Raw genomic sequence first — 49,172 nt, forward strand, 5'->3', positions numbered from 1 at the left:
AGATTATATCTAGCTATTACTCCTTCTGCCTCCTGCCTTTCAACTCCTGCCTCTAACAAAACTAGGATTTTATTTGAAGGTGCAAGATGTCAGTATACTCTTTTAACTTAGCAATCAACTTCAGGGTATGGGTTAAACGCTTTTTATTAATATTTTCTTCCATCGCTCCTCCTTCACTAATAATTAACACCCCTGCATAATTAAAATCCAGTTCCGTTAGTAATGTTTCTAAGGAAATAATTTCACAACCCAAACTATCCTTATAAAAATAAAATTGTGATTTTTTCATTTTAGGATATTGAGAAAAATAATTAACCATAATTTTTTGAAAATTTCCTGATTCTTGTGCTGTTTTTGCTAATTGATAACAAAAATTTTGAAAAGGAAGCATAAATTTTGATGAATCTAATAGGAGCAGTAATTGTGTACGATTAACCCGTTTAGGAATCATGACGGGATGTAAGAAAAATCCCTGACGACTAATTTCAACAACGGTACCATTTACATCTAATTCAGTTGAAGTACCTTGACGAACTAAACACCTCGCTTGTCGCCAACTTTGTTTCATTTGCCGTGAAGTTAAGGGAAAATAATCAGGGGTTAATTCATTAGGAAGAATAGCTATAACTTTACTGGTTTTTGACAAAATAATTTTCGGTCTGACGGCAGTTTTAATCAATAACAATACTCCATAAATTAATCCACTACTTCCCATCAATAAGCAAATTCCTATCAATAAAGGATGATGAGAATATGGTTCTGTCTCTACAACTTCAGAAACTTCAATTTTAGGATTTACTTGAGGAGTATTAGAAGAATTTGTCCCATTAGGTGACGGGGTTGGTAAGGGAAGTATATCTGGGATGGTGTTTACCTGATTATCTAATGATTTTTTACGATTTTCATTTTCTTGAATTAAACTAAATGTTCCCCATCCTAAGAATAATAAACTTCCAACAAATATTAAACTTGTTTTCCAGTTCAACCTATTTTTTCCCCAATTAAGAATCTTTTGTTTTAATAATTCTTCTCTAACTAAAATCGGGCTAGAATCATCAGGTATAAGACTATCTTCATCATCAGGTATAATACTATCTTCATCTATAGTTTCTAAAACAAACTGTTGAAAATAAGTTTCAAATCTTAACTGATCTGAGTTAGATTTTACCCATAAAGCACAACAAAGTCGTTTAACAGTTTCTATATCTTTAATTTCCTCCTCTGTCAACTTAGATAAGGCTTCTATGAGTAACTGATATTCGCCAATACCTAATGGAAATTTAGCCTTTTGTAAACTACTAAATAATTCCCATAAAGGCAAGTCTCCTTGTTTGATACTATATTCATTATCCATTAATTACCATCTCCCTTAATTAGTGTAAAAATTCAAGCAAATTAATAAATTACCCATTATCAATTAATCCCATATTTTTGACAATCATCATAACTTTTTAATAAGACTCCTGCAAAGGGAAGTTTACCCTCTTTTAACTGCGGTACAATGTTTTCTGATGGTTCTTCTATTATTAGTTTAACCCAGTCTAATAACTCACTGGTACTCACTTTTTTTCTATTTTTTCCTTTATCGATTTCCATTTGGTTTCTTAATTTGATAAACCGTTTAATTCCTTGTTTAATTATCTCTTGATTCTTTTCTTTCTCCTGGCTTAAATGAGCTTCAATTATCTTAATCAACTGTTGTTCATCAGGAAATTTTAAGTAATGGAATAGGCAACGACGAAGAAAAGCATCTGGTAAATCTTTTTCATCATTGCTGGTAATGAAAACAATAGGACAATTCTCATTTTTAGCCTTAATCCATCTCTTACTATCATTAGTCTTTCTCTCTTTTACCTCAAATATTTTTTGGTCTAATTCTAATAGTAAATCATTAGGAAAATCTAAATCAGCTTTATCAATTTCATCAATTAAGACCACAGTTTTTTGTTGGTTCTGAAAGGCTTTTCCTAATGCACCAAATTGAATATACTTTTCCATGTCTTCCTCTTGATTTAAACCTCGCTCTTCAAGGGACTGTTCTTTATTGGGGACTTGACTTAATGCTGCTAATTGAGCATCTCGTAATCGTGCTACATTATCAAAAGTATAAAGTCCCTCTTTTGCTGAAGAAGTTGACTTAATATACCAAGGTTCAAAGGGTAAATTAAGCTCATAAACGACAGCTAAAGCTAACTGTGTTTTGCCACAACCTGGTTCTCCTTTTAATAGTAAAGGACGCTCCAATTTGATTGCCCAATTAACCACTTCTACTAATTCTTTACTCGGTAAATAAGGCAACAGTTTTTGTCCCGTCTTTTCGTTAAATTTCTCGATGTCCTCAGTTGATGGTCGCTTTGTTCCCCGATAGGTTAAATTTAATAACTCAGCCATTTTTTTGACTCCTGAAACCAATTCAAATCACAACGAGCGCAAATTTCATCTAGGGTTAGGACTGGAATCCCTCCTTCTGTTTCTTCAAGAAATGTGTCCACTTCTTCATCAATTTCTTCTACTAATTCTTCTGGTAATTCCTCTCTTTCAAAAGTTGACCAATTTAGCAAATCACTTTCACTAAATTCTTTGAGTTTCGGAATTTTCAATTGATAATACTCTTCTTTCGCTTTCTCAATTTTATCTTGAAATAATTGAGTGGATTCTCCTATTTTTCCTTCATAATCAATTAAAAAGAAAAATAACTTATTTAGACCTTCTTCTTTCTTTTGAATATTCATTAATAGAGGTTGCCACAATTTTTCTAAAATCTTCCTCAAATTTTCTCCTCCCACATAATCTACATTATGAAAAATAATAATCACATTTCTACTTTCTAAGCATTGCTCAATTTTTTTGGCAATTTCTTCTAAAGTTGCTTTCTTAGGATCTACATGAAACTGTCGACAAAGCTCTCTAGTGAGAACACTTTTATCCAGTTTTCGTCCTCGACGATCTAATTCTATAATTACGTATAGACTCAAATCATGATCTTCTAAATGATTTTTCAATAATAAGTTTAATAACCATTTCTGACCATATTCTGGGGGGCCATGAATTAATAAAGCTGCTGTTTGAACAGATTTAATTAGTTTCTGAAAAAGTTTCACTTGCTTTTGATAGCCTAACTTAACTAAGGTTTTATATAATTTTTCACTATCTACAAATTTCCAAATATTTTCTAATTCTTCTATTGCTAATGCCAGTCCTTTTTTCTCACCTTGACGATGACTAGCTACTGCTATCACTTCGCCACTTTCCGGCTCAACAATAGGTGAACCACTACAACCTCTCTGTAACCCATTTTCTCCAACAATATTCAAATCCCATCCTTGTATTCTCTTCCCTAGAAACTGTGATTGAATAATCACCGGATTTCCAATTTCTCCCTGACTTGGTTTTAGGAAATATTGTAATTGCTCTGTTCCAGACTGCTGAAACCCATGATATCCTGCTGTCATAAAATCTTTGGTCATAGCCCCTTCTTTTCCTAACTTTAGAGAGAGTTTTCTTTTTAATCCTTCCACCCTCACCACTGCTAAATCTAATCCCGTATCTTCTCCTGATACTATTACTATTCCCGACTTTCCATCTACTTGTATAAATTCCTCCCCCCCTATTTCCGTTACTACATGAGCGCAAGTCACTATATAACTTATTCCCCATTGACTTTTAACCACAAATCCCGTCCCAAATCCGCTATTATCTGGTTCTTTACTGGTTATTAAGACTATGGATTCTTGTAACTTTTCTGGAGTCATCATCTATTTTTCCTGCTTTTATTTATTCTTGAGTTCTTTGCGGTTTTAAGGTCAATTTAACTTTTAAATTGGCACTGGCTGTTGATTTAGTTATATAAAGATTACCTTCTCCTGTAAAACTTAAGCCTATTTCCACTTCTGCTCCTTCTACCATTACTTCTTCATTTAATTTTTCCCAAGCTTTTACTATAGGACGACAACTATTGACTAACAATGGTTCTACCATGTCAAATGTTGTTTTTACTTTTTGGGCTAAACCTCCTGATATTGGTTCTAATTCCTCCCCTGGTACTTCTACCTCTACTAAGGTTCCATCTTCTAATTTAATTAGTTTTTTTCCCATTTTCTTTCCTTTTTTTGGTTTCTTTTCTTTGGTTTAAAGCCAGAGCTATCGCTTCTCTAACTAAGTTTAATCTTTCTTGTCTTGGTAACAACATTAGTTCTTCCATTACCGATTGCTCTAACCTAATTTTTGACACTCTCCTGATTCCGCTACGCTAAAATCAGGAGATTCTTTCCTCACAGACTCTTATCTAGCCAATCAGAAATTGACCCCGACAGAACGTCTCCGAAAGCTTCTTGATGCAGTCACTCATGGGGGAAACCCCCAAGACCGCGCTGCATCGCATTTTTATTCACGGGCTGCCCGACCGCTACTAGACCTCGATTTCTTATTACTTGACTAGCCGCTACATCACGATTTGTTTGATACCCACAATAAGGACAATTATGAATCCTATCTGATAGATTCTTTTTGCTTGTTTGGGTATTACAATTAGGACAAATTTGACTGGTATAATCTTTATCTACTTTCAAAAAATAGACATCTCTTTTCCAGCAGACATAAGCTAAGATGTGGAAAAACTGACCAAAACTAGCATCCTTAGTATGCTTGCCAAACATTCCTTTAGCCCATGCTTTGAAGTTAATATCTTCGACAAATATCATTCCAGCTTGATCACACAAATGATGAGCTAGTTTAAAATGCCAGTCTTTTCTGGTATCGTGGATCTTTTGATAAATTCTAGCTATTTTAGTTTGGAGTTTTTGCCAATTATTAGACCCCTTTTTCTTGTTTTTTAATCTTTTTTGCAGTGATTTCAACTGGCCATAAAGTTGATTAAAAAACCGAGGTCTTTTAACTAATTCCCCCTCGCTATTAGCTAAATAAGAATCGAGTCCGATATCTACTCCTAAAGGATATCCCTGTATAGGAGTTTCAGGAACATTAACAGCTAACTGATAAATTAACTGGACAAAATACCCTGATGCTCGTTTGACTACCCTAATTTGTTTCAATAGAAAACCATCTCTGATTGGTCTAGACATCCTCATATTAACCTTCCCAATTTTAGGAAGTTTTACCCAACCATCTCCTACCCATTCTTGTTTCACTGATGGGTAGAGAAAACTTCTCATTTTCTTTTTAAAGCGAGGAAACCCGAAACCTCTTTCCCACATATTGACAAAAGCAGCCTCTAGAGTTCTTAAGGTCTGTTGTAGGATTTGGGAATGAGGTTCTTTTAATTCAAGATAGGTTTTCTTAGCTTCTGTTAAAGATTTGCACTGAGAATTATAGGTAGGTCTAGGAGTATCTGGACTAATGATATATTCAGAATGAATTGAACAAGCATTGATAGGAGACTTGCGACTATTAACCCAATCTTTTCTATCTCGAAGTGCATAGTTATAAACTTTTCTGCACGTTTCAAGATACATCTCAATCTTTTGGACTTGAGACTTTTTAGGTTTGAGTTTGTAGTCGTACGTCATAGTTATCATGCTATCATTATAACACACTTAATAAAAATAACAGCACTTATTAAGGAATATTAACGGGCAATAAATTACCCGTGTTGCGCTACATCTCCCACTTGAAAGATGGGAGCTTTGCGCTGCCCGCGTTTTTCTGTAACCTAACCAAGCACTATCTATTTGCGAGGGGATCATCTAAACCTGTATTGTTGATATACGGGACAATAGCAAGCATTTTATGGATAAAAGGTTACTATGTCAAGACGAAAAAAGAATTTTCCCTGTGGACATAAAGGGTATGGTCAAAAGTGTCATCGTTGCGCCCAACAAGATAGGGTCCGGCAGGAAAAACAAAACAAAAAAAATACTTGGGAAGAAACCTTTAACAAAGATCCCATTAATTTAAAACCCTTCCCTAAAAATGTTGTGCTTAAAGCCCGTCAAATTCTTCAAGGACTCGCTAACCAACAAGATTATCGCAGTTTTCACGGGAAACGGCTACGACACGATCGCTTTATTATTAGCATTCCTGTGACTAGACACTATCGCTTAATTTGTCGGGATCATGGAAGTTTTCTCACCCCAGAAGCGGTTGTTTCCCACGAAGATTATAATGTATGTAAACCCGGCCATTAAAATACACTACTACTGCCTAAGATCACTACTTCCTAGCTAACAAGATTCTTGTGAGACCATAATGCAAATTTATTTAGACTATAGCGCAACAACTCCCCCTCGTTCAGAGGTGGTTAATTACGTCAAAAAAATTCTCACAGAAGAATGGGGAAACCCCTCTAGTCTGCATCAGTGGGGACAACGGGCAGCTATGAGTTTAGAAATGGCAAGGACTCAAGTTGCTTATCTTCTCAATGCAGTTGATCCTGAATCGATTATTTTTACATCGGGGGGAACAGAAGCAGATAATCTGGCTATTTTAGGTATTGCTGGGCAGTATAGCACACCCCAACATCTGATTATTTCTAGTGTTGAACATCCAGCTATTAGTGAACCGGTGCGCCGTTTAGAAGCGCAAGGATGGGAAGTTACTCGCTTACCGGTGAATCGTCAAGGGAGAATTAATCCTTTGCATTTAAAAGCTGCTATTCAATCGAATACTGTGCTTATTTCCATTATTCATGGTCAAAGCGAGGTAGGAACCGTGCAACCCATTGAAGAATTAGGGAATATTGCTCGTAATCATGGCATTCTCTTCCATACCGACGCAGTACAAACCGCAGGAAGAGTCAAAATTGATCTGCAACGACTACCTATTGATTTATTATCCCTTTCTGCCCACAAAATTTATGGTGTTCAAGGGGCCGGGGCCTTATATGTGCGTCCAGGAATCGAAATTGATCCCTTAGTTTTGGGTGGTGGCCAAGAAGGCAAAAAACGCTCAGGAACCCAAGCAGTGGCAATTATTGCAGGGTTTGGACTGGCTGCTGAATTAGCTGCCACAGAGATGATAAAAGAAAGTTCTCGCTTAATAGGATTACGCGATCGCCTCTTTGATTTGATGGCGGATTGTCCTTATTTGGTTCCCACAGGAGATAGATTATATCGTCTTCCTCATCATATTAGTTTTGTAATTCAAAACTCTTTGCAAACAGGTGAAACGGAAAAAATTACAGGAAAAATGATTGTCCGTCAGATGAATTTAGCCGGAATTGCTATTAGTGCAGGTTCTGCTTGTCATAGTGGTAAATTAAGTCCCAGTCCGATTTTATCGGCCATGGGTTACTCGGAAAAAGAAGGGTTAAGGGGTATTCGTTTAACATTAGGAAAAGAAACAACCCTAGAAGATATTGATTGGACAGCAATGGTATTAAAACAAGTGTTAAACCGTTTAATACCACAATTAGCTATTGCAAAGTAAACTTTCTGATGATTCTAATCTGGGAAATTGAGCTATCATATAGCAATTAGTCGTCAATTTTAAGAATATGGAAACATTAGAAAACTACGAGTTAATTAAAAAAAATGGTCAAACTACCACGGAAAAAGCGTTACAATGGTTTGACGAACTTGAGCCTGTAAATGTAGATTTTATGCTAGGTCTTTGGCAAGGATCTGGACTACATACAAATCATCCTATGGATGGATTATTAGAAGTATCCTCTTGGTACGGCAAAGAGTTTGTTGATAGTGAAACTGTGCATCCTTTATTATTTTCAGATAAAAATCAGAACATTTTTAAGGTAGCACCGAATGCCAATAGTATGAAATTAGTTTTCAAAATGTCTTGGTTAAAAAATAATTCCTTTAAACCCTTACTGATGTTAACTAATGAACTGATGAAAACAGAAGTTTCTCAAGCTAGATTAAGAATGATGGAATATCGAGGAAAAGTTACAGCAACAATGGTTTATGACTATTTACCTATTAACGATTCCTTCAGAAAGATAGATGAGAATACAGTATTAGGAATTATGGATTATAAAATTTATCCTCAACCTTTCTTTTTCATTTTGGAGCGTAAATAGTATATTATCTGACTAACTGATAACTGATCACTGATCATTAATCTAATTCTTCTTCTCCAATATCAGCCAAAGCAACGGGACTATCTTCAGGCGATCGCAGATTTTCAACTAAGTCTTGAATTTCTGGGGGTGGGGGAGGTGTTAAACGAGAAACAATGAGAGTAACTACTACATTTAATATCATTCCTACTGTACCTATCCCTTCAGGAGATACGCCAAAAAACCAAGCATTCATAGCAAAAAATTTGACCCCAATAATATAGTAAGTAGTGAAAGCTAAACCAATAATCATACCAGCGATAGCCCCTTCTTTATTAGTCCGTTTATCAAAGACTCCTAAGATAATAACAGGAAAAAAACTAGCTGCTGCTAATCCAAAAGCAAAAGCCACAACTTGGGCAACAAAACCAGGAGGATTAACCCCAAAATAACCAGCGATCGCAATGGCAAAACCCACCATTATTCGCCCTACCATTAATCGTTGTGACTCACTCGCTTGGGGATTAATAATCCGATAATAAACATCATGAGCGATGGAACTAGATATTACCAAAAGTAACCCTGATGCAGTTGATAATGCTGCTGCTAAACCACCGGCAGCAACTAAAGCAATAACCCAAGGAGCTAAGTTAGCAACTTCGGGGGTTGAGAGAACAATAATATCTCGATCAATAGTAATTTCACTGGCTTCTTTATCGGGCATTAATTCGATAATTCCGTTATTATTTTTATCTTCAAATTGCAGCAATCCAGTATTTTCCCATTTTGTTGCCCAATCCAATTCTTGTATCTCAGCGACCGTTTTATTGTGTAAAGTATCGATTAAATTATAACGAGCAAAACCAGCTAAGGCTGGAGCAGTGGTGTATAAAATAGCAATAAATAGTAATGCCCAACCGGCAGAATAACGAGCAGCTTTAGGACTAGGAACAGTATAAAATCGAACAATAACATGGGGTAAACCTGCTGTACCAACCATCAAAGCAATGGTAATAAATAGCACATCTAACATAGATTTGCTGGCAAAAGGTTGGGTATATTCAGCAAAGCCTAAATCCACCTGAATTTGGTTTAATTTTTCAACAATATCGCTAAAAGTAAATGCTAGTTGTGGGATGGGATTACCCGTTAATTTTAAGGCGATAGCAATAGCAGGAATTAAGTAAGCAATAATCAAAACAGTATATTGTGCAACCTGAGTCCAAGTAATGCCTTTCATGCCCCCTAAAATGGCAAAAAAAGCTACAATAATCATGCCAATAATCACACCAGTTCCAATATCCACTTGTAGGAAGCGACTAAACACAATTCCTACCCCTCTCATTTGTCCGGCAACATAAGTTAAAGAAACAAAAATAGCAGCAAATACTGCTACTAAACGAGCAGTGTTTGAATAATAGCGATCGCCCACAAAATCTGGGACTGTATATTTACCAAACTTCCGTAAATAGGGGGCTAAAAGTAACGCCAAGAGGACAAAACCCCCTGTCCATCCCATCAGATAGATAGACCCATCGTAGCCCAAAAAAGAGATTAATCCTGCCATAGAAATAAAAGAAGCTGCTGACATCCAATCTGCTGCCGTTGCTGCCCCATTTGCCACAGCAGGAACCCCTTGATCTGCAACAAAAAAACCTTTACTATCCTTAACCCGAGAACGCCAACCAATATATAGATAAATAATAAAAGAAATGATCACTAAAATAGTAGTCCAAGCTTCAACAGACATAATTATTTTCTCCCTTTAAACTTACGATCTAATTTATCCATTTGCACAGCATAAACAAAGATTAAAATAACAAAAATAAAAATTGATCCTTGTTGCGCCATCCAAAAACCAAAAGGAATTTTTCCCAAGATAATAGTATTAAGTGGTTGTACCAAAAGAATGCTACAACCCAAAGAAACAGCAGCCCAAATAATGAGCAAAGTACGAATTAAACGGGTGTTTTCACCCCAATAAGTGCGACGGTTATCATTATTCATTTATTTTCAAAATAGAATCTTAAGATTAGATTCTATTCTATAGTAATGGCGTAAAATATAAAGATTATATTCTTTTGGAATGACCAAACATTGAACTGCCGACCCACCTCGAATTGAATTCGAGGTGGAAAGCGGCAGTGCATTCCGCACATCTTTCATCTTTCATTTTGGTTTCAAGCCTCTCCCTTTAGGGAGAAAGAAGTTTGGGAGAGGTTTCAAGCCTACTTCCAAACGAATAATAAATGTTAAATGAAATGACTAATTAATGTGAATAAAGTTCCAGGTTTAATTGTGACTTAAGATATTGAAAAAGAAAAAATAAAATTTCCTTGTCCCATAAAAAATAAATCTGCTAGAATCAATGGGTAACAATCTTAAATAATTTCCATGAAGAGTTAGGTCTCTGTTGTTCTTTACCTTTCCTTAACCAAAACCATCTTAAATCCTAAACTCATAATTTTTGTGCAATCACACAACAACTAATCGATTATAAGCAGAGAAAATTATGCCGAAAGAAGACGCATCCGTTATCGTAGGAATTGATATCCGGTCTAGGTTTTATGGAGAAAATTCCATATTTATCACAGGACAAAAGGTAAGAAAAACCAATACACAGACAATCAATTTTAAGGTTGCTGATGGTCTGTTTACCGTAGGGAACGAAGACAATCAATTTACTTTTGACTTTGTTAATAATCCTCAAGAAATTCCAAGCAAACCCCAGGCTTATGACTTAGGAACTCTTCCAAATAGTTCCCACCCCCTACTAAAAGAGATTGTTTTTAGCCTAATTTCTCCGCAACCTGAAACTGAAGAAAGTGACAATGAAGAAAAACCCCAAGATGCTACTGCTTACACTGAAAATAGTAATTTGGAAAATGACGAAATTCCAGATCAAGACAATAATGAAAATACAATCCCTAATAATGAAGAAGATAATATTAATCCTCCCCTAGAAGATACCCCAAGTGACTCAGAAGTTTCCGATATCGATGGTCAACAGACAACAGTAGGAGTATCAAGCGAACAAGAAACTGCTATAGTTACTGAGTCTGTTTCTGAGACTGAAAACACACCAGAAAACATTGTTGTTGACATCGAAAATAGTAATCAGAATAATAATGAAAACACCATTGCTGATGGAGAGACCATAGATCCACCTCCGTCTATAATCAGTTCGTTTAACATCATTATAATTGGCACCAATGATAATGACACCCTCCCAGGAACCACCTTTAACGATATTATTGATGGGCGATCGGGAAATGATGCTATCTTTGGACTAACCGGTAATGATGCTATCTCTGGTGATGAGGGAAACGACATCATTGATGGGGGTGAAGGAAACGATCTAATTTTCGGTCATGATGGCAATGATATTATTTCTGGGGGAGATGGCCTCGATATCTTAATTGGAGTTAATCCTACATTGGGTTTTGGATCTTCTGAACAAGATATGTTAGAAGGAGGAGAAAATCAAGATATTTTCGTCTTAGGGGATGAAAATTACCTTTATTATGATGATAATGATCCCCTCAGCTTTGGAGAACATGACTATGGGTTAATTCGTGACTTTACCCTTGGGGAAGATATCATCGAACTTCATGGAGAAATCGAAAACTATAGTTTAGACTTCTACACTACCGATGATGGCATCATTAAAGCTGATATTGTCTATGATTCTGGAGTAGAAGCAAAAGGAGAATTAATCGGTATTATCGAAAATGCTGACCCAGAATTAGAATTAAGCGATTCTTCCTTTGTCTATAGCGAAAATGACTATGAAAGTCTTTACAATGAGATTTTTTCCCCTCTGGAAAGTTTAGATCCCGGAATCTTTGTCATAGATCAAGTATCAGCATCCTCTTTGACATTAATCAACAGCAATAGAGAAGTAGTCACTATACCGCTATGGGGAGACGGTCATGTATATATCTTTTCAAAGAATGCTTTGAGTATCCCTGCTCCTACACCCGGTAGTGTTTTGGATACTTCTCTCATTGGTGTCTTTACCCCTCCTAATATCATTGAAGGAACAAACGACGATGATGTTTTAGTGGGTACAGATAGCAACGATATGATTTATGGTTTTGCAGGTAATGATGATATTTCAGGACTAGGGGGTGATGACACTATTTATGGTGGAGATGATGAGGACACCATTTCTGGTGGTTTAGGTGACGATAACTTAGATGGTGGAGACGATGATGATCTCATTACTGGTGGAGGGGGTAACGATACTATTACCGCAGGAGACGGTGATGATACTGTTTCTGGTGGTTTTTTTCTTGGTTTATTTGGTGTAGATGATCACGATCAGATCACCGCAGGAAAGGGAGATGATGATGTTTCTGGTGGATACGGAAACGATACTATCTCTGGAGATCAAGGTGAGGACACAATTTCTGGTGGTTTAGGTGACGATAACTTAGATGGTGGAGACGATGATGATCTCATTACTGGTGAAGAGGGTAACGATACTATTACCGCAGGAGACGGTGATGATACTGTTTCTGGTGGTTTAGGTAACGATACTATTACCGCAGGAGAGGGAGATGATGCTGTTTCTGGTGGAGATGGTAATGATACTATCTCTGGAGATGAAGGTGAGGACACCATTTCTGGTGGTTTAGGTGACGATAACTTAGATGGTGGAGACGATGATGATCTCATTACTGGTGAAGAGGGTAACGATACTATTACCGCAGGAGACGGTGATGATACTGTTTTTGGTGGTTTAGGTAACGATAACATCACAGCAGGAGAGGGAGATGATGCTGTTTCTGGTGGAGACGGTAATGATACTATCTCTGGAGATGAAGGTGAGGACACAATTTCTGGTGGTTTAGGTGACGATAACTTAGATGGTGGAGACGATGATGATCTCATTACTGGTGGAGAGGGTGATGATACTATCAACGGAGGAGAAGGTGATGATACTGTTTCTGGTGGTTTAGATAACGATAACATCACCGCAGGAGAAGGTGATGATACTGTTTCTGGTGGTTTAGATAACGATACTATTACCGCAGGAGAAGGTGATGATGCTGTTTCTGGTGGAGACGGTAACGATACTATCTCTGGAGATCAAGGTGAGGATACCATTTCTGGTGGTTTAGGTGACGATAACTTAGATGGTGGAGACGATGATGATCTCATTACTGGTGAAGAGGGTAATGATACTATTACCGCAGGAGACGGTGATGATACCGTTTCTGGTGGTTTAGGTAACGATAACATCACCGCAGGAGAGGGAGATGATGCTGTTTCTGGTGGAGACGGTAACGATACTATCTCTGGAGATCAAGGTGAGGACACAATTTCTGGTGGTTTAGGTAACGATAACTTAGATGGTGGAGACGATGATGATCTCATTACTGGTGAAGAGGGTAACGATACTATTACCGCAGGAGAGGGTGATGATACTGTTTCTGGTGGAGATGGTAATGATACTATCTCTGGAGATCAAGGTGAGGATACAATTTCTGGTGGTTTAGGTAACGATAACTTAGATGGTGGAGACGATGATGATCTCATTACTGGTGGAGAAGGTAATGATACTATTACCGCAGGAGACGGTGATGACACTGTTTTTGGTGGTTTAGGTAACGATAACTTAGATGGTGGTACGGGAGATGACATTATCAATGGTGTCTCTTCAAACACCGGTGGAACCTTTGAACGAGATACTTTAACAGGGGGTTCCGGTAGCGATCGCTTTATTTTAGGAGACAAAACCCAAGTCTATTATGATGATGGTAATGCTGTTTCCTTGGGTAAATATGATTATGCTTTAATTACAGATTTTAATGCTAGTGAGGACTTCATTCAATTATATGATTCCATTGATTTTTATCAACTGGATCTGTATACAACCTCATCAGGAAACATTAATGCTGCTTTGATGTACGATCCAGGAGTAACAGCGAGACGAGAACTGATTGCTATTATTGAGGATGTTTCTGCTGACTTAAATATTAGTGATTCTTCGTTTGTTATTGCTTAATCATCTCGCTAACAAAACTTGATCCTTGATCGATTTAAAAACCCTAACTTCTTCAAAGTTAGGGGTTTTTCATTTTACAATTTTATAATAGGTAGTGCTATAGTAGAATTTTTCGTGTAATGATTAGGAGTTAATTAGGTAACTGCTCACCGCAATAAAGAATCTCTCTTGACAACATAGAGGTAAAATCGAGGATTTTTATGTATATTAGGAGTTATGATAACCAATGCTGCCATTGATTCAGAGCTAGTTAGAGCCGTCGCTGATGAACAGTTAGCGACCAATGTGTTCATGGTTGAGTGGCTAGTCAAGGTGCAACAACAGTTATCCCTTCAACAACGACTGATTGAGAACAAAGACCAACAAATCTCTGCACAACAACAAGAGATTGAAAAATTGAAAGAAGAGAGAGATAAGCTAAAAAACCGTGACAAAAAATTGGAGATTGGAGATTGGAGATTGGAGATTGAGTAAGAACAAGCCCTTGTTTTTAAACATGGGTAAATCTACAATCTACCCTCAAAAATCTACAATAAATCAAAAATCTACAATCTACTTTTCCCTTGCCCCCTGTCTTTTAAGCAGGGGTCAATCTACAATCTGCCCTCTGCAATCTGCAATCCTTTGACCAGTGATTGCTATAGTGCCTACTTTCGACAAAGTGCTTACGCTAAACAGAAGTGTCTGGCCCATCTAGAACGAGAGTTAGAGTCCCTGAAAACCAGTCGGTTTCAGGGGAATCGGCAGTTTGCCCATGATGTGCAATTGGTTTTAGGGAAAGCTCGTATGGCTCATCGTCATTATCATGCAGGAATTTTAAACCTCTCAGAGTTAAGCTCTAAAAGAACTGAAGTCGAGAACTTACTGCAAGAGATTTTTAAGGCAACTCCCAAAAAAGGATGGCCTTATGACGCACAAAGATTGATTAACCGTCTCAAACGACATTGGGACGAGTGGTTCACTTTTTTGACTCATCCTGAAGTTAAACCCGATAATAATGATGCCGAGAGAGCCTTACGTCCCATTGTTATTCACCGCAAAGTTAGTGGGGGAGCCAGAAGCGACTGGGGAGCCGAGTTAGTCACTCAAATGTTCAGTTTTTTGGAAACAATGAGGTTACAGGGAAATAATGCTATTACCCAATTGTGCGAATTATTATCATTAGCTGGTCGTAGTCCACCAGGATTAGAGATGTAAACGGACAGGAGCCGATGGGGGGATTTTTCCACCTCCAGAACCAACGGAGGAGATTAGCTTAGTTCTCTATATCAACCAGAGAACTAAGCCAAATTCATTCATTTTTTCATTCTAGGATTGTTTTTTTATTCCTCAATTGATGTTGCTTATCGTGCCTTTTAATAATGCTTTCTTGTTGCGGTGAGCAGTTACGAATTATTTAGCTTAGTATTTAATTTAACTGAGCAAAAAAATGGCTTTTTTATCACAACCCATAGTCCTTATATTTTAACTGCTTTTAATAATTTGATTCAAGCAGGAAACGCTAGAAAAAAAATAGCAGAAAGAGGTAATAAACCCAAAGAACTTAAAAAATTATATTCTATTGTCTCTGAAGATAAAATCTTAGACATAGAAGACTTTGGCGTTTATACGTTAGAAAATGGAGAACTTAGAAGCATAATAGATGAAGAAAATAGACTTATAGATGAAAATATTATTGATGAAATATCTGACGAAATAGGATATATTTTTGATAAATTAGTTGACTTAGAATTAGGAGAAGAATAAATTAATGTTATCTGAGAATCAATTAGAAAAACTAAAAGAATGTTTCACTCAAAAAAAGTTATCTCCCAAGCAATCAAGTTTTTTTACTGAAAATAAAGTAAAATTTGAACTAATTAATGATAATAAAGATTCAATAATTGTTATTGAAGTTAATCTAGATAAATGTTTATTCAAAAAACTACGATAAGTGAATTTTATAACAGGAGATGAACCTAAAAAATGTGATTATCTAATTATTATTCCGGATAAATCACTCGAACTTTGGATAGAATTAAAAAGTAGTGAAGTTGAATAAGGTAAACAGCAACTTACACAAACTTTTAAAGATGAAAAATTGTATTCTCTATTAACTAAAATTAAAGAAACATACTATTTTAATAAGTATAAAACTAACCATGAATCTATTAAAAAAATCGGATATGTTGTGTATAAAAGAAATAGAATACCATCACAAAATCCTAGAAAACAGAAACAAAAAAAGCAAGCAAAAGTAAAATCTAAAGCTTCATCACAAAAAGATAAATTAATGATTTTGGAACAAAAAAATAATCAACCAGTCTATTTAAAAAAATTATTGACTTAAGTTTAAATTTTACCTAATCTATAGATAAAATGAATAAGATAATCTCATTATTTATCATAAATTTTTAACAAGATAACCGTGATTGAATTTGTCCAAAACCGCATCCTATCATCAAAAATAATACAATTATTTACCCGTACCCTTATCAAATGGCAACAAGACGACTGCATAGAAATGGGTGCAGCATTATCCTATTATGCTATTTTTTCCCTATTTCCTATCTTGCTGGTCATTCTAAGTATAACCGGTTTAATTCTTGGACCTGATACCAACGCTTATACTCAAATTTTAATCTTTGCTAAAACCGCTTTACCCATAGAAGCATATCGTATCGTAGAAAGTACCTTACTCCAATTAAATACAAGTAGTTTGGGTGCAGGAATTATTGGTTTTTCTATTCTATTTATTACAGCAAGTCGTATTTTTCTCGCTTTGAGTCGTGATGTTGATAAAATATGGAAAGTTTATCATCGTCAGTATAGTCAAAATGGCTGGTTTTGGACAATTATTAATTTTATAAAAAATCAAATTATTGCCTTCCTTTTGGTATTGAGTTCCACTGCTTTAATGTTAGTTTCTTTATTGTCTAATATTGCTTTAAAAGTGTTTGTAAAAACCATTATTAATGTCGAAGAAGCAATTACTTGGGTTCGACTTGACGAAGCTTTTTTATGGAATAGTTTACAACTGGGTGTCACTTATTTCCTCCTAACTTCTGTTATTATGTTTCTCTATAAAACCCTCCCTGGAACTAAAGTAAAATGGAGTGATATTTGGATAGGTTCTTTATTAGCAGTTAGCTTATTTTTTCTACTTCAAAGTTTAGTTAGTAAAGAGGTGATTCGTATTGGCGAACAGTTTCGAGCTTATGGCATTATTGGGGGATTTATGGTACTTTTATTATGGATATTTCTCAACTGCCAAATTTTTCTTTTAGGTTGCGAATTTACTTATGTTTATACCCATTTATTTGGTAGTAGAAAAGATAAATAAATTAGACAGCTTTTTTAATTAACTTAGCTAATTTATCCGCACTATCTATAACAGCTAAACTTGAAGTATTTTGAGACATTTTTCGCAATTCATCAGGATTTTTAAGTAAATTTATAACTAAATTTCTTAGTTTTTCTTCAGTTAATTCTTTCTGTTGATAACAATAAGCTGCCTCTCCTTCAACAAACACTTGAGCATTAAAAGATTGATGATCTTCTGCTGCAAAAGGATAAGGAATTAAGACAGCAGGAGTTTTAGTAATTGCTAATTCTGTTAAAGTTCCGGCACCGGCACGACTCACCGCTAAATCTGCTCTTTGTAATAATCCCGCCATGTTATCATAGAAGGGTAAAGAAATATATGGAGGGTGTTGAAAACTGTCAGCATCAGGGTCATTTTTTCCTGTTAAATGTACCACATAAGCACCCATTTCTAACCACTCTGGAACACATTGACGAACTAATTGATTGACAGAAACTGCACCTTGAGAACCCCCGACAATAACAATTAAAGGCACATTATCAGGTATTTTTAAGTCTAAAGATTGAGGAGTATAAAACTGCGATCGCACAGGGGTACTAACCCAAAGAGTAGAGATATTAGGTAAATATTTTTGAGTACCTTTAAACCCTAAAGCAACCGTATGACAAAAGCGACTCAATAGTTTAGTAACCTTGCCAGGAATATAATTTGCTTCGTGAATAATAGCAGGAATTCCTGATAACTTAGCAGCTAAAATAGTAGGACTTGCAATATACCCACCAGTTGTAAAAACTACATCTATTTTTTCTTCTTTAATTATTTTTTTTACTACAAAAACTGAGTTAACTAAACCCAATAAAATTTGTAACTTTTTCAGAGGAGAACGAGTTTGAAAACCCTCAACTGATATAGTATGAAAAGGATAGCGATCGCCGATTAAACTCTGTTCAAGACGGTTAGGGGTTCCTAACCATTGAATTTCATAATCTGGTAATTTTTCAGCCACTCCCAAAGCAGGAAAAACATGACCACCGGTGCCACTTGCTGCGATCAATAAACGTGCCATAAAAACAAAATAATCGTTATAATAAAGCGAAAATCCTGTATGGTTAATCAGGATAGTTCACACAAGGTAGACGCATGATGTATCGCCATTGGTTCCTCTCTGTTATAATTGGTTTCGGAATAAGCTTAGGCACTCATTTAACCCTCCGTGCAGAAAGTCCTGACACTGCACCGGTTGAATTAAAAGCCCTAATTGCGCAAATCGATGCAGCAGCTAATAGACAAGACATAGATCGCATTCAATCATTATATAGTGACCAATATGTAACGGCTGATGGGTTAATCTTAGATGAGTTTACCGAAAGCTTAAAAGCATTGTGGAAAGATTATCCCGATTTAAACTATACAACAGAATTATTATCTTGGGAAAAACAAGGTAGCGGTTGGGTAGCTGAAACCTTAACAACTGTGACAGGAAATAGTCAACAAGGAGGGCGAAAAATTCAACTAGAAGCCAAAATTAAATCCCGTCAAACTTTCCAGAGAAATCAATTGATTCGTCAAGAAATCTTAAGCGAAGAAACCAGATTAACCTCTGGAGAAAATCCCCCAGAAGTCACCGTAAATGTGCCAGAAACTGTGAAAGTTGGAGAAGAGTTTGATTTTGATGTTATCGTCAATGAACCTCTCAGAGATGAGTTATTAGCAGGAATGGCAATGTTAGAAAAAGTTGACAGCGATCGCTATTTAGATCCCTCTAATATGCAGCTAGAATTGTTACAATCTGGAGGATTATTTAAACGAGTTTCTGCTGTTGAAGAACCACAAAATCGTTGGCTTTCTGCTATTTTAGTCCGTAGCGAAGGTATTACTATGGTGACTCATCGTGTCAGAATTATTGACTAACCTGAGTTCGGTGTTAGGAGTTCGGAGTTCGGAGTTATAATTTTAGCAAGGAAATCATTAGGGTTTGAGACTTGTCAATTTTACCAATTCTCTATCAATTTCCTTATGTCAAACTCAGGTGACTAATGAGTGATTATTGTTGCTGTTGTTTAGCATAGATGTCTACAAGATTTCGGATCATAGTTTGATAAGATGCGTTATTACGTTTAGCTTCACGTTTAAAGAACTCAATACTCTCCTTAGTAAACTCCATTGTTACCCGTACCGTTGTTTTTTTGGGTATCAATTCTTCTGGGGGTGGTAAAAAATCTTTAACAATTGTAACCTCTCCAATAGGTTCGGCCGGATCAGGGATTTTGTTGTTCATAAAATTGCCTCCATTTTCGCCATTCGGCTGCACCAAATATCCGAATAACTTCACATCGATAAGTAAAACGCACTGTTAAAACACGGTCATTCACCTTGCCAATACAAAACCAACGTTCTTCTGATTCGCTGTGCTTAGCATCATGGACAATCAAACGGTTTTCATCAAAAAAGGCATATTGAGCCGTGCTAAAGTCTACACCATGTTTTGCTTTATTTTTGGCTTCTCGTTGATCATCCCACTCAAAAGTGAAACTCATTTGATTTTGCCATATTCATTATACATATTTAATTTACATTGTGCTGCATTCAAAGCCCACCAACTCTAATGAAGTTAATAAGTCTAATATAAAGTCCAGTTTACAAAGATATTATTACTCTAATTTTTCTAATGGTGATGTTATAAATAGTGTACAAATTTACAGAGGAAATATTTGTACAGGGTTATCGGATAATAATAGTCAACAAGATAAAATTAAACTAGAAGCAAAATTAGAAGCTGCTCCTGAATTAATCAAAGAAGGTTTAACTATAGAAAAAATTGCTAAAATCTTAAAGCTTCCCTTAGAACTTGTACAAGAAGAAGTTAGCAGATTTAATTAATAAAACATCAATTTTCAAATAAAACTACGATGATTTTATTTATATTTATTTTCAATACACAAACATAATGCTAATAACATAGCATTTATTTATGAGCATATAGAAAATTTTCTTAATGTTTTTAGATTTTTAGAAAATAAAATAGACTATCATTAAATAAATTATTCTATGGTAATCGTTTGATTTATATCAAAGAAGATTGGATTTTGAGACTTTTTTGGCTTTTCCGATTTTACTGAATTTCCCTCTAATTCATTCTTACCCTTATCTTTGATATTCTTTTTCTCTAGTTGCTCAGGAGGCTGCTTATTTTGACGATCACCCATGATTCTGATTCTCCCAATAATCAAGACTATGATAATAATATAGCATTAATTTATGATTATTTGGAAAAGTCGATTGATATTCTCAGAGCAAATCTTAATGAAGTGACTAATAACTTAAGATTACTTACTGCTGCTGAAGTGACATATATACACTTTTTTATAACTGATTTACCTAGCCCATCTTTTGCTGTTATGATTAGTGAAAATATGGAACCTTTACCATGTTATTCATGCTTTATTTTTAAAACCTTAGCTTATATATTTAGTATAACATCGATTACTATTTGCTTATGGAAAGGCTATAACAAAGAATCTATTCGATTAGTTATTAAGCCAGAAAATTTACTTTCACAAGCAGAAAAAGGAACAACTACACAATATAAAGAATCCATAATTATCAATATTTGGAAATATACTATTGAAGATTTAAACAAATTTTTACAGATAAGACAAAAAGCTTTAAGACAAGCTGTTATTACATTAACATTATCTATGTTATGTGCTGTATTAGATATAATAATTCATTTTGTTTTTTATAGCTAGATTATAACTATGTAAGTTCTATTCTCTATCATATATCAGTAAGGTGGGCAATACCCACCCTACAAAGTTAACCTAACCTTTCTCAACTTCTGCAACCATTAATAAGGTTTTCAACACAGAATCGGGGTTTAAACTCATGGAATCAATTCCCAATTCTACTAAGAATTTAGCAAACTCTGGATAGTCACTAGGTGCTTGACCACAAATACCAATTTTACGGCCTTTTTTCTTAGCGGTTTCTATTGCTAATTTAACCATTCGTTTCACCCCTTCGTTGCGTTCATCGAACAATTGAGCAACTAAAGCAGAGTCCCTATCTAACCCCAAAGTAAGCTGAGTTAAATCATTAGAACCGATAGAAAAACCGTCAAAAACTTCTGCAAATTGATCCGCTAAAATGACGTTACTAGGCAACTCACACATTACATAAACTTGCAACCCGTTAACCCCTTGTTTCAGTCCATGTTTAGCCATCTCTGCAATCACTTTCTTCCCTTCTTCTGGGGTGCGACAAAACGGAATCATGGGGATAACATTCACCAAACCCATCTCATCCCGTACCGTCTTCATTGCCTCACATTCTAAAGCAAATGCTTCACGATACATAGGATCATAATAACGAGATGCACCGCGCCAACCAATCATTGGGTTATCTTCTTTCGGTTCAAATCCTTGTCCTCCTAATAAGTTAGCATACTCATTAGATTTAAAGTCAGACATCCTTACAATCACAGGTTTCGGATAAAATGAAGCTGCAATAGTAGCCACACCATGAGCTAATTTGTCGACGAAAAATTGCGGTTTATTGTCATAGCGTTTGGTCAATTCTGTAATCTGTTCTTTAACTGCTACATCCTCTAATTCGTCAAACTTCATCAACGCCAAAGGATGGGCTTTAATATGGTTAGCAATGATGAATTCTAGGCGAGCTAAACCAACACCTTGCGCCGGAATACTAGCAAGAGAAAATGCTTTTTCAGGGTTGCCTACATTCATCAAAATTTGTGTTCTGGTGACAGGTAAATTATCTAAAGGAGTTTCTTCTACTTCAAAAGGTAATAAACCCTCATATACCCTTCCCTCGTCTCCTTCTGAACAACAAACGGTGATTTCTTGACGAGTTTTGATAGTATCCGTTGCATCTCCACAACCGACAATGGCAGGAATTCCCATTTCACGGGCTATTATGGCGGCATGACAGGTGCGACCACCTTGGTTAGTGACGATCGCACTGGCTTTTTTCATGATCGGTTCCCAGTCGGGATCGGTGCGGTTAGTAACGAGAACTTCCCCTGGTTTGAATTGGTCAATTTTACTGGCTTCCAGGATAACACGGGCTTTTCCTTGACCGATAGCCGCCCCCACACTGCGTCCCATGGCCACAATGTTACTTTGCTCTTTTAATTGGTAAGTTTTCAGGACATTGGCTGCTTTTTGGGATTGTACGGTTTCTGGACGGGCCTGCACAATGTAGAGTTCTCCGGTGCGTCCATCTTTGGCCCATTCGATATCCATGGGGGTATAGGTTTCTCTGACTTGGGAATAGTGATCTTCAATAATACAAGCCCAGTTTGCTAGTTTTAAAATCTCTTCATCCTCTAAGCAAAATTGTTCTTGTTCCTCCTCTAAAACGTCCACATTTTTAGTCAGTTTCGACCCACCTGTATCGTAGATCATTTTAATTGCTTTACTACCAACCCGTTTTTCTAGAATAGGGCGATAACCTTCTTTTAAAGTAGGTTTAAATACATAATATTCGTCCGGGTTAACGGCACCTTGTACCACATTTTCTCCTAACCCGTAGGCCGCCGTAATTAAAGCCGCATTTTTAAAGCCGGTTTCCGTATCAATAGAAAACATAACCCCTGCTGAGGCAAGATCTGATCGCACCATCTTTTGTACCCCCACAGAAAGGGCAACAGCAAAATGATCAAAGCCGTTATAATGTCGATAGGAAATAGCGCGATCAGTGAACAAAGAAGCGAAGCATTTATGACAAGCTTCTAACACACCTTTAACACTATGAATATTGAGATAAGTTTCTTGTTGTCCGGCAAAACTTGCTTCTGGTAAATCTTCGGCTGTGGCACTGGAACGCACAGCAACATCAAGATTTTGGGTTTCTATTTTACATTCTTCGCGGTATTTTTCCTGGAGTTTACTGCACTCATGACTGTAGCGATCGCAAAGCATTTTATAAGCTGCAACGATTGCTGTTTCTAATTCTTTGGGGAAGGGAGTATTTAAGATTAAAGAACGGGCTAATTGTCCTCTTTCTTGTAAATTGGTAACATCATTAACGTCTAAATCTGCAAATAAATCTCTTAATCTTGACTCCAATCCTGCTGATTCGATAAAGTAGCTATAGGCATAGGCGGTAGTAGCAAATCCTGTGGGAACTTTAACACCTTTAGGTTGTAATTGTTGGATCATTTCCCCTAAAGATGAGTTTTTTCCTCCTACTAAACCAACATCTTTGCTACCGACTTGTTCAAACCAAAGGATGAATGCTGTTTCTCTGTTCATCGTTGGGGTTATTTCATACGTCGTTGCTACCATAAGTTCTTAACCCTAATTCTTATCTCTATTTTAACCAGTTTTCTTTCCTATTAGTAGCTTGTTAATTTTTATCAATAAACTCTATTTTTTGTTGACTTTATAAGTAAAATACACTAGGGATAACCCAAATAAAAAGTGACCAAATCTAGATTTGGTCACAGTGAATTGAGACAAGAATTAGGGAACTAACTGAACAGGAAACCCTTGATCCCGTAGCACTTCAGCCGTTCCTCGTCCGGGTTGATAATTGTAACCCCATTGACCACTATCATGGAGAATTTGGGGAGTTAATAAGACAATGACCTCTGTGCGATCGGAAGTATCCGTTTGGCTTCTGAATAAAGCCCCAAGAAGAGGAATATCCCCCAATAAAGGAACCTTACTGGTAACAGATTGGTCCGTTTCAGCAATAATTCCTGAAAGGATTAAAGTTTGACCATCTCGCAGACGAATCAAGCCAGAACTCAGTTCTCGACGCTGTAGCAAAGTTAAAACGTTTGTACCGCCATCACTCCCACTATCAAACACCTGTTGTGAGCCAGGGGAAGCAACGGTGGGACTGACGGTGAGATTGATGTAACCATTGTCGTCAATTTTATCCACATCGATAGTCAAAGTTAACCCTGCATCTTGTAAGTCTGGAGTTGTGGTCCGCACACCACTAAGAGGATCAACCTGAGTGGTGATGTTTTCAATCACCTTTTGGGTGAGTTTAACCGTTGCCTGTTGTCCTTCTTGTACTACTAGGGTTGGATCGGTCAAAACCTTAGCATTACCACTCTCAATGGTGGTTTCAATTTGTGCTAAGAAACGTTGAGGGAATTGGAAGAAACTGGGAAGGGCTGAGGTTGCATCAGCTAGGGTTCCAGGAGTAACAGTTATAGTTACCAAACCGTCTTCATCTATCTCTCTTAGAAACATATCCGGTGTCCCTCGAGTAAACTCAGTAATCCCTGTAATCGTAGGGTCCATAGAGACACCAGCCACTCCACCAAACACTTGAGCATCGGCTGGGAAACGTCTTATCTCTTGTCCGAAGTCCCGGAAGAAATCGATTTCCTCAACTCCTCGCCCTTCTCCTGGAACAATGGTAGGGCGATCAAAATCGAAGAAAATATTACTTCCGCTCAAAGGGTTAGGAATAACAGGGGGATTAACGACCCGACTCGGGGCATTGTTAAGATCCTCACCACTAACAGGACTAAAGCCTCCAAACCGCAGTACAGCAGTACCATCATCTTGAACCACAAAAGTATCCCCAGAACCGAAAGAAAAGCTACTGCTAAAGGATTGATCGTTGGTGAGGATGACATCCACTATCTTGACATTAACAGCTACTTGACGGCGACGAGCATCCATTTGCGTCAACAAAGAGGTAGCCACTTGAACATCACGGGGTTCTCCCACTAAGGTAATAGTGTTGAGACGATCATCAGAGGAAACAGTCAACCCCTTCAATAACATAGGACCACTTGCTCCGTCACCTGCTGCTGATGTCAAAGATTCTAACTCACTGGGCAGTTCTCTCCGTCCTACCACCCTTTGGGTTAGGGGATCGATAATGTCTTCTGTTTGGGTAATTAATCGTTGAAACTCTGCCCCTTGGGAAGCTAAAAACACCCCAGCGTTGGAAGAGGCAACTTGGTTGAGACGTATGGTGCGACTAACTAAAGTGCGGGCAGCTTGGGGTAACTGAGAACCCACAAACACAGTCCTTCCTCTGCGGTTGGCTTGTAGTCCCGAAATCATCAACACAGCATTAAAAACATCTTCTACCGGTTCATTTTCTAAATCTAGAGATACTGTGGCTTCTGCGGCAGCTTGTCCCTGTCCCTGGCCTTCACCTCCCCCTGGAGTATCGGTAAATACCAAATTCATCCCAGCAAAACGGGCTAATACTGCTAAAACTTCCCTGGCCGGGGCTTCTCGTAGAACCAACCGTGGCACAATGACACTACTGCCCAAATCGATTTGACTAGCCCCTGCGTCAATATTGGAAATAGCCATGTCTCCCACCGGTGGAGCGATGGCCCGTGGTAGAGTGGGGGCTACGGGCATAGTGGGTTGTAAGCTATCGGGAATAGAAGTACCATTGGACCTGATAATCACTTCAGGATTAGGCACTAGCACCTCTGAGTTACTGCCAGGAGAACGGATTGGGGCTGGACTTGGAGCCTGAAAAGTTTGTCCTGGGGCTTGGGTATAGGTAGGAGGTGCCGGGGAATAGTTAGGCATTTGAGCAAGGAAGGGAGAGGAAGGAGTTGATTTTGACTCCCATAACTCAGCAGGCATAATTGAACTGCGATCGCCTTGGCTTTTGCTCTCTTGTTTTGCTAGTTCAGCACTAAGTTTTTCAAATAAAGAGGGGGTTTTACGGAGCATCGCATCCTGTTGTTTATCCCCTATACTTTCATATTCAAGACTGTGAGCAGAAAACTGAGAGTCTTCAGCGGCCATTAAGGGTTGATGGCCCAATAGCATGAGCAAGACTCCACCGGTCATAAGCGGGTAACGATAATGTTTCACGGTTCACTCCATGTTTTACACACACAACACACACACACACAAGTATCAGTTAAAACTGTTAGTGACTATTTTGACACAATCGAGATTTTAGGTCAGGATTTCAACCAGAGATTATTGTTGCTCTGATTGTTCTCCTTCCTCTGGGCCTTCTGCTTCGGAGTTTAACTTGGCCAATTCTTCAGGACTTAAGGGTAAGATTGCATCTAAAGTGAAACTGGTTTCTAAAGCATTGTTGCCTTGAGATATAGCTTGTCCTGTGGCAACGCTTTCCCCTCCTTCTTGCTTAATTTCCACAATCTCAATGGTAAACTGTTCCTTAACCAATTTAGAGTTTAATCCCGTAATCACTAATAAGGGTTGCAGTCGCTCTAAGTCTCTGAGAAGACTTTGGGTTGAGACAAAATCTCCTCTGATGGTTAAGTCAAGTTTCTGACTTTTTAGTCGATCGTTGGCGCCTTCTCCTAGAGAACTATCCCTCACTACTGTGATGCCCCCGTTGGGACTAAAGCTGACTAATTTGGCTTGGTGTTTTTGCACCAATTGATTAATATCGAAAAGTATGGTTTTCAGGCTTTCCTCGCTAGAAAACAAAGACAATACGTCGCTTCTTAGGGCTTCGGACTCTCTCAATTTTTGCTCAGCTTCTAACATTTTTTGGCTGAGTTCCCCTGATTGTTGCTGTGCCACTTGTCCCTGTTTTTCGGCTTCGGTGGCTTTGAGTTCAGTATAATTGTCATAAGCTGGCTTGACAAAATTGAAGCCGACATAGATCGAACCCAATAATCCTAAGACCCCTAAACAAATACCACTGATTTGTGGGGTGAATGTGATGCCAAACGCAGTTGGATAACTACTGCCAACTTCGTCAAAATCGACATCGGTTTCCGTGGAATTAAATTCTTCTGAAAAGGTCATGGTTTCAGCACTCCTTTATCTTCAAGGGTTCTAATACGATTGACAAGACCGACCGCACCACTACGAGCAAAGTCTTGTAATAACTCCGATGACGGGCGATCACTAATTGCCGTGGTGATAGTATATTTAACCCCCTGAGGAAATTCGACTTCGAGATTTTCGGGAATATTTTCGGTTTCTAGGGGAAAGTCCTCTAAACTAGCCGTTTTAATCACGGTTTTTTCTGCGTCTAGCAGGGGAGAACTTTGTAGGCTTAACAAAAAGTCATTGAGATCATCATAATTCAGGGCATAACCAGTAAGGGTTACTTCGCTGTCTGTTTGGACAATGGAACCTAACTGAACATTGGGGGGAACTTGGGCTTCAAGTTCGCTGAGAATAGCTGACCAGGGACGAATTTGATTAAAGACCGTAACTAAAGACTGAATCTCTCGATCATTTTGCTCAACTTTGGCATTAATCTCTTCTATATTTTTGTTTTGTGCGCTTAATTGTCCCAGTTGATTTTCTAATTCTTGGATGCTTTGTTCTGTTGAAGAAGATAACTGATTCAAAACCAATAGAGAACTGGCTGTGATCGCAGGTAAGATTACCATAACGGCCCCACCAATCAACAGGGGAATTTGTTCTTTTAACGAGGACTCACGAGATTCGGGAACCAGGGTTGCTTTCGTTTTGCTCTCAAGATTACGATCTTTAAGAAAATTAATATCTAAACTATACATAGATTACACCTCCCGTAATCCTAAGCCTAAAACAGTTCCTAATGCTGGCCGTTGCACGGCTGGAATGTCCTTATCCATTTCTAAGGATAAAGCAGCGATGGGATCAATTTGCATGGTCGGCAAACTGAGACGATTGGTAAAGTATTCATCTAATTGTACTAAACCTCCTCCCGGGCCGGCTAATAATAATTGAACCACTTCTAGTTCTTCACTTTGGTTTAAGTAAAAGTTAATGGAACGACGCAACTCGTCGGTTAATTCTCCTAAAACTCGCATCAAGGCTGTCATCCCTGGATTAACGGCGGTTCCTTGGGTTGTTAAACTGTCAAACTGGGTGACAGGAATGGTCATTCCTTGCAGAATTTCTGGGTTACGAGAGGCTGGTAAATTCATGGCCCGTGATAGGGCATTTTGCATCTGAAAGGTTCCAATGGGAACGGTTCGAGAAAATTGGGGGACTCCATCAACGACAATGGCAATTTCTGTGCTATCAAATTCTACATCCACCAAAACAGCAGCTTCGCTAGATCCGAACTGTCTTAGTTGTTCGCGAATAGTGCGAATCACTGAAAAACTGTTGATTTCTAACACATCAACTTCTAATCCTGCTTGGCCGAAAGTTTCCCTGTAGGAATCTGTTACTTCACGACGGGTTGCCACTAACAAAACTTGTATTTTTTCGATGCCATCCTCGTCTTCAAAGAAGCCCAATTTTTGATAGTCTAAATCGACTTCTTCTCTGGGATAGGGTAAATACAAGGCTGCTTCATGGTTTAAAACCATCTCTCGTAATTCTGCTTCGTCTAATTCGGCAGGAACGGGGATGATACGGATAATGGCTTCTCGCATGGGAACGGCAGTAGCAATCTTTTTCGCTTTAATTTTATGTTCGGCAAAAAATTCCTGAATCAATTCCGCTAACCCTGGAGAATCGACAATTTTCCCCTCTTCAAAAATGCCTTCAGGCACTTCTGTACTGCAAAATTTGGCTATTTTATAACCTTGACCTTGTTTGGCTAGTTTCGCTAAGTTCAGCCTCTCGGGAGTGATTTCTAAACCAACCCCGTCGGACTTCCCCGGCAATAAACCGCCAATTATATCTTGGATACGGCTTAACATATATTTACTAAATTAATCTTGACCGATGTTTTAATGGATAACCCTAAAAAGCAATGTTGACCGAAATCACATTGTAGTGGTTACGGTTCTAATGTAACTCAATTTTTTCTAACATCCCAGGTTTAAGGGCAGTCAGAAGTTCCTCATAGCAGTTTTCAATTGGGTGTATCAAAATCTGGGTTTAGTGAGGGTGGGGAGTGTGATAGGGGTGGGTAGTGTGGGGCGTATTTTTCTTTGAGTTTGTAATCGATGCAAATGAAAATTGCTATCACTACGTTCCGGAGCTATCACACAGAAGTCAGAAGTCGGAAGTTATTTTTTTTCATAATTTTTGTTTCAAGAGTTTTTATTTATTCCTAAAAACTTGCTAGAAAAATCATTTGATTGGGCAAAATTATTCTAGAACTATAGAAGTTTCGCATTGACAAAAAATAAATATTATGTTTTCAAAGAATTAACAGAAAAACTTGACTAATCTAACTCACTTAAAAAAAATTAACTTAAATACTTCCCCTCTCAGGAAAAATCTGTTAAGATACATTAAGAGTACAAGGGGCAAGCCAGTAACCCGAACACCATCTTTAGCTTAAAGGCTATACTAGAGGATTTGCTTGGTTTTTCGCCCCAGTGGAAGATAAGGGGTAAAACCAAATAATACATGGGCAACAAGCCAACTATTGCTATATCTCACCTCGGTTGTGAGAAGAATCGTATAGATTCGGAACATATGCTAGGCTTACTAGCAGCCAAAGGCTACAATATCGATGCTAATGAAGAGTTAGCCGATTATGTTATAGTCAACACCTGTAGCTTTATTCAGGAAGCCAGAGAAGAGTCGGTTCGCACTTTAGTAGAACTAGCCGAAGCCAATAAAAAAATCATCATCTCTGGTTGCATGGCGCAACATTTCCAAGAGGAGTTACTAGAAGAGTTACCCGAAGCAGTTGCTTTAGTGGGGACAGGAGACTACCAAAAAATTGCTGAGGTGATTCAACGGGTAGAAACAGGAGAAAGGGTTACAGAAGTTACTCAAAACCCCACTTTTGTCGCTGACGAATCCACGCCCCGTTATCGTACCACCAATGAGGCAGTTGCCTATGTTCGAGTGGCAGAAGGGTGTGATTATCGTTGTGCATTTTGTATTATCCCTCATCTGCGAGGTAATCAGCGATCGCGCTCCATTGAATCTATTGTAACCGAAGCGCAACAATTAGCAGATCAAGGGGTACAAGAGATTATCCTTATTTCTCAAATTACCACAAACTACGGCCTAGACCTTTATGGAAAACCAAAACTAGCTGAACTATTAAGAGCATTAGGAAAAGTAGATGTTCCCTGGGTTCGTATCCATTACGCCTATCCTACAGGATTGACAGAACAGGTAATCGATGCCATCAGAGAAACCCCAAATATGTTACCGTATTTGGATTTACCTCTGCAACATTCCCACCCAGATATTTTAAAAGCCATGAATCGTCCCTGGCAAGGGCAGGTGAACGATAAAATTATTGAAAAGCTAAAAAAATCAATTCCTAATGCCATTTTAAGAACCACATTTATCGTGGGATTTCCTGGAGAAACAGAGGAATATTTTGAGCATTTAATAAAATTTGTACAACGACATAAGTTCGATCATGTGGGAGTTTTCACCTTTTCCCCGGAAAAAGAAACCCCTGCTTATCAAATGGAAAATCAAATTTTACCAGAAATTGCTCAACAAAGACGCAACTATCTAATGGAAATACAACAACCTATTTCTGCTCAAAAAAATCAAAATTGTGTTGGACAAACAGTCGAGGTATTAATTGAACAAGAAAACCCAAAAACTCAAGAACATATTGGACGTTCAAGTAGATTTGCTCCCGAAGTTGATGGCGTTATTTATGTTGAAGGAGAAGCCCAGTTAAACTCAATCATTCCTGTCAAAATAACCCATGCTGATACTTACGATCTCTATGGAAAAGTTATCTAAACAGAAACCTTAAATTCTTTAGACATCCCAGTGGAAACTAACAGTAACTTATGCTAAAATAAGTAACAATAATAAGCAGTTTGAAAAGCCACTATAAAAAAATCTAGCTGCATCTTGCTAAATGTTTAAACCATAGTCAACTTAACCAAGAAAGCGACCTTATGACCATTTCCTTCGAGAACTTAGGACTATCCGAAGCCCGCGTAAATAAGTTACAGACTCTAGGATTTGAGAGTCCTACCGAGATTCAACAAAAAGCGATTCCCTTAATTTTAGAACGCAACGATATATTAGGACAATCCCAAACAGGAACAGGAAAAACCGCAGCCTATTCCTTACCAATTCTTGAGCAAATTGATACTAAAAATCCTAATGTTCAAGCCTTAATTTTAACCCCAACCCGTGAACTTGCCCAACAAGTTGCTGAGGCGTTAAAGGATTTTATAACGGAACGTCGTCTTTACATTTTAACAGTCTATGGCGGTCAATCTATTGAAAGACAAATCCGTAGTTTAGAACGAGGAGTACAGATTGTTGTTGGAACGCCGGGACGAGTTATCGACTTATTAGAACGTAAAAAATTGGTTCTAGACTGTTTGCGTTGGGCGGTTCTCGATGAAGCAGATGAAATGTTAAGTATGGGCTTCATTGATGATGTAAAAACTATCTTGAGAAAAACCCCTGAAACCCGTAATACAGCTTGTTTCTCTGCCACTATGCCCCGAGAAATAAGAGAGTTAGTTAATCAGTTCCTCAAGTCTCCCGTTACCGTATCAGTAGAACGCAAACAAGCAGCCCCCACACGAATTGAACAGCATCTCTATTATGTTCCTCGGGGATGGTCAAAACGGAAAGCCTTACAACCAATCTTAGAGATGGAAGATCCTGAGTCAGCCATTATCTTTGTTCGTACCAAACAAACTGCTTCAGAATTGACCACCAGGTTACAAGAAATTGGTCATAGTGTGGACGAATATCATGGCAACCTTTCCCAGTCTCAACGAGAAAGATTAGTCTATCGCTTTCGGGACGGGAAAATTAAATTAGTGGTAGCCACGGATATTGCAGCGCGAGGCTTAGACGTAGAAAATTTGAGTCACGTTATTAATTACGACTTACCCGATAATAGTGAAACCTATATCCACCGTATCGGTCGTACCGGACGTGCAGGAAAGACAGGAACAGCTATTTCCCTAATAGAACCGATTGATCGCCGTATGGTACGGCAAATTGAGCGGAAACTGCGGCAAAAATTGGAAACTTGCAAGATCCCCAGTCGCTCTCAAGTTGAGGCAAAACGCATCGAAAAACTGCAAAATGAAATCAAGGAATCCTTAGCAGGAGAACGGATGGCCTCATTTTTACCCTTGGTACGGGAATTGAGCGATGAATACGATCCTCAAGCGATCGCTGCTGCTGCCTTACAGATGATCTACGATCAAGACTGTCCGGACTGGATGAAAACGGATTGGGAAGTACCCGAGTCCTCCACACCAAAACCAGTTATTAAGCGCAAAGGAAAATACAACTCCAATCATTCTAAGCACGGCAATTCTAACCGAGGTAATCGCAGGACAGTTAGTCATCCACAAACTCGTTAGAAACTAACAAGCATTTAATTTTTATGGCTCCTATCTCACCGATAGGAGCTTTATTTTTTGTTCCTGTAATTTGCTAACCCCATCTAAATAAATATTTTAGTTCAGTTGAGTGTCGGGATAATTTTTATGGGGAATAGAAAAGAAACATAAGCACAAATAATTTTAAATAAAAAACAACCAAACTTATTTTTAAGGATTATCAATGTGTCTAACTCTATTTAGGAACTTTTTTCAAAGATTTGAATTCTTAGTGAACTTTAATTTGAATCTTTGAAAGTTCACAAAAAGTATATTAGATACATCTATTTTTTAAGTAGATACTCTAATCTTAACTAATGAAATAGATGAAATTAAGTGATTTTACTATTGAATTGTTATTTAGTAATTTTTATAATTTTGTACAGATGGTTGCTAACAGTCACCAGCACACAATATTGATACTCATGAAAAAATTCATCCATTCTTTATTTATTATTGGGACAGCTGCGTTAACTCTTGGCATCTTTGTGGAGAATAGACCAGCTAAAGCTTTAACCTTTGCCTTTTCTCAATCGGGATGGGGGGGCGACCCCGACGCAGAACTAACAGTAACATTCTCAGGAGAGGACATAAATGGAAACAATATCATTGACTCGGCGGAAAATGAAGTTTTTGCCTATGAACTGAACTTCTTTAAAGGAAACTTAAGTTTCGTTGATTTTACTCATGGTCTGAATGAGTTATTTTTTCTTCAGTATGAACTAGGAGAAACTTCTGCTACTATTGTTTCTTCTGGCACTGCTTCTGGTATTAATTCTAATTACAATAGTCAAGGAGGATTCAACAACAACGGTGCCATTGGTCAAACCGGTCAGCCTAATAGTATTACACCTCCACCTGATGAAACAGTTAATATTAAGGAAGTTCCCGAGTCTAGGTCCTGGATAGGATTAATGCTTTTCAGTTTAGGTGCTTATTTTAAGAGAAACATAAGCACAAAGAGTTTGAACGAAAAAGCTACCACATTGATTCCTAGCGACTTTCAGTGTGGTGTTAGTAGTAAATAACCGTTTTGGTTGACTTTAGAAAAGTTTGTGAGGATTGAGAAAAATTAATCCAGCAATAACTAATACAGCAGTAGTTAAACTATTTTCGGGGACACTTTGTGGAGTAGTATCATTTGAAGCCACCCTAACATTATCAAAAAAAGTACTTTCTGAGTCGGCAGAACCAAGTGAATCGGTTGATTGACCATTTGCACCTAAATCAAAATTAATGGCAAAGGTTTTTGCTTCTAACATATCTTCTAAACTTTCCCCATTAGAGGAATTGAGAACAATTGTTGCTAAGTTTAAGTTCCCTACAGCGGGTATATCAACATAGTCATCGCTGTAAATACTAAATCCATATTCACGTGGTCTATTTGTTGAAGGATCTATTGCCCATTGAGAGAATTCCGCTCCTAACATACCAGTGTTAAGGTCCAAGGTAAACGAGGTAGTTGTTGGCAAGTCTTCTGTTTTTGTAACCAATTCGTGATCGTAATCTATATCTCGATAATTAGTTAATCGAAAATCTGTTAACGACTCAAACCCAATTAACCTGTTATAAGCGTCTACGGAGCTATCGTCCCATTCTAATGACAGATTACCTACTATATTGTCCTGATCATCAAATATATTCAGACCGAGTGATGCAGCTTTAACGGTGCTAATAGGGGCAAGACTTAAAACAGCACCCATACCTATACCTAGTATTCCTAGAGAAGCTTGTTTGATGTTCATATTCTATTACTCTTAAATGGTCAGTTCTGTTTCTGGACCTAGCTTAATTATGAAACTGTTATTTATCAATGTTTAAAATCACTATTAGTATATGATTTTGATCATCGACGATTTATAATAGATATGTTAAATAAAATCGGTCAAAATATTATTATTTTTATAGCTTTATCCTCAGTAAATATCCTGAGATAAGTCAAGTCAATATTAAGTAATTTTACTGTTGACTTGAATATATTGCTTTTGCCCTAGACTGTAATCTTTACATTAACTCACGAGAGTAGAATAGTTAGAAAATAAGCTAATAATATCTAAATGACTTTTGATTTATATCTCTTAGAAGGTATTAGATACTTTTTGTAAAGTCAATCTTAAGAAAACTCTAGGGGATATTAGCCTAGTTTAATAAACAAAATAATGAAATAATTTACCCTAATAACTGTAGTTTACCTAACGCAAACTACTTAATACTTAATATCTCGTTTGATAATAGTTTATTACGCCAACTATTTTATGACTTTAATGATAACAGCATGGTTTTCTTTTTCTCCTTGTTTATTGTGGGATTCTTTTAGATAAAATTCTACTTTAATCGTGTCTAGTTCCTCTATTGAATAAGAATGCGGAAAAAATCTACTCATTATCTGAGGACGTTGCGTTATTAAATCTAGTTTTTCTTCTCCATTTATATAAAGTTCCCAGTTGATTATTAAATGTATTTTAATCTTATTTTCTTCACCAAGGTTTTGTAATTCATTTACCCTTAATAACTCGATTATTATTAAATCAGGTATATTGGTAACTATGCTTAAAACAGCAACCTTCGCATCAATTAAGGGTGCAACATCCGTAATCAATGTTTTAAACTGCTGATAAGTATCCTCAATTCTTTGTCTTACTTTATCACTAATGTTTTCAAAATCTCCATTGTTATAAATAGATTTACATTCTACAATTGTTAAACAGTGTTCTGTTAACCAAAATAAATCAACTTCAGCAAAGTTATGTGTTTCATCTTGTTTAGTTAATTCTCCTCCTAGTTGAGTGTAACTTGACCATTTAATTTGAGAGAGAATATTAATGGACATGAGAATAGCTAATCCACCTGTTTGAAACAATTTTAGTGCTAATTCATTAAGTTTATAAGTGATGGTTTCATGTTTATCAAAAGGCAACAGAAACAACTCACCACATCCTTTACATTCATTAACTTCGTTAACTTCTTCTAATGAGTAAAAATTAAGCAAATTGCAAGTAGGACAATTAGCAGAATAACCACGATTTATTAATGATTTTTCTACGAAATTAGATAATTTTTTTGTACATTTTACCTGTGCTTTTCTTTTTTGTGATTTACTCTGTGATTCCCAATGACAATCTGTTATTAAATATTTGATTAAATCACCAAAATTTAATAACTCTTTAGCTTTATATTTTAAGAAAGCACTAAGAATATCTGCCCCTTCTTTATCAATAAGAAAGATTGCTTTTTCAATTCCTCCAAGAGGAAATTGACTAATAGGTGGTATTAATATTCTTCCTTGGGCAAATTCCGCAATTCTATCATTAATAATAGGATGATATTTTCCACTAAATGGTTCAACTTTTTCGATAATATTTTCATCTATTTGTCTAGAAGAAAAAATAAAATCTGGATTAATTGAACTTAAAGCAAATTTTAGTTTTTCAAGTTCTTCCTCATTACTAGGAATGGGAAAAATAGCATTCGCAAAACCTCCCGAAATATGGGTATAAAGTTTTACTGCATCAAGAATATTTCCTCCATTTGCTACTAAATAGACTAAACGAAGAAGAGAAGATTAAATATCAATACTTGCTAATTGCATCTTGTGTAAAAAGATTCTAATCTGTTAATACAATCAAGATTTTATGGCAAATCCAAACAACTCATAAAGAGCGAAGGATTTTCCCTGTTTGCTCTGGGAAAAATCATAAGTTACTTTTTCTATAATCTTCAAAGAATTAAGGCGGCACCCAGATTCGAACTGGGGATAAGGATTTTGCAGACCCCTGCCTTACCACTTGGCTATGCCGCCGTTTTAGACACTCTTACAACTATAGCAAAGATTGTTCAACGAAGGCAAGAGCTAAATTAAAACAAAACCTAAATTTTTCTAAAGAAACGTAACAGTGATCTTACCTAGAAAACCCACTTGTGCAGTGGAAGAAACTGACATAAGGTCTCTTACCATCGGTTCAACGGTGAGTATAGACTGAAAATGGAGGTGAGGCGTGTCAATAAAAAGCCGTTCTTTGTTTACTTTACGCCCAAAAAATCCTAATGAATAAAACTTACAAACTACTGGTCGGGACAATGTTATTGTTGGGATTAAATACTGTATCCTTAGCTGAAAAGGCCGATGCAGCGAATCCTTTTACACAATTTTATAATAACACTTGTGTTCCTGAAGCGAAAAAAGTGGGGTTAACTGAAGCAGAAGCAACCCAAATTTGCGAATGCACAATTAAAACATTACGACAAAAATACTCCACTGAAGCGTTTGCAACCCTTTACACCCAATATACAAATGGGGATAATACAGCCAGAAGAACCCTAACCCGTTATGGGGAAACCTGTTCTCAGGACGTTCTGGATGATATTCTTTGGGAAAACTAAACCCAAAAATGATGATCTTCTGGATCAATAATTAGGGAAATTTCGTCATCCATCCCCATAAGCTGAAGACTTTTTTAAGATTGGTTTTCAGCTAACTTTGTTATAACCATAAGATAGGTGTGAGTAAGGCAAACGTATGAGATCATCTTGGCGAGAACAGTTGAATATATCCCGTGTGGCCATAAAATACGCACGAGTAACCGTGTTTATAGCGATCGCAGTGGCAGTAGCAGGGATATTTGCTTTTAGTTCCCTCAAATACGCCTTATTTCCGGAAATTCCCTTTCCTGTTGTCATTGTTCAGGGAACTGCACCGTTAGAAACTACTTTAGAGACTGAGAAACAGTTAACCAACCCTCTAGAAACCTCTTTGCGATCGCTGGAGAATGCGGAACTGTTTTCTTCTACGTATCCTGGGCAAACTATCATCAATGTAGCTTTTGCAGCCGGTTTGAATCTAGATCAATCGACGCAAACGGTTAAAAACTACCTCGAACAAGCAAGTTTACCTTCTGATAGCACCATAGAGGTTACACCGTTTAATCTGAATGAGTCGGTAGCTGTAACCTATGCTATTTCCAGTGAGACGCAACCAGTAAACATTTTAGCATCTATTACTCAAGAAACAATTATCCCTTCCCTGGAAGCGGTTCCAGGGGTGAGACGGGTTGATTTATTAGGAGATAGTTCTTTAAGAGATGCAGATAATAATAGTTTAAATACTAATCCTCCGACATTAACTCGTTTAAATCAAGAGGATATTTTAGCGGTTCAAGTGATTAAAAAAGCTGAGGGGAATACTTTAGATGTGGTTGCTGCTGTAGAAGAAGAAATTAGTAATTTGAGAGAAAATTTCCCAAATATTCGTTTAGTTATTGCCGAAACTCAAGCAGATTATATTAAAGAAGCAAGTCAAGCTACTTTAGAAGCGTTATTAGGGGCTATTTTTCTGGCTATTTTAGTTATTTTTCCTTTTTTACGTAATATTCAAGCTACTTTAATTACTGCCTTAGCTATTCCGATGTCATTGTTAGGAACTTTTATTGTGATGGCGGTGGCAGGGTTTAATTTAGAAACAATTACATTATTGGGTTTAGCTTTAGTTATTGGTATTATTGTTGATGATGCTATTGTGGATGTGGAAAATATTTCTCGTCATATTGATGAGGGAATGAGTCCTAAACAAGCAGCAATTAAAGGAACAGATGAAATTGGCTTAACTGTGTCTGCTTCAACTTTAACTTTAGCGGCAGTGTTTCTTCCTATTGCTTTGATTGGGGGGAATTTAGGACAATTTTTTAAACCTTTTGGTATGACTGTAGCTGCTGCGGTTTTAATCTCTTTATTAGTGGCAAGAACTTTATCCCCAGTTCTAGCGATGTATTGGATTAAACCGAGAAAAAGAAAGGTAAAAAATCAACAAAAACCGTTTATTTTAGTTCCTATATATAGACGTATTTTAAATTGGTCTCTATACCATCGTAAAGCAGTTATTGGTATTGCTTTAGTAAGTTTTGTTGTGGGTTTAGGGTTAATTCCTTTTATTCCTCAAGGGTTTGTTCCTAAGTTAGATCGAGGAGAGTTTAATGTTATTTATACTTTGCCTAATCCGAAAATTCCCAATCGTTTAAAAATACCTCAAGAAAGTGACAATAATCAGCCTTCTTTATTTCAAGGTTTAATGGACTCTCCTGAACGCTTTTTATTGGGCAGAAATTATCGAGTTGGTAGTAGATTAGAAGGGTTAATTTTAGAAGAAAATAATGTTGAATCAGCCTATACTATTGCCGGTTATCAAGGTAATCCTCTTAGGGGCAGAATCTATGTTCAACTTAAGGATAATCGGACTTTAAGCACTAGCCAAATTCAGGAAAAAATCAGAGAAAAGTTGCCACAGTTGAAAGGAGGAAGTATTAGTGTAGAGGATATTCTTTTTATTGAAACTGGTGATGATAGTCCTTTTAAAATTGCTCTACTCAGTAATAATTTAGATAGTTTACAAGAAACAGCTAATAAATTAAAAAATCGCTTAGAAAATATCTCAGGATTAGTAGATATTAAACTATCAGCTAGTACAGAAAATGCAGCTATTGAGCATTTTCAACAACAAAGAGTAATCTATTTAACGGCTAATTTATCTGAAGGAATTGGCTTAGGAGATGTTACCAAAAAAGTGATAACAATTGCTGAAGAAATGTTACCTAATGATGTTACTTTTGATATTCAAGGTGCATCAGCACAAGTACAGAGTATTTTTCAAGAATTTGCTATGGCTTTATTCTTCGCTATTCTGTCGATGATGGTGATTTTATATTTGACTTTTGGTCGCTTTTTAGAGTCTTTTGTGGTACTTTTATCCTTACCTTTATCTGTTGTTGGGGCAATGTTTGCTTTATTAATTACTCAAAGCGATTTTGGTATGATATCTTTAATTGGGTTAATATTCCTGTTAGGATTACTGGATAAAAATGCGATTCTCTTGATGGATTATACCAACCAATTAAGAGAACAGGGAATGAGTCGTCATCATGCTATCCTCAAGACAGGAGAAATCAGATTACGACCGATTATTATGACCACTGCATCAACTATTTTAGGGATGCTTCCTATAGCAGTTGGTTTGGGTGCTGGTGCAGAATTAAGACAACCCATGGCCGTCGCTATTATTGGGGGTTTAATTACATCTTCTGTGTTAAGTTTAATTGTGGTTCCTGTACTTTATACTTTATTAGAAGATGCTTGGGAAAAACTTGTTTTCCCAAAAATGAAACGAGTTGATAATTAATTAGGGTTGAGGTTATATCATTAATAATGAGAAAAAAATCTGCGATCGCATTAGGAAGTAATCTAGGAGATTCCTTAAACATTTTAGAGACAACAATCACCTTGTTATCTCAACATCCTTGTCTTGAATTAATAAACTGTTCACCTTGGTATCGAACCACTCCTATCGGACCACCTCAACCAGATTATTTGAATGGTTGTGCTATCTTAGAAACCAGTTTAAACCCAGAAGACTTATTACAAACTTTACTCGCTATAGAACAAAAATTTGGGCGTATTCGTAGAGAAAAATGGGGTCCGAGAACACTGGATTTAGATTTATTATTATATGATGATTTAATCTTAGATACTCCTAATTTAACGATACCTCATCCTCTAATGTTAGACCGAGCATTTGTATTAGTTCCTTTGGCAGATATTGCAGTAACTTGGGTTCATCCTATTACAAAAAAAACGATCCAAGAACACCTTAACGGGTTAAACTGTGAAGGTGTTCAACCATTAATTAGTTAAGTTTATGTCAACAGAAAAGGAATTACCGACTTATATAGAACAACAGCTTTTTTATCGAGGCAGAAAATTCAATTTTGATGTCAATAAATTACGTTTACCCAATGGGGTTGAGGGGAACTGGGAATGTATTCGTCATCCTGGAGGGGCCTTAGCTGTTCCTATTACCAAAGAAGGGAAATTAGTATTAGTTAAACAGTATCGTTTTGCAGTAGAAAAAAGAATTTTGGAGTTTCCTGCCGGAACTTTAGAAGTTAACGAAGAAGCAGCAATTACTATTAAAAGAGAAATACAAGAAGAAACGGGTTATGAAGCCAAGAAATGGGATTTTTTAGGAGAGTTTCCTTTAGCACCTGGTTATTCTGATGAATATATTTATGCTTTTTTAGCACAGGAATTAGAAAAGTTAGAACACCCTCCCGAACAAGATGATGATGAAGATATTGAGGTTATTCTAATGAGTTTTGAGGAATTTGAACAAGGTATTATATCAGGAGAAATTATAGATGGTAAAACTATTGCTAGTTTTTTCATGGCTAAATTATTTTTAGAAAAAAATAGTAACGTGAGTTAAGAGTTCGGAGTTCAGAGCTATGATTTATATAAACTATAATTATGTGAAAAGGTGGGCAATAGTTTTAGCTAAATCATTAATTTATTCAACTGGTTTCTTTGCCCACCCTACGCTTTTTGTTCCATTTAGCATTGGTTCCCCGTCGTTAATGTTTAAACTCTGTTTAACTTAACTGCAAGTTTTTGAGAAAGTTATAGATCAATAAAATGATTAAGTTATCACCACAAGGTTATTCTATAGTTCTATGATTTTCCTGATTTTAATTGAAGTAGAACTGTCATTCCGAGGAAATTAAGAACTATGGCACTAGATTTATCTTTAATTGGTAAAGCATTAACTCCTTTACTTAAACCTACCGCAACTTTGACTTATAACAAAGTTATTGGTAGAGAAATATTAGAAAAAAGGGAGTTAAAAGAAACAGCATTACAGCCAATTTTGGAAAAAGCTACAGAAAAAGTTTTAGACGTTATACAAGAATATGATGACCCTGAAAGTCATCCTATTTGTTCCTTCCTTCTTTCCCCTGAAGCAGAACAGATTATTAGACAGGTTTATAGTGCTTCAAGTTTGGATAATAAAGAAAATAATTTAGATACAATTGAAAGAGAATTTTTACAAGCTTTTTATTTATATACAGGTATTGATGACAGTAGTTTTGAACAACAAAATATTAAAATTTTTGATATTTTAGTCGAAGGATGCGAACAAGTTTTAACGAATGCTATTGATAAAGGAAGATTGTCTGCTCATGAAGCTAAATCTAACTTACGTCATCGTCTTCTTGTAGATGAATTACGCAATATTCAGAGAGTTTTAGATTGTTTAGATAAACAAGATAAATCAACGGTTCAAGATATCTTAAAATTTGAAAAAGACTATCGTAAGCAAGTTGCTAACCGTCACGGTTATATTAATCCTCCCTTTGTCGATGCAACTAAAAAAATTCCGATGGATGAGATTTATGTTTGTCCTAACTTTCTTCCTAACTATTATTCTAGTACAACAGATTCAGAAAATTTATCAATAACTGAATTTTATAGTATATTACATCGTACCGTGCTATTAGGTGATCCTGGCGGTGGAAAATCGACTTTTTCACAAAAATTATGCTATGATTTGGCGACAAAATATGAAAATAGATTATTAGCTGATAGACAAGTTACTCCTTTTTTAGTTATTTTACGAGACTATGCTTCGCAAAAACAACAAAGATATTGTTCTATTTTAGAATTTATCAACGATAATATTAAAGCTGATTATCAGATAACATCTGTTCCAACTGATGCGGTTGAATATTTATTGTTAAATGGTCGTGCTGTGGTTATTTTTGACGGTTTAGATGAATTAACCAATACAAGTGATCGCCAAAAAATTCGGGATGATGTAGAGTCTTTTGCTAATTTATATTCTTCTGTTCTTATCTTGGTTACTTCCCGTGAAGTGGGTTATAAAGAAGCACCTTTAAATGAGGAGATATTTAATAGTTTTAGCTTAGGATCTTTTAATGATAAACAAGTTAAAGAGTACACAGAAAAATGGTTCAAAGTAACAACAGATGAGACAGAATATAAAAGAACTAAAAAGGTGGAAGCATTCCTTAATGAAAGTAAAGGAGTTCCTGATTTACAAAAAAATCCCTTAATGTTAGGACTAATGTGTAACATCTATCGAGGAGAAGGATATATCCCGAGAAATAGACCAGATGTTTATGAAAAATGTGCGGATATGTTATTTGAAAGATGGGACAAAAGAAGAGACATTAAGTTACCTAGTTCTATCCAAAATATTCAATCACAAATTAAACCCACTATCATGTATTTAGCAAATTGGATATATAGTGAACAATCATTACAAGGGGGAGTTATTGAACAAAAGTTAATTAGAAAAGCATCAGAATATCTCTTAAAACGTCGCTTTGATGATCCTGACGAAGCAGAACAAGCAGCAGGAGAATTTGTCCATTTTTGTCGTGGACGTGCTTGGGTCTTTACTGATGTAGGAACCAATAGAGATGGAGAGAATTTATACAAGTTTACCCATCGAACTTTTTTAGAATATTTTACTGCTTGTAGTTTAGTTAGAAATAGTAAAAGTGTAGAAGTATTATTCAATATACTGTTAGAAAAAATTGCTAATCAAGAATGGGATATGGTTTGTCAATTAGCTTTTAAACTACAAGATAAAAAGACAGAAGATGGGGGAGATGAGTTATTAAATAGTTTAGTTGATGAAATAGACAAAGCTAAAGATAATCTGGAAAGACAAGGTAATTTATTAGATTTTGCTGTCAGATGTTTAGAGTTTATTGTTCCTAGTCCTAAAGTGACTAAAAAGATTACTAAAGCTACTATTGATTATTGTATTACTTTGGGATGTTTAGAGCAATTCAATCGGATAAAATTCAATCATATCGATTATGTTAGTCCTAAAAAAGTATTAGATCATCTTAGTCAATCAAATGATGAAAATATTTCCTCTATTTTAGAGAAAAGTGAATCAATTTTAATAGCTTATCTCAACAATGGTGATGATTATAAAAAGATTTTGGCATTAGAAATTTTAGATTACTATTCCCCTAAACCTTTGTTTAATTTGAGAATATTGGAACATATAGAATTAAGTTGTAAAAATAGTTTATTAGAATTGCTGAAAAAATCTATTATTCCGCATACATATAGATACCTTATAAATAAAATAGTCTCAATTGATGACTTATTTAAATGGCATGGATTTGAAGGTTTATTTCAAACATATAACTATATTCTTTTTCCTAGCTATGTTATGCCTATTATTTTTAAAATTTTTGATCATATTTTAAACATTGAATCAGAAGAAAAAATGCAAAAATTATCAATTATTATTCAAACTTTAGAAGAGTATATAATGCTAAAAAATAAGCCAATTATTTCAATAAAAATCAAGAAGAAAATTAAGAGAAAATTTTCGTCAAAGTGGTTTTTTGAATTTTATCAATTTCGTGGCAATTATGTTTTAGATTTTGATTATGTTTTTGTGCTTTCTTTATTAACAATGATTTTTTTGGAATTAAATAATTTTCCTTTTTTAAATAATCTGAATAAATTTAGGGATTATTCAAAAAAATCAAAAAAAACAGGTATTTTCAATAGTATTTCCTATACGTTTGTTGCGAGATTTAAACCAAAATACATTAAGAAAGTACAAGATGAATTAGATCATTGTAAATTTACACCCGAACAACAAGCATTAATTTGGCAATGGGTAAGAAGAGAAATTGACTTTGTTGAGAAACCTCAAGACTCAGAAAATATTTATTTTGAAGAAAACTAATGAATCAACTTATATCAGAGAATATGGCCACCTAACCCATCCTACAGAGTTGAAAAAAGCCTTTATAATGAAAGAAAACAATTAATTTTAATTATGGAAACTATCTCAACCACTGAAGTTACGCAAACCTTTCCATCAATCATTAGTAAAGTACAAAAAGAACCTGTTATCATTCGTGAAAATGATTGTGAGGTAGCTGTGATAATGTCTATAGAAGATTATAAAAAATTAACTGAAGCTAATATACAGAAACTTCAATTATTTAGAAAAAATGTAGCTAAAAAAGCTAAAAATGAAGGAGTTAAAAAAGAGGAATCAAATAAAAAAGAAACAACAGAAACGAACCCGATAATTGATCGCAAAGCTTTCCTAGAATTACCGATAGAAGAACGTAATCGCATTTTAAAAGAACAAGTAGAAGCAATGGAAGAATACTATAAAACAGATTCTGAATGGCAAGACTGGGTTAATATTGATCTTGGAGACATTGATGAATAAAGATCCTAAACGGGGTGAAATTTGGCTGGTTAATTTAGATCCGACTATTGGTGTAGAAATCAAAAAAACTCGGCCAGCAATAGTTATTAATTCTAATATAATAGGTAAACTTCCTCTTAAATTAGTTGTCCCTATTACTGACTGGAAACCCGTCTTTTCTAATAACCTTTGGCATCTTCGTCTAACTCCCAATTCAGAAAATGGATTAAGAAAATTATCAGCAGCCGATGCTTTACAATTAAGGAGTATTGATCAAAGAAGATTTATCCGTCAATTAGGTATTTTGTCAACTTCAGATTTACAAGAAATTATCACAGCGATCGCTATTATTATTGAATACCAAACACTGCTCTAAATGCAACTAACACTATTACCATAAATCAGACTAACTACTAATTTACCTAACTATAAATTGAGTAAAAATTGTACAGAAATAAATCAAAAATTTGATAATCAAACTTTTTTACAACAAACAGGATGCTTATGTTACAGTATTAGAGGAAAAATGAATTATATTATTAAATGTCTAATTATACCTTTGTTTTCCTAGAAATATTTTCCCAAGAAGGGGGAATACAAGCTTATGTTAAAGATGTTCTCAAAGCTTATTTATCCCTTATAGAAAATTCATCTAATTCACCAAAAACAGATATTTTTTTATTAAGAGATGCACCAGACTGCAATAACCCCTTAACCAGTGAATTAATTAATTATTATTACTTGAAAACCCTTCCTCCCTGGCAAGGAAGAATAAAACTTGCTATAAAATTATTAATACATTTACTTACAAAACGCCCCAAAAGAGTCTTTTGTGGACATATAAACCTTGCCCCATTAACCCAACTGTTTTGTCAAACCTTGGGTATTCCCTACACCGTTTTAACCTATGGGAAAGAAGTCTGGACAACCTTACCCAAAGGGCAACAAACAGCCTTAAAAAATGCAGATTCTATCTGGACAATTAGTCGGTATAGTCGTGACTGTTTATGTCAAGCAAATGATATTAATATTAACAAAGTAGAGATTGTTCCTTGTATTGTAGATGGACAACAATTTACCCCAGGAGAAAAACCCACCCAACTGATAGAAAAATATAACTTAGAAGATACAAAAATATTAATGACTGTTGCTAGATTATGGTCAGGAGACATTTATAAAGGAGTAGATGTTACAATCAGAGCATTACCGAAAATTTTACAATCTTTTCCTAATGTTAAATATGTTGTTATTGGTAGAGGAGACGATCGCCCCCGTTTAGAACAATTAACCAAAGACTTAGGAATCAGCAATCGCGTCGTTTTTGCAGGGTTTGTTGCCACCGAAGACCTCGTTGACCATTATCGCCTGGCCGATGCCTATATTATGCCTTCCCAAGAAGGATTTGGTATTGTTTACCTAGAAGCCATGGCCTGTGAAGTTCCCGTATTGTCAGGAGATGCTGACGGTTCAGCCGATCCCTTGCAAGATGGACAGTTAGGTTGGCGAGTTCCCCATCGTGATCCCGATGCAGTAGCGCAAGGGTGCGTTGAAATCTTAGAAAACAATGATAAACGCTGTCAGGGAGAGTGGTTGAGACAACAAAGCTTAGCCAAATTTAGTCCAGAAGCATTGTCAAAAAAGTTAGCCCAATTGATTTAAAATCGATTGACTATTATCTATGGAACAGGTTAATTAGAGGATAAATATGAGAAAAACCTGAAAAGAAACTGAAAAGTATCAACAAATATTACCTTAGACGTTGTAAGTCTCAATTTTAATCGATATCATAGGAAAAGTATTGTATTAATTACTTCTCACCCGGTCTAACCATCAATCATTATGGAAAGTATACAACTCATCAACATTGGGTTTGGCAATATTGTTTCTGCTAATCGAGTTATCGCTATTGTTAGCCCAGAATCAGCCCCCATTAAACGTATTATCACCGATGCTCGCGAAAGAGGTCAACTAATCGATGCTACTTATGGTCGTCGGACTCGTGCCGTAATTATGACTGATTCGAGTCATGTGGTTTTATCCGCTATACAACCGGAAACCGTAGCCCATCGTTTTGTCGTCAATAAAGAAGCCCCTCTCAACAGTAATTAACCTCTATTTGGCTAATTTTATGGCATCAGGAAAGCTAATCGTTTTAACCGGCCCAAGCGGTGTGGGAAAAGGTACATTGGTACGCGCGTTATTAGCGCGTCGTCCCGAACTTTATTTATCGGTGTCTGCAACCACTCGTTCTCCCCGTGAAGGAGAAATAGAAGGGAAAGATTACTATTTTTTAAATAAGAGTGCCTTTGAAACCATGATCGAGCAAAACCAATTATTGGAATGGGCAGAATATGCCGGTAATTATTATGGAACTCCCCTGACTAAGGTTGAAGAAAAAATCAACCAAGGTTTAATGGTACTTCTAGAAATAGAAGTAATTGGGGCGACGGCCATTAAAAAAAGCTTTCCTGATGCTTTAAGAATTTTTGTTTTGCCTCCCTCATTAGAAGAATTAGAACATCGTTTAAGAAGTCGAAAAACAGACGCAGAAGCAGCAATTTTAAGCCGTTTAGAACGGGCAAAAGAAGAATTAAAAGTGAGTGAAGAATTTGATAAGCGTATTGTTAACGATGATTTAGAAGTCGCTTTACAGGAACTTGAAACGACTATTTTTTCCAATTAAATAAGTTTATTTTTTAGGGTTTAACGGCCGTTGAACCCTATATAAATCTATAGTCAAACCTATAAACAAATTTACCATGCTCAAAATTGCTAAACGATTAATTTTAATTTTCTGTCTTAATATTACCCCGATAAAAGTAACTGCTCAGGATACTCCTATTTACGATTATCAATCGATTTTTCACCCTGTAATTAGCAAAAATGGTATGGTTGCTTCTCAAGAAGATTTAGCTACTCAAGCCGGTTTAGAAGTCTTAAAAGAAGGAGGAAATGCCATTGATGCAGCAGTAACAATTGGCTTTACATTAGCAGTTACTTTACCTCGCGCAGGTAATTTAGGAGGCGGAGGATTTATGTTAATTCACTTAGCTGATCAACAAAAAACTGTTGCCCTTGACTATCGAGAAAAAGCTCCCTTGGCAGCAACTGTTGATATGTTTCTTGATGAAAATGGAGAAGTTGATCAACAAAAAATTAAATTTAGTTATCAGGCAGCAGGAGTTCCAGGGACGGTTGCAGGGTTAGCAATGGCCTTAGAAAAATATGGAACAATTTCTCTTAAACGAGCCTTACAGCCTGCTATTGAATTAGCAGAAAATGGTATGATCGTTGATGAAGATTTATATAATTCTCTGGTCTTTGCTAAAAGAAACTTACAGAAATCTCCCGCCAGTTTAGCTATTTTTTATAAAGCCGATGGTAGTCCTTATAAAATCGGAGAAATACTCAAACAGCCAGACCTAGCCAACAGTCTTAAATTGATCGCAAATCAAGGAATTGAAGCCTTTTATCAAGGGAAAATTGCCGATAAAATAGTTAAGGATATGGAAGCTAATAATGGCTTAATTACTAAGGAAGATTTAGCGAAATATAAGCCAATTATTCGCGAACCAATAGAGGGAACTTATAGAGGACATAAAGTTTATTCAATGCCTCCTCCAAGTTCAGGAGGCGTTCATCTTATACAGATGTTGAATATCTTAGAAAAATTTCCCATTCAATCTTTAGGACATAACACTGCTTCGACACTTCATTTAATGGTTGAAACCATGAAATTTGCCTACTCAGATAGGTTTAGATTCATGGGAGACACAGATTTTGTTGACGTTCCTATTAATCGCTTAATATCGAAAGAATATGCTAATCAAATAGCCCAAAAAATTAATTTAGATCAAGTAATTCCCAGTAAAAATATTCTTCCACAACCCGTATTTCAATCTAATGAAAGTACAGAAACAACCCATTACTCGATCATGGATAGTTATGGAAATGCCGTTGCTAATACATATACTTTAAACTTTAGTTATGGTAGTGGTTTAACCGTCCCAGGAACTGGTATTTTATTAAACAATCAAATGGATGATTTTACCGCCAAACTTAGAGCCTCTAATGCTCATGAACTTATCGGGGGAAAAAACAATAGTATTGCCCCAGAAAAACGGATGTTAAGTTCTATGACTCCCACCATTGTTATGAAAGAAGGGAAACCTTGGTTAGTAACAGGAAGTCCAGGAGGAAGTCGTATTATTACTACCACATTACAAATTATTATGAATGTTATTGATCATGAAATGAATATTGCAGAAGCTACCAATGCAACTCGTATTCATCATCAGTGGTTTCCCGATCAAATCCGTTTAGAAAGGGGATTTAATGGTGATACCATTGACTTATTAGAAAACAAAGGCCATACAGTTAAAAGCAGCTTTGCGATGGGAAGTACCCAAAGTATTATGTCTGAAAAAGGTCAATTTTATGGTGCATCTGACCCCCGTAGACCAGGAGCATTAACATTAGGATATTAGCCTAAATTGCACGAGTTGAGAATCACCTTGGAGTTCATCTAGCCTGCATTATTCATGAGAGAATTGAGAACAAGCCTGAAAGCCTTATATAATAAGGAATATGGAGATTTGACCCCAATAACAGTCTGTAATTTTTATCTATTACTAACTATTGATTATTTAATGATTAAAAATAAGA

Annotated in this window: 41 protein-coding genes, 1 tRNA gene and 3 pseudogenes; 25 read left to right on the top strand and 20 right to left on the bottom strand. The window is 36.3% G+C overall.

Going from position 1 to position 49,172, the window contains the following annotated elements; translation table 11 throughout:
- Window positions 1–61: 61 nt before the first annotated feature.
- The 6 genes and pseudogenes from QNJ66_RS22455 to QNJ66_RS22480 form a co-directional block, all read right to left on the bottom strand.
- On the bottom strand, window positions 62–1,354 hold the full coding sequence (locus QNJ66_RS22455) for a hypothetical protein (RefSeq protein ID WP_300510873.1): 1,293 nt from the start codon (window positions 1,352–1,354) through the stop codon (window positions 62–64).
- Between the two features lie 59 nt (window positions 1,355–1,413).
- Window positions 1,414–2,391 (bottom strand): MoxR family ATPase, encoded by a 978-nt coding sequence (locus tag QNJ66_RS22460; RefSeq protein ID WP_300510874.1) that lies wholly within the window; start codon window positions 2,389–2,391, stop codon window positions 1,414–1,416.
- Window positions 2,376–3,755: a trypsin-like peptidase domain-containing protein gene (locus QNJ66_RS22465; RefSeq protein WP_300510875.1), complete on the bottom strand. Its 1,380-nt coding sequence runs from the start codon at window positions 3,753–3,755 to the stop codon at window positions 2,376–2,378. The genes QNJ66_RS22460 and QNJ66_RS22465 overlap by 16 nt, the downstream gene beginning before the upstream one ends.
- A gap of 19 nt (window positions 3,756–3,774) precedes the next feature.
- Window positions 3,775–4,095 (bottom strand): CU044_2847 family protein, encoded by a 321-nt coding sequence (locus tag QNJ66_RS22470; protein ID WP_300510876.1) that lies wholly within the window; start codon window positions 4,093–4,095, stop codon window positions 3,775–3,777.
- Entirely contained in the window at window positions 4,076–4,201 is a 126-nt protein-coding gene (locus QNJ66_RS22475) for a hypothetical protein (RefSeq protein ID WP_300510877.1), read from the bottom strand. Before QNJ66_RS22475 ends, QNJ66_RS22470 begins: the two co-directional genes overlap by 20 nt.
- 142 nt (window positions 4,202–4,343) lie before the next feature.
- Window positions 4,344–5,525 (bottom strand): annotated as a pseudogene (locus QNJ66_RS22480) (transposase); the annotation flags it as partial.
- Between the two features lie 237 nt (window positions 5,526–5,762).
- On the opposite strand from QNJ66_RS22480, the gene QNJ66_RS22485 reads away from it, so the two are divergent.
- The 3 genes from QNJ66_RS22485 (at window position 5,763) to QNJ66_RS22495 (ending at window position 7,990) form a co-directional block, all read left to right on the top strand.
- Window positions 5,763–6,143, top strand: a complete 381-nt coding sequence (locus QNJ66_RS22485) for a hypothetical protein (protein WP_300510878.1) — start codon at window positions 5,763–5,765, stop codon at window positions 6,141–6,143.
- A 61-nt stretch (window positions 6,144–6,204) separates the two neighbouring features.
- Complete coding sequence (locus QNJ66_RS22490) at window positions 6,205–7,383, top strand: cysteine desulfurase family protein (RefSeq protein WP_300510879.1); 1,179 nt, start codon at window positions 6,205–6,207, stop codon at window positions 7,381–7,383.
- A gap of 67 nt (window positions 7,384–7,450) precedes the next feature.
- Window positions 7,451–7,990, top strand: coding sequence for a DUF4334 domain-containing protein (locus QNJ66_RS22495; protein ID WP_300510880.1), 540 nt, complete (start codon window positions 7,451–7,453; stop codon window positions 7,988–7,990).
- A gap of 37 nt (window positions 7,991–8,027) precedes the next feature.
- Here QNJ66_RS22495 and QNJ66_RS22500 read toward each other — a convergent pair whose 3' ends face one another.
- Both QNJ66_RS22500 and QNJ66_RS22505 read right to left on the bottom strand, forming a co-directional pair.
- On the bottom strand, window positions 8,028–9,719 hold the full coding sequence (locus QNJ66_RS22500) for a sodium:solute symporter family protein (RefSeq protein WP_300510881.1): 1,692 nt from the start codon (window positions 9,717–9,719) through the stop codon (window positions 8,028–8,030).
- A gap of 2 nt (window positions 9,720–9,721) precedes the next feature.
- Window positions 9,722–9,976, bottom strand: a complete 255-nt coding sequence (locus tag QNJ66_RS22505) for a DUF4212 domain-containing protein (protein WP_300510882.1) — start codon at window positions 9,974–9,976, stop codon at window positions 9,722–9,724.
- Between the two features lie 505 nt (window positions 9,977–10,481).
- Between QNJ66_RS22505 and QNJ66_RS22510 the strand changes: the two genes are divergently transcribed.
- The 5 genes and pseudogenes from QNJ66_RS22510 (at window position 10,482) to QNJ66_RS22530 (ending at window position 17,304) form a co-directional block, all read left to right on the top strand.
- The gene (locus QNJ66_RS22510) at window positions 10,482–13,982 is read left to right on the top strand and encodes a calcium-binding protein (protein ID WP_300510883.1); all 3,501 of its coding nucleotides are present in this window, start codon (window positions 10,482–10,484) and stop codon (window positions 13,980–13,982) included.
- Window positions 13,983–14,198: 216 nt separating this feature from the next.
- Window positions 14,199–14,414: pseudogene (locus QNJ66_RS22515) on the top strand (IS66 family transposase); the annotation flags it as partial.
- A 192-nt stretch (window positions 14,415–14,606) separates the two neighbouring features.
- Window positions 14,607–15,179 (top strand): annotated as a pseudogene (locus QNJ66_RS22520) (transposase); the annotation flags it as partial.
- A gap of 180 nt (window positions 15,180–15,359) precedes the next feature.
- Window positions 15,360–15,728, top strand: a complete 369-nt coding sequence (locus QNJ66_RS22525) for a hypothetical protein (RefSeq protein WP_300510884.1) — start codon at window positions 15,360–15,362, stop codon at window positions 15,726–15,728.
- A gap of 661 nt (window positions 15,729–16,389) precedes the next feature.
- Window positions 16,390–17,304 (top strand): YihY/virulence factor BrkB family protein, encoded by a 915-nt coding sequence (locus QNJ66_RS22530; RefSeq protein WP_300510885.1) that lies wholly within the window; start codon window positions 16,390–16,392, stop codon window positions 17,302–17,304.
- Between the two features lies 1 nt (window position 17,305).
- Here the strand turns inward: QNJ66_RS22530 and murG are convergent, their stop codons facing one another.
- Window positions 17,306–18,352: an undecaprenyldiphospho-muramoylpentapeptide beta-N-acetylglucosaminyltransferase gene (murG, locus tag QNJ66_RS22535; protein WP_300510886.1), complete on the bottom strand. Its 1,047-nt coding sequence runs from the start codon at window positions 18,350–18,352 to the stop codon at window positions 17,306–17,308.
- A 74-nt stretch (window positions 18,353–18,426) separates the two neighbouring features.
- On the opposite strand from murG, the gene QNJ66_RS22540 reads away from it, so the two are divergent.
- Entirely contained in the window at window positions 18,427–19,197 is a 771-nt protein-coding gene (locus tag QNJ66_RS22540; protein ID WP_300510887.1) for a nuclear transport factor 2 family protein, read from the top strand.
- A 133-nt stretch (window positions 19,198–19,330) separates the two neighbouring features.
- On the opposite strand, the gene QNJ66_RS22545 is transcribed toward QNJ66_RS22540, so the two are convergent.
- Window positions 19,331–19,564 carry a hypothetical protein gene (locus tag QNJ66_RS22545; protein WP_300510888.1) on the bottom strand — a complete coding sequence of 78 codons (234 nt, stop codon included), beginning with the start codon at window positions 19,562–19,564 and terminating at the stop codon, window positions 19,331–19,333.
- Entirely contained in the window at window positions 19,545–19,823 is a 279-nt protein-coding gene (locus QNJ66_RS22550) for a BrnT family toxin (RefSeq protein ID WP_300510889.1), read from the bottom strand. The genes QNJ66_RS22545 and QNJ66_RS22550 overlap by 20 nt, the downstream gene beginning before the upstream one ends.
- A 40-nt stretch (window positions 19,824–19,863) precedes the next feature.
- On the opposite strand from QNJ66_RS22550, the gene QNJ66_RS22555 reads away from it, so the two are divergent.
- A complete protein-coding gene (locus tag QNJ66_RS22555; protein ID WP_300510890.1) occupies window positions 19,864–20,166 on the top strand; it encodes a hypothetical protein in 303 nt (100 codons plus the stop codon).
- A gap of 161 nt (window positions 20,167–20,327) precedes the next feature.
- On the opposite strand, the gene QNJ66_RS22560 is transcribed toward QNJ66_RS22555, so the two are convergent.
- Entirely contained in the window at window positions 20,328–20,492 is a 165-nt protein-coding gene (locus tag QNJ66_RS22560; RefSeq protein WP_300510891.1) for a hypothetical protein, read from the bottom strand.
- Here QNJ66_RS22560 and QNJ66_RS22565 point away from each other — a divergent pair.
- Window positions 20,478–21,035, top strand: coding sequence for a hypothetical protein (locus QNJ66_RS22565; RefSeq protein WP_300510892.1), 558 nt, complete (start codon window positions 20,478–20,480; stop codon window positions 21,033–21,035). The two genes, QNJ66_RS22560 and QNJ66_RS22565, sit on opposite strands and share 15 nt — an antisense overlap.
- Before the next feature lie 72 nt (window positions 21,036–21,107).
- Here the strand turns inward: QNJ66_RS22565 and ppsA are convergent, their stop codons facing one another.
- The 5 genes from ppsA to QNJ66_RS22590 all read right to left on the bottom strand — a co-directional run bounded on the left by ppsA (window position 21,108) and on the right by QNJ66_RS22590 (window position 28,879).
- A complete protein-coding gene (gene ppsA, locus QNJ66_RS22570) occupies window positions 21,108–23,594 on the bottom strand; it encodes a phosphoenolpyruvate synthase (RefSeq protein WP_300510893.1) in 2,487 nt (828 codons plus the stop codon).
- Window positions 23,595–23,771: 177 nt separating this feature from the next.
- The gene (locus QNJ66_RS22575) at window positions 23,772–26,120 is read right to left on the bottom strand and encodes a secretin and TonB N-terminal domain-containing protein (RefSeq protein WP_366146311.1); all 2,349 of its coding nucleotides are present in this window, start codon (window positions 26,118–26,120) and stop codon (window positions 23,772–23,774) included.
- 111 nt (window positions 26,121–26,231) lie between these two features.
- Window positions 26,232–27,035, bottom strand: a complete 804-nt coding sequence (locus QNJ66_RS22580) for a pilus assembly protein (protein ID WP_300510894.1) — start codon at window positions 27,033–27,035, stop codon at window positions 26,232–26,234.
- A complete protein-coding gene (locus tag QNJ66_RS22585) occupies window positions 27,032–27,760 on the bottom strand; it encodes a PilN domain-containing protein (RefSeq protein ID WP_300510895.1) in 729 nt (242 codons plus the stop codon). Before QNJ66_RS22585 ends, QNJ66_RS22580 begins: the two co-directional genes overlap by 4 nt.
- Before the next feature lie 3 nt (window positions 27,761–27,763).
- Window positions 27,764–28,879: a type IV pilus biogenesis protein PilM gene (locus tag QNJ66_RS22590; RefSeq protein ID WP_300510896.1), complete on the bottom strand. Its 1,116-nt coding sequence runs from the start codon at window positions 28,877–28,879 to the stop codon at window positions 27,764–27,766.
- 658 nt (window positions 28,880–29,537) lie between these two features.
- On the opposite strand from QNJ66_RS22590, the gene rimO reads away from it, so the two are divergent.
- The 3 genes from rimO to QNJ66_RS22605 all read left to right on the top strand — a co-directional run bounded on the left by rimO (window position 29,538) and on the right by QNJ66_RS22605 (window position 33,498).
- Window positions 29,538–30,851 carry a 30S ribosomal protein S12 methylthiotransferase RimO gene (gene rimO / locus QNJ66_RS22595; protein WP_300510897.1) on the top strand — a complete coding sequence of 438 codons (1,314 nt, stop codon included), beginning with the start codon at window positions 29,538–29,540 and terminating at the stop codon, window positions 30,849–30,851.
- A 161-nt stretch (window positions 30,852–31,012) separates the two neighbouring features.
- The gene (locus tag QNJ66_RS22600) at window positions 31,013–32,452 is read left to right on the top strand and encodes a DEAD/DEAH box helicase (RefSeq protein WP_300510898.1); all 1,440 of its coding nucleotides are present in this window, start codon (window positions 31,013–31,015) and stop codon (window positions 32,450–32,452) included.
- Window positions 32,453–32,895: 443 nt separating this feature from the next.
- A complete protein-coding gene (locus QNJ66_RS22605) occupies window positions 32,896–33,498 on the top strand; it encodes a PEP-CTERM sorting domain-containing protein (protein ID WP_300510899.1) in 603 nt (200 codons plus the stop codon).
- A 15-nt stretch (window positions 33,499–33,513) separates the two neighbouring features.
- Here the strand turns inward: QNJ66_RS22605 and QNJ66_RS22610 are convergent, their stop codons facing one another.
- From QNJ66_RS22610 to QNJ66_RS22620, 3 genes are all read right to left on the bottom strand, one after another.
- Entirely contained in the window at window positions 33,514–34,215 is a 702-nt protein-coding gene (locus QNJ66_RS22610) for a hypothetical protein (RefSeq protein ID WP_300510900.1), read from the bottom strand.
- A gap of 503 nt (window positions 34,216–34,718) precedes the next feature.
- Window positions 34,719–35,459, bottom strand: a complete 741-nt coding sequence (locus QNJ66_RS22615; RefSeq protein WP_300510901.1) for a hypothetical protein — start codon at window positions 35,457–35,459, stop codon at window positions 34,719–34,721.
- A gap of 739 nt (window positions 35,460–36,198) precedes the next feature.
- A tRNA-Cys gene (locus tag QNJ66_RS22620) sits at window positions 36,199–36,269 on the bottom strand.
- 245 nt (window positions 36,270–36,514) lie between these two features.
- Here QNJ66_RS22620 and QNJ66_RS22625 point away from each other — a divergent pair.
- The 11 genes from QNJ66_RS22625 (at window position 36,515) to ggt (ending at window position 48,994) form a co-directional block, all read left to right on the top strand.
- Complete coding sequence (locus QNJ66_RS22625; protein ID WP_300510902.1) at window positions 36,515–36,850, top strand: hypothetical protein; 336 nt, start codon at window positions 36,515–36,517, stop codon at window positions 36,848–36,850.
- 136 nt (window positions 36,851–36,986) lie between these two features.
- Entirely contained in the window at window positions 36,987–39,635 is a 2,649-nt protein-coding gene (locus QNJ66_RS22630) for an efflux RND transporter permease subunit (protein WP_300510903.1), read from the top strand.
- A gap of 26 nt (window positions 39,636–39,661) precedes the next feature.
- The gene (gene folK / locus QNJ66_RS22635; protein WP_300510904.1) at window positions 39,662–40,147 is read left to right on the top strand and encodes a 2-amino-4-hydroxy-6-hydroxymethyldihydropteridine diphosphokinase; all 486 of its coding nucleotides are present in this window, start codon (window positions 39,662–39,664) and stop codon (window positions 40,145–40,147) included.
- A gap of 4 nt (window positions 40,148–40,151) precedes the next feature.
- The gene (locus tag QNJ66_RS22640) at window positions 40,152–40,718 is read left to right on the top strand and encodes an NUDIX hydrolase (protein ID WP_300510905.1); all 567 of its coding nucleotides are present in this window, start codon (window positions 40,152–40,154) and stop codon (window positions 40,716–40,718) included.
- Between the two features lie 300 nt (window positions 40,719–41,018).
- The gene (locus QNJ66_RS22645; RefSeq protein ID WP_300510906.1) at window positions 41,019–44,030 is read left to right on the top strand and encodes an NACHT domain-containing protein; all 3,012 of its coding nucleotides are present in this window, start codon (window positions 41,019–41,021) and stop codon (window positions 44,028–44,030) included.
- A gap of 93 nt (window positions 44,031–44,123) precedes the next feature.
- Window positions 44,124–44,528 (top strand): type II toxin-antitoxin system Phd/YefM family antitoxin, encoded by a 405-nt coding sequence (locus tag QNJ66_RS22650; RefSeq protein ID WP_300510907.1) that lies wholly within the window; start codon window positions 44,124–44,126, stop codon window positions 44,526–44,528.
- On the top strand, window positions 44,521–44,883 hold the full coding sequence (locus tag QNJ66_RS22655; RefSeq protein WP_300510908.1) for a type II toxin-antitoxin system PemK/MazF family toxin: 363 nt from the start codon (window positions 44,521–44,523) through the stop codon (window positions 44,881–44,883). Before QNJ66_RS22650 ends, QNJ66_RS22655 begins: the two co-directional genes overlap by 8 nt.
- Window positions 44,884–45,050: 167 nt before the next feature.
- The gene (locus tag QNJ66_RS22660) at window positions 45,051–46,166 is read left to right on the top strand and encodes a glycosyltransferase family 4 protein (protein WP_300510909.1); all 1,116 of its coding nucleotides are present in this window, start codon (window positions 45,051–45,053) and stop codon (window positions 46,164–46,166) included.
- A 180-nt stretch (window positions 46,167–46,346) separates the two neighbouring features.
- The gene (gene remA / locus QNJ66_RS22665) at window positions 46,347–46,616 is read left to right on the top strand and encodes an extracellular matrix/biofilm regulator RemA (protein WP_300510910.1); all 270 of its coding nucleotides are present in this window, start codon (window positions 46,347–46,349) and stop codon (window positions 46,614–46,616) included.
- 19 nt (window positions 46,617–46,635) lie between these two features.
- Complete coding sequence (gmk, locus tag QNJ66_RS22670; protein ID WP_300510911.1) at window positions 46,636–47,190, top strand: guanylate kinase; 555 nt, start codon at window positions 46,636–46,638, stop codon at window positions 47,188–47,190.
- A 76-nt stretch (window positions 47,191–47,266) separates the two neighbouring features.
- Window positions 47,267–48,994, top strand: coding sequence for a gamma-glutamyltransferase (gene ggt, locus QNJ66_RS22675; protein ID WP_300510912.1), 1,728 nt, complete (start codon window positions 47,267–47,269; stop codon window positions 48,992–48,994).
- Window positions 48,995–49,172: the final 178 nt, after the last annotated feature.

It is taken from the genome of Crocosphaera sp., from assembly GCF_030064895.1.
In the GTDB taxonomy this organism is placed as follows: domain Bacteria; phylum Cyanobacteriota; class Cyanobacteriia; order Cyanobacteriales; family Microcystaceae; genus Crocosphaera.

Coding starts and splice junctions, on each gene's coding strand:
- rimO (WP_300510897.1), top strand. CDS start 29,538: ATGGGCAACAAGCCAACTATTGCTATATCTCACCTCGGTTGTGAGAAG.
- QNJ66_RS22645 (WP_300510906.1), top strand. CDS start 41,019: ATGGCACTAGATTTATCTTTAATTGGTAAAGCATTAACTCCTTTACTT.
- QNJ66_RS22455 (WP_300510873.1), bottom strand. CDS start 1,354: ATGGATAATGAATATAGTATCAAACAAGGAGACTTGCCTTTATGGGAA.
- ppsA (WP_300510893.1), bottom strand. CDS start 23,594: ATGGTAGCAACGACGTATGAAATAACCCCAACGATGAACAGAGAAACA.
- QNJ66_RS22485 (WP_300510878.1), top strand. CDS start 5,763: ATGTCAAGACGAAAAAAGAATTTTCCCTGTGGACATAAAGGGTATGGT.
- murG (WP_300510886.1), bottom strand. CDS start 18,352: ATGGCACGTTTATTGATCGCAGCAAGTGGCACCGGTGGTCATGTTTTT.
- QNJ66_RS22625 (WP_300510902.1), top strand. CDS start 36,515: ATGAATAAAACTTACAAACTACTGGTCGGGACAATGTTATTGTTGGGA.
- QNJ66_RS22560 (WP_300510891.1), bottom strand. CDS start 20,492: ATGGGTGATCGTCAAAATAAGCAGCCTCCTGAGCAACTAGAGAAAAAG.
- QNJ66_RS22545 (WP_300510888.1), bottom strand. CDS start 19,564: ATGAACAACAAAATCCCTGATCCGGCCGAACCTATTGGAGAGGTTACA.
- QNJ66_RS22630 (WP_300510903.1), top strand. CDS start 36,987: ATGAGATCATCTTGGCGAGAACAGTTGAATATATCCCGTGTGGCCATA.
- QNJ66_RS22505 (WP_300510882.1), bottom strand. CDS start 9,976: ATGAATAATGATAACCGTCGCACTTATTGGGGTGAAAACACCCGTTTA.
- QNJ66_RS22605 (WP_300510899.1), top strand. CDS start 32,896: ATGAAAAAATTCATCCATTCTTTATTTATTATTGGGACAGCTGCGTTA.
- gmk (WP_300510911.1), top strand. CDS start 46,636: ATGGCATCAGGAAAGCTAATCGTTTTAACCGGCCCAAGCGGTGTGGGA.
- QNJ66_RS22470 (WP_300510876.1), bottom strand. CDS start 4,095: ATGGGAAAAAAACTAATTAAATTAGAAGATGGAACCTTAGTAGAGGTA.
- QNJ66_RS22640 (WP_300510905.1), top strand. CDS start 40,152: ATGTCAACAGAAAAGGAATTACCGACTTATATAGAACAACAGCTTTTT.
- QNJ66_RS22610 (WP_300510900.1), bottom strand. CDS start 34,215: ATGAACATCAAACAAGCTTCTCTAGGAATACTAGGTATAGGTATGGGT.
- QNJ66_RS22650 (WP_300510907.1), top strand. CDS start 44,124: ATGGAAACTATCTCAACCACTGAAGTTACGCAAACCTTTCCATCAATC.
- remA (WP_300510910.1), top strand. CDS start 46,347: ATGGAAAGTATACAACTCATCAACATTGGGTTTGGCAATATTGTTTCT.
- QNJ66_RS22500 (WP_300510881.1), bottom strand. CDS start 9,719: ATGTCTGTTGAAGCTTGGACTACTATTTTAGTGATCATTTCTTTTATT.
- QNJ66_RS22550 (WP_300510889.1), bottom strand. CDS start 19,823: ATGAGTTTCACTTTTGAGTGGGATGATCAACGAGAAGCCAAAAATAAA.
- QNJ66_RS22600 (WP_300510898.1), top strand. CDS start 31,013: ATGACCATTTCCTTCGAGAACTTAGGACTATCCGAAGCCCGCGTAAAT.
- QNJ66_RS22495 (WP_300510880.1), top strand. CDS start 7,451: ATGGAAACATTAGAAAACTACGAGTTAATTAAAAAAAATGGTCAAACT.
- QNJ66_RS22510 (WP_300510883.1), top strand. CDS start 10,482: ATGCCGAAAGAAGACGCATCCGTTATCGTAGGAATTGATATCCGGTCT.
- QNJ66_RS22590 (WP_300510896.1), bottom strand. CDS start 28,879: ATGTTAAGCCGTATCCAAGATATAATTGGCGGTTTATTGCCGGGGAAG.
- QNJ66_RS22580 (WP_300510894.1), bottom strand. CDS start 27,035: ATGACCTTTTCAGAAGAATTTAATTCCACGGAAACCGATGTCGATTTT.
- folK (WP_300510904.1), top strand. CDS start 39,662: ATGAGAAAAAAATCTGCGATCGCATTAGGAAGTAATCTAGGAGATTCC.
- QNJ66_RS22655 (WP_300510908.1), top strand. CDS start 44,521: ATGAATAAAGATCCTAAACGGGGTGAAATTTGGCTGGTTAATTTAGAT.
- QNJ66_RS22460 (WP_300510874.1), bottom strand. CDS start 2,391: ATGGCTGAGTTATTAAATTTAACCTATCGGGGAACAAAGCGACCATCA.
- QNJ66_RS22660 (WP_300510909.1), top strand. CDS start 45,051: ATGTCTAATTATACCTTTGTTTTCCTAGAAATATTTTCCCAAGAAGGG.
- QNJ66_RS22585 (WP_300510895.1), bottom strand. CDS start 27,760: ATGTATAGTTTAGATATTAATTTTCTTAAAGATCGTAATCTTGAGAGC.
- QNJ66_RS22490 (WP_300510879.1), top strand. CDS start 6,205: ATGCAAATTTATTTAGACTATAGCGCAACAACTCCCCCTCGTTCAGAG.
- ggt (WP_300510912.1), top strand. CDS start 47,267: ATGCTCAAAATTGCTAAACGATTAATTTTAATTTTCTGTCTTAATATT.
- QNJ66_RS22465 (WP_300510875.1), bottom strand. CDS start 3,755: ATGATGACTCCAGAAAAGTTACAAGAATCCATAGTCTTAATAACCAGT.
- QNJ66_RS22540 (WP_300510887.1), top strand. CDS start 18,427: ATGATGTATCGCCATTGGTTCCTCTCTGTTATAATTGGTTTCGGAATA.
- QNJ66_RS22475 (WP_300510877.1), bottom strand. CDS start 4,201: ATGGAAGAACTAATGTTGTTACCAAGACAAGAAAGATTAAACTTAGTT.